This is a genomic window from Cupriavidus sp. 05L310 (assembly GCF_056398185.1).
Genome location: NZ_JBFTOX010000062.1, coordinates 1 through 57,671, shown reverse-complemented (window position 1 = coordinate 57,671; position 57,671 = coordinate 1). Strand labels below are relative to the sequence as shown.

The window sequence follows — 57,671 nt, the reverse complement described above, 5'->3', positions numbered from 1 at the left end:
CGTGCTCGCCGAGAATCGCTGGCCATGGCGCATGCATGCCACCTACGATGAAACCATCAGCAGAGCGCTGGATGTGTTTGAAAAAGTGAATCGCGACATTCCCCTGAGCGGACTGAACTGGTTCTTCGATCATGCCGAGACCATCTCGGAGCGATCAATGGACCGTATCGCCGCCCTCGGCGGCGGTATCGCGGTGCAGCATCGCATGGCGTACCAAGGTGAATACTTCGTCGAACGATATGGCGCCAAGGCTGCCGAGGCGACGCCGCCGGTTGCGCGAATGCTGGAGAAAGGCGTGCGAACGTCGGCCGGGACCGACGCGACGCGCGTGGCGTCATACAACCCCTGGGTGTCTCTAGCCTGGCTGGTGACAGGCAAGACCGTCGGAGGCCTGCGCCTGTATCCGCATCGGAATCTCCTTGACCGTGATACCGCGCTGCGCATGTGGACAGAGAAGGTGGCGTGGTTCTCGAACGAGGAAGGCGCCAAGGGTCAGGTCATGGCCGGTCAATTGGCCGACCTGATCGTTCCGGACCGCGACTTCTTCACCTGTTCTGAAGACGAGATTGTGAACACGACGTCGGACCTGACGATCGTTGGCGGCCGCGTTGTCTACGGGGCAGGCGATTTCCAGCATCTTGACCGCAATGCGCCACCGCCGGCGATGCCTGACTGGTCGCCCGTCCGCAAATTCGGTGGCTTCGGCGCCTGGAAGGACTCGGACGGCAAGCGCGAACGCGCATTGCAGCAGGTGGCCGCGGCGTCCTGCGCTTGTGCAAAAACCTGTGCGGTCCATGGGCACGACCATGCCCGCGCCTGGGCGAGCAATGCGCCGACATCCGACCTGCGCTCGTTCTGGGGTGCGCTGGGCTGTGCCTGCTGGGCGGTGTGACATGGAATATCGCGCGCAAGTCAATCCGCCTTGGGTTGCCACCCTGCTCACGCAGCCATGGCTGCCGCCTGCGGCCCGTGCCATGCTTGTCTCCGCCTACGTCATAGGCGGTCTGACCAAGCTGTTCGGCTTCCACGCCGCCGTGCTCGAGATGGAACACTTCGGATTGCACCCGGGGGGGTTGTGGGCGGTGGCAACCATCATTGTCGAACTTGGCGGCTCAGTCTGCGTAATCTTCAATCGATGGCTGTGGTTGGGCGCCGGTGGGCTGGGCGTGCTGACGTTGGTCGCCATGCTCGTGGCCAATGACTTCTGGAATCTGGCAGGAAACGCGAGGCTTATGGCGTTGAATGGATTCTTCGAGCACCTCGGCCTCATCGCGGCGCTGGTCATGGCGACCATCCTCGCTGGAGCGGCGCCCCTCACCGGCAATTCCGCCCGCAATCAAAACTGGAAGGAATTTCATCAATGAACCTGAATCTTCGTTCTGCCGTTGTCACGGCGGCACTCGTCGCGGGCCTGGCTGTGTCTGCTCTTGTGCCGTCTGTTGCGTCCGCAGCGTCCGCCAGCGCGCCACCGCTCGCTGTTGGCCCCCAGTACGACACGACCCACGTCTACGTGGCGCCGGAAGATTTCGACAAGTTTACGGACAGCTTCGTGGCAACCTTTGGGGGCCACAAGTCACAACAGGGCGTATTCCAGGTTACGCCGACGCCCAGTCAGACGATGTCGCAGCTCGTCTTTACCCCGGTTGGCACGGTGTCCGTGTTCGGCTTCAAGACGCCCGTCCCGTATCCCTTCGGAAGCGAGCGAACCGGCTATCTTGTAGAAGACATGGACGCAGCCGTCAGGTCCGCCCGGGAGCACGGTGCGGACGTCAAGGTTGCGACGTTCCCGGATCCTATCGGCCGCGACGCCATCATTACGTGGCCTGGCGGCGTCAACATGCAACTCTACTGGCACACCCAGGCACCCAAGTATGACGCCCTCGAAACCGTCCCGGAGAATCGCGTCTATGTGTCACCCGAGCGCGCCGATGCGTTGATTCGTGACTTTGTTGCCTTCTCCCGCGGCAAAGTCGTGTCTGATGATCCGCATGCGGCCGGCGTTGAGATCGGCAATCCGACAGGCACGTATAGGCGTGTGAGACTCGACTCCGGCTTCGGCAAGATGACGATACTGGTGACCAACGGGCATTTGCCGTACCCCTTCGGCCATGAAATGACCGGCTATGAAGTCAAGGATCTCGCCGCCACACTGGCGAAGGCGAAAGGCGCCGGAGCAACGGTGCTGGTGCAGCCGTTTACGTCGGACCAGCGCGAGTCTGCGCTGGTTCAGTTCCCAGGCGGATACATCGCAGAAATCCATGCAACGGTCCGGTGACGGACGACGTATTACGGAAGGTGAATGATGAGACGTGATGACACCCTGCTCGCGTGCATAGCTGGCTACGTCGACACCCTTAGTGTCGTGGCACTTTTCGGGCTGCTCACCGCCCACGCCATGGGCAAGGACTTCGTGCTGATGAAGCTGATGGCCATTCCCGCCTTCCTGGCCGGCGTGGTTATCACGAGTCTGGTTGCGAGTACCGAAGCCGTGGCACCGCAAAACGCGGCATGGCGTGTCTACGCAATGCAGGCTGCGCTGATGCTTGCCTTTTGCGCCGCCGGCATTGCCGCTGCTCCCATCGTTCACCCCGACGACATACTGGTCATCCTTTGCGGGATGCTCGGTGCGGCGGCGATGGGAGTACAAAACGCACGCGACCGTTTGATCTCGCGGCAGGGGCATGTGCCCAACACCGTCAAGGCGGAACACATGACGCAGATAGTGCTGGACCTGTTCGAACTGCTGTCGCCAGCGAGTTCATCCGACACGAAAGCCACGTCGCGCGAACGCCTGGAAAGAACTGCCCCCGCGGTCTCGTCGTTCGCATGCGGAGCTGTGGGCGGCGCAATAGGTTACGCCAATGTGGGCTTCTGGGCACTACTATTGCCCTTCCTCGCGCTCTTGTGGCTGACGTTCAATGCGTCAAGACGGCAACAAGGCGTGACCGCTCCTCTGACCCGCATGGATGGTGGCAGCCAGCAAAGTCGGACGGCAAGCCCAGCCGGCCGCTAGCTTCGCAACGAGTACTACCTGCGGCGACCAACACTTGGCGCGCATCCAAAAGTGTCACAGGAGTGAGCGCCATGACTCGCGCATTGTTCCGCCCCCTCTACGAAATGAATACTCTCTCGTGCCTGGTCATGAGTTGTGTTGTTCTGACGCTAGCATTCGCTGGAAATGCGTATGCGGAGCAAGCCGAAGAAGCGAGCATAGAGAGTGTGCCTGCTTGTTCCGCCAGGCGCCCTGAGGTACTTTTCAATCGCTGGCAGGAAGATTGGTCGGCGCTTGCGGATCCATGCGTGCCACGAGAGCCGCTCGACGGCTTGAAGTACATCCCGCTTGGCGGGGATCCCAAATCCTATCTGTCGCTGGGCGCGAACTTGCGGGAGCGCATGGAGGTCAACAATGCGCCGCTCTTCGGACTCGGTACGGCACGCAACGACACCTATGTCATCCAACGCGCGCAGATCAGCGCCGATGCGCGTATTGGCCCGTATTTGCAGGTTTTTGCCCAGATCGAGGATGCGAGGCCGTTTGGCAAAGATGCGGTCACGCCCGTAGACAAGAATCCGGTGGACCTGGAGCAGGCCTTCGTGGCATGGGTCAGCCCGTTGGGTCCCGGCACATTCAAGTTTCGCGTCGGGCGCCAGGAAATGGCGTTCGATCTGCAGCGGTTCATTTCCGTGCGCGATGGTCCGAATGTACGGCAGGCTTACGATGCGGTCTGGGCAGACTACGAATACGGAAAGTGGCGATTTATCGGCTACCTGACGCAGCCCGTTCAGTATCGCGATGCGGAGGTATTCGACGATGTCTCCAACCGTCGCCTGACCTTTAGTGGCGCGCGTTTCGAACGCAAGGATGTCGGACCCGGCGACCTGTCCGGCTACTACTCCGCCTATAACCGCTCCAGCGCCAATTATCTGGATGCGGCGGGCGGTGAGCACCGCAATGTTTTCGATCTCCGCTACTCTGGAAAGGCCAGCCGCATCGATTGGGATGTCGAGACGATGTACCAGTCCGGTCATGTCGGAAACAAATCCATCAATGCGTGGGCCGTGGGCTCCATCGTCGGCTACACGCTTGACATGCCATGGTCACCGCGCCTGGCGCTGCAGGTCGATGGGGCGTCGGGTGACAAGCATCCAGGAGACGGAAGTCTGGGCACGTTCAATCCCCTGTTCCCCAATGGCTACTACTTCACGCTTGCCGGCTATACGGGCTATGCAAACATCCTTCACGTCAAGCCATCGATCAAGGTCAAACCGAAGAGTAACCTGACAATCCTGGGGGCAGTCGGATTCCAGTGGCGTCAGACGACAGCGGACGCCGTGTACCAACAGCCCAATGTTCCTGTGCCCGGTACGGCCGGAAGAGGCAGCAAATGGACGGGCGCCTATCTGCAACTGCGTGCTGACTGGGCCATTACCGCGCACCTGACAGGTGCGGTCGAAGCCGTGCATTTCCAGGTGGGCGACTCGATTCGTAATATCGGCGGACGCAATTCAGACTACGTTGGGGTGGAGCTAAAATACGGCTGGTAGAGGGCCACTTTCCACGGTACGTGAACATTTTGTCTAGCTTGCGATCCGGTAATGGCAGTAGTCCCTCTTGGGGTCGGCGCCGCACCCCGTGCGGGCCAGGTGTGCCATTCGCCTCAAATCTGGAGCATCGACTAGAAGAGGACCCGATCCATGAACATGGTTGAAATGCTGCAAGCGGCGGGCATTGATGGCCACAAGGCCGACTTTTACCTCGCCTCACTGGAACTGGGCGAAGCAACTGTTGCTGCAATCGCACAAAAAGCAGGTATCGGGCGAACTAATGCCTACGAAGTGCTGGACAGGCTCGTAGCGTCGGGCTTCGTATCGACGATCCAGAAAGGCGCGCGCTCTTATGTAATTCCACAGGATCCGATCATGCTGTTACGCAAGATCGAATCTCAGCGTCAAATCATTCAGGAAGTTCTCCCTCAACTCCGCTCCATTCACAATTCCTCTGGAGGAAAACCGAAAGTCCGATTTTTCTCGGGATTGGAGGGCATCAAGACTGTCATGAGTGAAACGCTGGAATGTCAATCGAAAGAAGTCAGCGCGATCATGTCTAACAGCGAGCTGTTCCGTACCCCAGGCTTTGACTTCATCAATGATCTTATAGCCCGTCGCGCGAAGGCAGGGATCAATATGCGCGTCATTCGTACTGGGCCGGGCGATTCTCGGGATTTATGGCGATCGTCAAAAAAGGACCGGCGAGAACTTCGGTGCGCACCGGAGGACTTTGAAATGGGTGTGACAACTTATCTATTCGACGACAAAGTGTCCATCATTTCCTCACGCGCCGAGCACTATGCACTGTCGATCCAAAGCCCGGAGTTCTTTGCTTTTCAGATGAGCCTCTTCGAAATACTCTGGAACGTTAGCGCTCCAGTTAGTGCGAGCTAAGCCCAAGGTTTGACTCGAGCCAGTGCTCGCTCTTCTGGCAACACGCATCGTGGGATGCGTGCATTGCGCCTGCCGCAGCGACCGCCGCCCTGACCGTCGCCCTGACAGGGCAGTGGATCCGCGCAATCTCGGCCGCAAGCGACGCACCTGGCGGGAGCCCACTGCCGCTCCTGGCCCATAGTCACTAAGGGCTCGGACGATTCATCGTCAAATCAGACACAGCCCGCTATCCAAGACGACACGAGCACTCTGCGGAGGACGCAGATGCGCTTAAATCCAAAGCGACCTGAAAGTTGCTTTTTATCAAGCGCCTCATGAATTACTTAAACCAATTTCGTTCGCTGAGATAGTACAATATTTATTCTTATAAATCATATATTTAGTACGTTTTTTGAAAATTTTGGTCGCATAATTTTGACGTGAAAATGCCTGCCTTCTAGACTTCAGTCACCATATCCATTGGGACTGTGCAGAGGAAGGCCATGTCAACAAAATCGTCAACTATTCAGCACTCGCAGAAGCACGAGCGCCTTGTGATCGTCGGATCTACCCTCGGGACGCTCTTCGAGTGGTACGACTTTTTCCTGTTCGGCGCTGTTGCGTCGGTATTCTCCAGACTCTTCCTTGCCCCACGTTCCCCGTCCAGCGCCTATCTCTTCGCCCTCATCGCTTTTGGTGTGGGCTTCGCCGTACGTCCGCTGGGCGCACTGCTCTTCGGCCGCTTGGGCGATCTGATCGGCCGTAAGCACACCTTCCTCATCACGATCGTCCTGATGGGGGGAGCCACATTCTGCGTTGGCCTGCTTCCGACGTACGAACAGGTCGGATTTCTCGCTCCAATCCTTCTGCTGCTTCGCGTGGTTCAAGGCATTGGACTGGGTGGTGAATATGGCGGCGCTGCCATTTACGTAGCCGAGCACGCGAGCCCCGGCAGAAAGGGCCGCAACACGAGCTGGATCCAGATGACAGGCGCAGGCGGCTCCATCCTCTCGCTGCCGCACTGGTTGAAATGTTCCCCGCGCGGGTTCGATACACCGGCTTGTCGTTCCCGTATCACGTCGGAAACGGAATCTTCGGTGGCTTCTTCCCCGCTGTCGCGTTTGCAATGGTGACATTCACCGGCGATATCGATCCTGGTAGCCGAGATTGATCTAGACGATATCCCTCCAGCAAAGTACGACCTTGACGCAGTCGGCCACTATTCACGGCCAGACGTCTTCCGTGTTCTGGTAAACGAAAACAGCCAGCCGTTGATCGACAGTGGCTACTCCCTCTTTCCTGCCAGCGAATCAAAATGAGCTTTCATATCGAGTATCCCCGCACGATCCCAGCCCAACGGCCGGGAGAGTTTGCACCGGCCGCCCCGAAGTTCCACGTCCGGTGGAACGCCCCCCTTACGACCGTTGTGTCGGACTACATCGCAGTGCAACGTACTCCGGCGGACTTCGGTACGGAACGCGCATTCTTCAAAAGGACTCGCGACGCCTTTGCAAGCGCCTGGGGCCCGGATTGCTTCGATGAGGTGCGACATACCGACGAGGCCGGGTCTACCAATTCGATTGTCATTGCGTACTGGACCGACATTACGCGGTACGCGATCTGGAAGCACCAGGATGCCTTTAACACCTGGTTCGCCTCTCAAGAGCGAGAAGAGGAGAATGTAGGCTACTGGCGTGAAACGCTTACGGTGCCTTATGACAGGATCGAAACCATCTTTTCAGAGCCGTACTATCGGGCCGGGATCGCTCGCACAAAGGGAAGCGAACTGGAGCCCATGTATATCGCTGGCTATTTCGGTGCGATGCGCGACCGGCTGCCGATTTCTGCAGTCGATCCTCTCGCGTCCCCTTACGGCGAATCAGTCCCCCAAGGCGAGTTCTTGGGCGCTTCGCGGGCCCGCATCCGGATTGATGTTCCGCCCAACGTCGTGAACATTCGCTCTGGCCAGTACTGGGAGAAGGCAGAAGGCGACCAACTTGACGACTACTACACCAACCTTCAGCCCAAGCTTGAGACGGGGATGGCCTACCTTAAGGACCATGCCGCAACGACAGGCTGTTTGTCACTGCGTGCGCTGGTTACGCTGGATCAAGAGGGCAACGAGTTGAAGGAAACGTCAAAGCACGGATACTTCCTTTCGCTTGGACAACTTGAACGATGGGCTGCTGGACACAAGAGTCATCTTGACATCTTCAAGCACGCGCTCGCGATGCGCCGGAAGTATCGGGCCGCACGCAGCGTTGTCACCTGGCATGAAGTCTTCGTTCTCGGCACGACGCCGTCTTTTGAGTACGTGAACTGTCACGCCGGCACCGGCTTGCTCCGTTTTGCCCACGCATGGGGAAAGATCGTCGCCGCGATCGGATGAGGACGAACACCATGACAACCAAAAGACCTACAAACTTGGTTCCGATTCGACTGTACTCGATGACGTATTCGGGCCACGGCCATCGCGTTCAATTGCTATTGTCGCTACTCTGCCTCCCTTACGAGAAGATCGATATTGAGCCGCAAAGCGGCAACCTGCAAACGCCAGAATGCCTTGCGCGGAGCCCTTTCGGGGAGGTCCCCGTCATCATTGACGGCGATGCGACGCTCTACGATTCAAACGCGATTCTGGTGTACTTGGCTAAGAAGTATGGCGAGCCCTCTTGGCTCCCTGAAGATCCGGAAGGCAATGCACTTGTGCAGCAATGGTTCTCGCTAGCTGCTGGACAGATCGCATTTGGCCCATGTGCGGCACGCTGCCTCGTTGTCTACGACGAAGAACTTGTGCCAATGGCCAGTGCAATCGATATCGATGCCGTAGACGCGCAGCTTCGCATCTACGACCGACATCCGGTCACGGCCCATCTTCGCCGTGCAGGTTTCATGAAAGTAGGACACAGCGCCATTGCGAATGAAACTATCGAGCGCGGCCCCCCTTACTGGTCCGGGCATGACCTCACGCTTAAGCGCACCGGCACTTGTCCGAACGTGCAGTTTGCGTTCCTCGGCTTTACGTTCAGGCCGAGAGCAGCATCGAACAGACACCACCGGCGATTTACTGGCTTTCTGCCCGCGGTGAGAAGCGATGCGTTGAAACGGATGAGACAGAGAGTGCGAAGCTGGCGCATGCACCGAATGACATCGGCGACGTAAGATCCGACGTAAGAACCGCGTGTGCACCAGACCCGTCACGAGCCTTGGCCAGCGCCCCAACGCATAGACTAGGCCGGCTGCTGTTCCGGCTCGGCCAAGGCCGTGCGCACCGCGTTGCAGGCTGCATCGAGCCGCTCCGGCGCGCCGAAAAGACGTGTCGTCACGACGCTGTTCTGCAGCGCGCCGTACAGCACCTGCGCGATGGCGCCCGGCGAAGCCGGCAGCGTGTCACCGCGGGCTTCGGCAGCGCGCTGCACCAGCCGGGCCAGCCAGGCCTCATTGAGCTTGTAGTAGCCCTGCAGGGCCGTGTGCGCCGACTTGGGTAGCAGCGCCAGCTCGGCCGACAGCATGCCGCACAGGCAGATCTGGCCGCTGCCCGCGCTATCGCGCACCGAGCCTAGGTATTGCTCGGCCTGCTCGGCCAGCGGCAGGCTGGTGTCTATGCTGCGCAGGCGCTCGGCGCGCCGGGCGATGTAGCGCGACATCGCTTCCTGCAGCAGGTCGTCCTTGGACGGGAAGTAGTAGTGGATGCTCGATGTCTTGACGCTGACCAGCTCCGCTAGGTCGCGATAGCTGAAGCCATTGAATCCTCGGCGGCGTATCAGCGACAGGGCGTGTTCCACCAGCTGGTCGCGTACGGAAAGCGTGGTCATCGCGAAACTCCGATGCGTCTGGCAGGGCCGCGGTGTGGTTGCCGGATCAAGCCGGCAGCACCTGTGCCACCGCAGCGGCCATCGAACCGCTGGCGGCGCACAGCAGAAGCCAGCCAGCGGTTGCGAGGAAACCTTGCCGAATATTCATAATGTGCTCCCGATCTGTCGAGTTGCCGCCACGAGGGCCTGCGCTTGGTACTGCTGGCCCGAAACGGCGCGACCCGCGCTGTCGCCAGCCGCCTCTTCCGCCTGCTCAGGCCAGGGCGCCGTCAGTGTACGGGTCGGCCTCGCCGACGCGGGCACCTTCGGTGAACGGGTCGAACTTGCCGGTGCGAGCGCCGTCGCTGTAGATGTCGCGGCTGCGGGCGGGCGAAGACGACACGCCGGTGCGATCCAGGCCGGCTACGATGCGCGCACCGTCGCTGTAGGGATCGGCCTTTCCGACGCGGGCGCCTTCGGTGAACGGGTCGAACTTACCGACGCGGGCGCCGTCGGTGAACGCGCTCCGGCTGTCGTTGACGCGGAAGTTGTAGCCGTAGCGGTCGCCGCTGAAGGCACTGTCCTTGGGGCCGGATGCCTGGGCACCACCTGCGACGAAGGCAGCGGCAAGAGCGGCGACGGTGATCAGCGACTTGGCGATGAGCTTGGTGTTCATGAAGTTCTCCAATTCGTTTAGCTGAGGTCCGAGGTCTGCACAGGCCGCGAAGACCGGAACTGCTTGTTAAGACGTAAGTCTCTTTGGTGGTTATCTACTAATAGATAGACGTGCAGGGTAAAAAAACAGCGCATGCCGGTGATGTCACATTTGCTGCTTGTGAGATCTCCACATTGCGCGGCCTTTGTTTCTTGCCTGCGGTGCAGCAGATTCCATGACTTGAATCTTATCTACCTGTAGATAGATGGTCAAGGAATTTCTCAAGTTTCGCCAGACTGACCTCGCTCCGCTCGCGATCACGCCAAGCCCGGCCAAGACGACAAAGACGTCCTAGCCGGAGCGCATTACCAAACCAGCCAAGAACCCTGCTGGGCGCCTAACCCTGACGCGAAGTCGCGCTTAACCCACTTTTTCCAGACTATGTGTCATTCCTCTGGATATAGGTGGTACACGACATGAGCGGGTCATCCATGTAATCAGGGGGCGGAGGTGGGTCCCACCATGGCGCGCTCAACTATTCCCTTGTCGCAACTATCCGAAAATGTTCCACCGTCTGCCCGGCGTGGATTGCCCGCTGCAGCCAGTCCGGCATGGCGCCGCAGCCGTCCCAGCCCTGCCCGTGCGCGTTGCGATAGCGCACCGCCCCAGGCAACGTCGCCGGTGGCGGCTCGGCAAAACAGCCGGCAGCCTGCAGGTGAGCCAGGGTCAGGCCGTGCTGGGCCATCTGGATGCGGATCCAGGTAATCGCTTCGGCACGCTCGATTTCGATCGACTTCATTTTAGGTGCACAGATTTGAGGAAGCTGCGGAGCAGGATCCTGCGTTGTCGTCTCAAAGACCGTGGGGCCTCAACATTGTTCCGGCGGATCGCTGGTGTAACGGAGACCGCGCCAAAACGGGGGCTGACTAAGCGGCAAGGCGGTGGTCTTCTTCCCTGGCGATGGAGGGATACCATCGTTCAACGTGAGACCGGAGCTGGTTATTGAGCACGGCCGTCCGGCTTTGCAGTAGGTTGTGCGCGTGCCTCGGCCGCCAGGCCATCTGCTGTCGTTTGACGAACCGCTTGCTGACCACCTGGTTGACGGCTGACTCGACAAAACCCGATGCAATGGGCTCCCCATGCCGATAACAGTCACCGTAGTTCACGATGAAGTGCCGGTTGTTGTCGAGGTAGACAATGAACTCCTCGAGCTTGCCAAGGAGTTTGGCCTCCTCAGGGCTGGCCTCGGCGTCCAGAACGCAGCCCAGGATTTCGAGTCGGCGCAACGCCGGATAGGGGCAGCCGTGCCACAGGTGCCACTTGGCGCCATGCAGCGTCTTGATCAATGCGGTATTGCTGGGGCCATCGCAGTGTGCCGGCCGGCCCTTGATCATCTGTTCGAGGTTCTGGATCCGCATAGCGATGTGGAACCAGTCGAGAACGTACTCGCCGCGGTCACCAAAGCCGAGCTGTGCAAACCGTACCGTCTCTCCGCCGTCCGACAGGAAGGTAACCGGTTGACCGGGTTGCACACCTTCTCGTAGCAGAAAAGCTAGCTGCGTCGCCCTTGCACCGCCGACAGGGGTACAGCCTGGGACTGTAAATCGACAATCGCCCGAACGCACTATGGAAGACCAAGTGATGGTGGCCCTTGCAAGCCAGCTGCGCCCCGCACGTGGGACAAACGCTGGTCCGGGCAACTGCCTCGGCAACCTGTGCCGCGACCATCGTGCGCTGCAGCCGACCCAGCAAAAATTTCGCCTCGTCCAGATGGAGGCCCAGCGAGCCCACATCAAGGCCGCCTCTCTCGAACTGGACTATTTCGGTGATGGTGGCTGGCTCGCCTCCCTCATCGTGCACTACGAGTTGCAAGCTGATACGCATGGCCGCCCTCCTCCCTTGGAAGCTGCGGCGACCAGTCTACGCCTGGAGCCGTCGCAACCGATCATTGAAAATTTGGCGGTCGAAGCGGCGGTCCAGTCAAGTCAGCCACTGGTCGACCTCATCGCGTAAGTCTTCCAGCACGATTGGATCCTCGCGCAGCGACTCAATCCAATCGAGGAACTCATACTCACCGCGTTCGTCGCTGGCCTCCAGATACCTCTCGATCCCGCCAACGTCCTCTGGCGGGCATGGCCCATAACCCGCCACGCAACGGGGAAGTCGGCCAGGATGTTGCCGCAACATACGCCGCTCCATCCGTATCTCGTGACGCCACCACGCGTTGAAGTCATACACATAGGCGAAGCCTTCGTGTTCGCGGAGATGAAACGCGGTCAGCGGTAGCTCGTTTGCCACGGTGGAGAACTGCAAGACGCCCTCATGAGCTTCGCCGTAACACCTGCCACGAATGCTGAACGGGTGCAGATGTTGGTCGGCCTAGCCCATGACTACCTGGATGACAGGGTGCAATTGCCCGAGCGTCAAGTGTTCGGGAACGAGGACGCGTCGCCAAACCGGCGGGCTCAGGCCGCGCAGAGCAATTCGAAGTTGAAGGACGGAGGTCGCCGGCCCGGGATCGGAAGCCATGTACGCATTGTAGGTGTCTCATTGGCCTCTCAGTAGAGGTCCGGTCGTCTGCACCCGTTTTGGCGCGGTCTCCTTCAATGGTGTGCGACGCCGCACCTCCAACTTCGCCAGTTTCTCGCTGATGCCTCTGCGAGCCATGAGCCGGTAATACGACTTTCAGAAATCTTTTGTAGTGCGGATCGTGTTCGCTATTGACTACGGGCCGTGTCGCGACGCCAGTTTCCATTGCCGCCTGTGCTACCGCTGGCGCAACAATATTGCACTACGCCGAGGCCCGCCTCCTATCGAGTGAGACGGCTACCGAATGGGGCCGTCGCCAATACAGCGGACGTATCGGCTGACATATCGAAAGTATTTTTCCAGAGGCATCGCAATCAGTAACATCCGAGTCGAACCGGATGCGAAACCTTTTGGGCTACCGGCACGAAAACAAGGAGACAACATGGCAACTGACGCCGTGAGGCGACGCCTCATGCTGGCCGCGCTCGGGCTATTCGCCCTGCCGGCCGGTGCGCAGCCCGATTACCCGGCAAGGCCAGTCAAGCTCGTGGTGTCGTTGCCGCCCGGCAGCGGCGCGGATTCCACGGCGCGCTTCATTGCCCAGAAGCTCGCTGCAAAGCTGGGCCAGCCGTTCGTGGTGGAGAACCGCCCCGGCGGGAACGGCTTCATCGGCGCCCGCGCCGTCGCCGACGCCGCGCCTGATGGCTACACGCTCTTCGTCGGCAGCAACTCGACGATGGTAACCAACGCCGTGCTGTTCACTAACCCGCCCTACGATCCCGTCAACGGCTTTGCGCCCGTGGAGCGCCTCGCGCGCTTTGCCATGGTCGTCGTCGTGCCGGCGAATTCGCCGTACAAGGCGCTTGGGGGGCTCATCGGCGCCCTGCGCACCGCGCCGGGCAAACTCAACTACGCGGCGGGTAGTCCCACCTACCAGATCTATACCGAACTGCTGAACGAGCGCTTCCATGTGCGCGCGAATCCCATCGCTTACAAGGGCACGGCGCCGGCCATGACCGACGTCGCCGCTGGCCACGTCGACTACGCGATCGGCGAGATCAGCGCGGTGTTACCGCTGATTCGCGCGGGCCGTGTCCGCCCGCTCGCCGTGACCGCCCCGCAGCGGCTCAAGGATCTTCCGCAGGTTCCTACCGTTGCCGAAAGCGGTGCGCCGGGCTTCGATGTGGCGGCATGGACCGGCATCTTTGCGCCGTCCAAGGTGCCCGCGCAGATCGTTAACGTGCTGTCCGCCGCCGTACGTGAAGCCATGCAGCAGCCCGACAGCGTGAAGTTCATCACGGGCCTGGGCGGGGAGGTTTATCTCGGCGGGCCCCAACACTTCCGCCAGTTCCAGCTGGCCGAAATTGAGCGAACGCGCGACATCGTCAAGCGTGCCGCCATCCAGATTGAATAACCCATCGGACCAATTGAGATTCTATGCACACGGAACAACAAGCGCCGCAACGTGGCCGGCTGGCAGGTGTCAGGGTTATCGAAATGGCCGGCATCGGTCCCGGCCCGCTGGCCGGCATGATGCTGGCCGACATGGGTGCCGAGGTGCTGCGCATCGAGCGGCCAGGCGAAACCGATCTTGGCGTCAAGCGTGAGCGCCGCTACGACCTGATGCTGCGCGGGCGCAAGGCGATTGCGCTCGACCTGAAGGAACCACTTGCTGTGCAGGCCGTGCTGGACCTCGTGGCATCGGCCGACATGCTGATCGAGGGCTTCCGGCCCGGCGTCATGGAGCGGCTCGGCCTCGGACCCGAGGCTTGCCACGCGCGCAACCCGCGGCTCGTCTATGGCCGGGTCACGGGCTGGGGCCAGACGGGCCCGCTTGCGTCCAGCGCGGGGCACGATATCAACTACATCGCGCTCACCGGCGCCTTGAACGGTTTTGTCGCAATAAGCTTCCGGTAGAATGAGCCGGTATCGAATTCAGGCAATGTGGTCAGTGGTGATGAACACGGAGATTGCGAAGGTATTGAAGCGCTTTCACTATCCGCTGGAGGTGATGCTGACCTGCGTGCGCTGGTATGTCGCCTATCCGCTGAGCCTGCGTCATCTCGAGGATATGATGGCCGAACGTGGCATCTCGGTTGACCATTCGACCGTGCATCGCTGGGCGCTGAAGTTGCTACCGGCGCTAAACAAAATCTTTCGCCACTCCAAGCGTCCGGTGGGGAAAAGCTGGCGCATGGACGAGACCTACATCCTGGTACGCGGCCAGTGAAAGTATCTGTACCGGGCGGTCGACAAGGCGGGCAATACCATCGACTTCCTGCTGTGCGCCCAGCGTGACAAGGCCGCAGCACGGCGGTTTTTCGAGAAGGCCATCGCGCAGCATGGCCAGCCTGACACGGTGACCATCGACGGCAGCGCATCCAACCTGGCGGCCCTGCACGACGTCAACACCGAACGAGAAACTCCCATCACCATCCGGCAGGTCAAGTACCTGAACAACATTGTCGAACAGGACCACCGAGCCATCAAACGCCTGACCCGACCCATGCTTGGATTCAAGGACTTTCGCTGCGCGCGCATCCTGTTGGGCGGTATCGAGCTCATGCACACGATTGCCAAGGGCCAGATGCAGTGCCACGAAGGGAGCAATCCGTCCGCTGCAGAGCAATTCCATTCACTGGCAGCATAAGTCAGTTGTGCCCTCGGGCGTCTTCTCGTCCTCGCTCCCTTACAGCGACAGAGCCCGTCGAACACGCGTCCCGGTGCAATGCGGCGCAGCACGCCGGCGATGCGGTGGGTTGGCCATTCGCGCATCACCATGAAACGCAGCGGTTCGGGCAGGAACAGTGCGACGACGACCGCGAGCGCGACGGGCAGTGCGGCGCCCACGAGGAAGAGGCTCTTCCAGCCGTAGACCGGAATCAGCGCGGCCGCCGTCACGCCACACAAGGCGGCGCCAGGCATGCGCCCGCAGCCCATAGCGTTGACGATCAACGCGCTGCGGCGGGCCGGCGCTATTCGTACACGAGCGTCGTGGCGCCCGGCACGGCGGCGCCGATGCCGATCCCGGTCAGCAGCCGCCAAACTCCCAGAGACAGCGGCGACGTGGCGGTAATACTGCCGAGGCTGCACAGGCCGAACAGCATCATGGAAACGACCATGACGGTCTTCGGCGTGGTCCGATCGAAAAGCGGCCCGGCGGCCAGCGCGCCGATGGCCATGCCGAAGATCGACGCGCTCATCACGGGTCCGAGCACGTCCTTGCCCACATGCCACTCCTGCATTAGCGCGGGCACGACGAAGCCCACGGCGAAGGCGTCATAGGTGTCGACGGCGATGGTCAAAAAGCAGACCACCAAGATGAGCCATTGGTAGGCCGAGAATCGCTCGGCGTCGATAAGTCTCTTTACGTCGACGATTGGTTGCGTGTCAGTCATGGGTTTCCTCCGTTTTTCCTCTGTTATGGGTGCGTGCCTGGCAGCCGGCCCACTACGACGCGTCAGCGTCGGGCCGATAAATGGAGCGCCGTGGGGCGGTAAAAAGACGGCGGACCATTGGCTCGAAGACGGAGATGGGGAACGTCTCCGCGCTGTCGTCGAAGGCGGCGCTGTCGTACCGGTCGATGAACTCGACCGTGCGCGCGTAGTGCGGGTGGTCCCGGAAGCGGTCGCGCATGTCGCGGTCCAGCCCCACGTGATGGAAGAAGTTATGTCCCTGGAAAATGCCGTGATGCTCGATCATCCAGAGGTTGGCTTCCGACACGAACGGCTTCAGGATGGCCGCCGCGACCTCGGGATGGTTGTACGACCCCAGCGTGTCGCCGATGTCGTGCAGCAGCGCGCAGACCACGTACTCCTCGTCGCGTCCGTCCTTCAGCGCCAGCGTTGCCGTCTGGAGGCAATGGCCGTAGCGGTCGATCGGGAATCCGCCGTAGTCGCCCTCGAGCAGCTTCAGATGCGTCAGCACGCGGTCGGCGAGGCCGGCCGAGAAATGCGCCGTCTGTGGCCGGATGATGTCCCAGTCTTCGCGCGAGCTGTCATGCATGCGTCGGAACGTGGCGCGTTCGCTCACGATGGACTCCTTGCTTTCTGGTTCGATGGTTCGGTTGTCAGCGCGGATTACCGGTGCAGCGCGGCCCAGCGGTCGTCGTCCATGACGAGGCGGAAGCCCAGGTGCGACATGCTGCTGTAAGGGTCCGCGCCACGCCGGGCACTGGGGCGGTAGTTCAGGCAATACTCCTCGTTGCACAGGAACGAGCCGCCGCGCGTGACGCGCCGGGGCGCATCGGTCGGGACACCGGCTTCGTCGGGGTTCCACGCGTCATCGGGGCCCAGCGGATTGTCGATCACGCGGTGCGTGGCTGCCTCTCGCCGGAACTAGTCAGCGCGATACCAGTCGGCCACCCACTGCCACGCGTTGCCGGTCATGTCCAGCAGGTCGTAGCCGTTCGGGGGACAGGCGCCGACCGGACTGGTGCCCACCGCGCCGCCTGCCTTCGGGCTGACGACGGGAAGCGGCTGCACCTGCCGGCCCTGCCACACATTGGCCATCTGCCGGTCGCCGGGGGCGAACTTGTCGCCCCATGCATAGGTGGCCTGCTCCAGCCCGCCGCGCGCGGCGAATTCCCACTCGGCCTCAGTCGGCAGGCGCTTGCCCGCCCACCTCGCGTAGGCCTGCGCGTCCTCGTACGACACCTGCACTACGGGGTGATCGTCCTTGCCCTCGATCGACGTGCCGGGGCCGCCCGGATGCCGCCAATCGGCGCCGGGCACCAGTGCCGCGTCGGGCGGACGCGGCGTGCCGGCGGGCAACTGTACCTTCAGCGTGTCCCAGTCGGGCTTGCGCTCCGCCGTGGTCACGTAGCCGGTGGCCGCGACAAAGGCGCGGAACTCCGCATTGGTGACGTCGTGCCGGTCCATCCAGAAGCCGTGAACGCGCACCTTGTGCGCAGGCCTTTCGTTGGGCTGCGCCAGCTTGCTATCGCTGCCCATCAGGAATTCACCGCCGGGAATATGCACCATCCCGGCGGGTCCGCTCACGCCGTCGCCCACCGCGGCGGCCGGAGGCGTGCCGCCAGCCGCTGCCGGGCGCGCACCCGCCTGCCAGCCCGCGTAGCCGGCGCCGGCCATCACGGCACCACAGGCCAGGAGCGCGAGCCACGCCCTTCTGCGTCCCCTCATGGCTTATTCCTTGTGCGCCATCTGCTGCTGCCGCTGGCGAAGCTGCTCCTGCTGCTGCAGGAAGTCCTGCGCCATGTTCGAGCGGTCGAACGACTTGGCCGGCTGGACCGGCGGATACTCGGCCAGCGTCTTCAAATGGTTGGCGATCAGCTCGCCCATTGGGCCCGAGATCCATTGCGCCTTCTGCAGCAGGTGGCCGTAGGCGTCCTTGCTGTCGTAGCTTTCGAAGGGGTCGCTGCGCAGGTTGAACAGCATCGTGATGCTGCGCGGCTGGAGCATGCCGTAGTAGTCCTCCTTCAGCGAGAAATGCAGCTTCCACGGCCCCATGCGCACTGCCGTCAGTTTGTTCTCGTAGTAGTAGAGGAAGTCCTTTCGCGCACTTTCCGGCGACTTGCCGGTCCAGTAATCGACGTTATTGACGCCGTCTATGTACTGCTTCTTCTTCCGCTTCATCTGCTCGACGACATCCGGAACGCCGGCAATCGCGGCGAAGCTGGTGAACATGTCCTGGTGCGCCTGGATGCCGTTCTTGATCTGGCCAGGCTTGATGACGCCCGGCCAGCGCAGCATCGACACCACTCGCACACCGCCTTCGTACGTGGTCATCTTCTCGCCGCGGAACGGCGTGGTCGAGCCGTGCGGCCACGACACGTGCTCGGGGCCGTTGTCGGTCGAAGGATGCGGCGGATTTTTGAGGAATCCCGGCCATTCCTCGCGTACCCGCTGATCCCTCAAGTAACTGATTTCAAACGGTTCCTGTACCTCCCCGGGGCCGAGATCACCCTGCTGCGCAAATTGCAGGAAGATCATCCGAAGCGGTTCCCCGACAGCATGCGGCGCACGCTTGAGCGGCATATCAGCCAGTGGCGAGCGCTCGAAGGGCCGAACAAGGAAGCATTCTTCCCGCAGACGTATCCGCCCGGCGCGCGGGGTCTGTCGGACTTGACTCATATGGACAAGCTGGCTCCGTTGCGGCGCTTTGAATTCATGGATCACGAGAAGCTGCTCGAGCAATTGAAGGCGACGGCACAGCGGATTTCCACCTCTGGCGCAGAGCACTCCATAAGCGCATAGCAACATCCTGATGCGCGGATCCAGCCCGGATCGGCTCGGTCCGGCGCCGACCGGCTAATTCCTGGCAGACTACATGCAAGCAGAACTACAACGCACCATCGAGGCATCCGAGCGAATCCGTTGCGAAGCGACCCCGCAAGACGACTGGGCGGCATTGGATCTAGTCCTCGCAGACCAGCTCACCTTTATTCACTCCACCAGCCATTTTCACGATAAGGCCAGCTACCTGGATTTCCTGGCCAGTAAGATCAGAGCCCTTCAGATCTGGCGACGGGAGCCTCCAACCTATCGGTATGCAAGTGGTGCGGTCTTGGTCATCGGGCCGGTCGACCAGAAACTGGAGCGCCGCACCGATGCCAGCGCGGTTACCGTACGCAGTTGGACTTCGCAGCTCTGGACGCCTGCGGATAACACATGGAAGCTCCTCCGTCAGCAATCGAGTAAACGGGCGGAGTAGCTAGGATTCGGGAGCTCGCGGAGGAACCGGACGTCGGGGCTGCAATCCGACGTATCGAGTTGCGGCGTGAGCCGGGTCGCGCGCCACAGCCCGCCAAGCGTTTGAATATGCAGCGATTGATGCACTGCACGGCCGACGCCTACAAGATTCCGCCATGCACGACAGATCTGGCCATATCCTACGTGGAATCGACAGCGTCAGAACCCCATCCTGCGGGTTGTCTGCTGCAAGGAGAACTTCTCCGCAAAGCACAGCACGGTCTTGGCCGGGGGCCTACAGCAGATCGTGCCTCCTATGGCAAATGTGGCATCGGTCGGGGAAGCGGCTGCGGACGAGGAGTAGGCGCAACGCCAGGTAGCTGCGTATTTGGCACGACGATGTAAGGATATATCGCCGATCCGTTATCCGGCAGAGTCCCGGATGTTGAAGTCGGCTGTGCTCCGGCGATTTTCTGCTGTGATAGTGGTGCGGTTTCCAGCTCAGTGCCGCTCCGACCGTCGCTAATTCCGCGCTGGGTATTTAGATTCAGGGCGAGACTGCTTGTCTGCGGAGCGGCAAATGCAGCCGCCGACGCCACCAACAGCGTGACCGCGACGGTGGAGTTCCCTAAATGGATCAAATGGCCTGAAAACATTAGCGGTCCTGTTCATTATGGGTTGGGTTGGCTGGTGCGGGCGGGAGTTGCGCCCCAGCAACGGTCAGAAACTCCCGCGTCTTGCCGAGCCGGCGCCACGGTACAAGGCTCTCCATGCGCGAGAACATTTGGTGCCGGCCGTAGAGCAAATAGAACAGGACTAGCGGCACCAGCACGACGTTGGCGATCACGGTGCTCATCATGTCGCCGCTCGTGCGCACATACTCCCATGCGGTCAGTGCGATCATCTTCTCGCTGCCATCGAGCTGGCTCGTCAGCACGTCGCGGACATTGCCAAAATGGAGCGATTGGCCGAGGCCAAGCAAAATCAGCTTCGGTTGCAGCCAAGCGTTCAGCTCCGCGATGATGACTGGAATCACGCTTCGTGAGTTCAGGACCTTCCGCTTGGATCACAGCAAGCACAAGCACAACCAGCAGCGCGGCCAACAACGCGAAGACGAGCATCATCACGAGCGCCGCGAGGCCGCGCGGCGTGCGATGGCGCACCAGCCACTCGACGCCCGGCTGTAACATGTATGCGATGAGCGCACCGAACAGGAACGGTGTGAGGACGGGACGCAAGATCCAAAGCAGGCTGCCGAGGCCGAATGCGACGGCGCCCCAGAGCAGGGCTTGGCGGCGGAATGGAGTAGGGAGTGAGGCGTTCTGCGACAAATCGGGATTCCAGTTGAGGTTCGCACGGGGTCGGCAAAATTTCTGTGTATTCACTTCACCTGAGTCAACTCGTCTATCCGCGCGCTGCTGCTAAACATCTTGGTTGTCTTGAATAGATGTGTTCGCTTACCCGAATCAATTGCGCACCGGTACGATGCTGAACCGGGAGACACCCTGGGTTGCAGCCATCTCGGCCGCCAGTCCCGCCGGCGATAGCGCGCGCGCCTTGTCCGGTGCGACCAGGCTGACTCGCCACACGGCCTGGTTGTCGGCAAACGTGATGGTAAGGCTGTCGTGAAGCACGCGATAGCCGCGAGACTTTGCCCTGTCGATCAGCAGATCGAAGTCAGGGGCTTCGCCGGGTTGGAAAGTCAGCGACACATCAAGCGTCATGCGCCCCGGAAGCCTGGCCTCCAGCCGGTGCAACAGGGACATCGAGCCCACGCATAGCACGGCGAGCAGCAACGCGGCGGCATAGAAGCCAACGCCGAGCAACACGCCTATGGCCGAGGCAGCCCAGATGGATGCCGCGGTCGTGAGGCCGCGGATGCTCATGCCGTCCTTCATGATGACCCCGGCGCCAAGGAAGCCGACGCCGGTGACCACGCCCTGGATGGTATGGGTCGGATCTGCCTGGATGTGCGCTGTGGCACCGCCGTACCAGAGCGACGTGTGACCGACGAATACCGTCAGCGCTGTGGACGCCATGCACACGAGGCCGTAAGTGCGCATGCCGGCGGCGCGGCCATTGTACGAGCGCTCGTAGCCAACCAGCATTCCCAGCAGCAACGCGCCCACCATGTTCAGCCCGATGAACGCGTTGGCGGCGAGAAAGGCGCCGCTCCAATAGTGCTGCAGATCTCCTAGCATAGGATTTCTCGATCAGGCTGCGAGCCAGGCATTCAACGAGCGCAAGGTTTCCTCGCTCAGTTCCCCCGCCGCGGCGGCAAGCCGCAGACGGCCAAGGAGGTAGTCCAGGCGTGCCTGAACCAGGTCAAGCTCAGCGGCGAACACGCGCTGCTGCGCGTCCAGTACGTCGGGTTCCGTACGGGTGCCAACGTCCCGGCCAAGCGTCGTCGCCGCGAGCGCGCTACGCGCCGAAGTCAACGACTGCTCGAGCGCGGCGACGCGCGACACGCCCGTTTTCACCGAGAGGAATCCGTCCTGCACATTCAAGCGCACGTCTCGCCGGGCGGCGGCAACCTCCTGCTCCGCCTGGCTCTTCCTCGCAACGGATTCCCGCTCGCGCGAATCCAGTCCGCCGCCCGCGTACAGCGGAATGTTGAGCTGCAAGCCGATCGTCGCGGTGCGGGTGTTGCTGGCTGCAACCCAGGGAGCCAGATTGCCGGTTTGGCCTTGGGCGCCATAACGTGCCACGAGCGCGACGGTCGGGCGACTGCTGACGCGGTACTTGTCGATCTCCGCGCCGGCAATGTCGAGCTCCGACTGCTTGGTCTTCACGACGTAGCTCTGATCTTCACCCCTTGCCTGCCACGCCATGAGATTGTCCGGTTCCGGCGGTCGCGGCGCGAAATTTGGCGCCAGCCCGCTGAGCTGATCGGGCGGCATGCCGACCGTTTCCAGGAATCTCGCGCGTCGTTGCTCTAGCGCAGACTGCGCCGTGACTTCGCGACTCTCCACCCCATCCAGGCGGGCCTGGGCTTCATGAAGATCGGTGATTTTGCCCTGGCCGATGTCGAAGCGCGCCTTCGCGCGGTCCCGTTGCTGTCGCAAGGCCGCCTTCTCGGCCTGTACCACACGGAGAGTTTCCTCACCCAATACCACGCCGAAGTATGCCTCCGCCACCCGCAAGGCCAGATTCTGGCGAGACTGGTCGAACTGCGTTTGCGCCAGGTTCGATTGCTCGCGCAACTGCTTCCTCGTGGCTACTGCGGTCCTGTCGTACAGTGGCTGAATGAGCATCACACCGGCCTGCCGCGCAGTGCCTGAACTATCGGCGGATACCAACGGTGCGGCCTCGGCCGGCGGGTTGCCGGAAGAACGATTGTTGATCCGGTCCAGTGCCGCTTGCAGGCTTACGCGCGGACGCAGCAAGGCGTCGCCCTGCACAGCCATCTCCCGCCCTGCCGTGAGTGCATCATTTGCAGCTAGGCTTGTCGGATCATGCGCCAATGCCTGCTGGTAGGACCCCACGAGATCGATAGCGCCCGACTCTCCAGCGTTCAGGAAAAGCATGCAGCCCAAAGCCACTTGCCCGGCCCGCAGGGCCATGCTCAAACCTTTCATCGAAATAACTCTCATCGTCATATTTGCGATCGGACGGTCGCGGGGCGCTTGGCCCGGTACCAGGTCGCATACAAAGCGGGAAGGAAGACCAGCGTCAGCACCGTGGCAACGGCGAGCCCTCCCATGATTGCCCACGCCATTGGGCCCCAGAACACGGAGTGTGTAAGCGGCACCATCGCCAGAATTGCCGCCAAAGCAGTCAGCACAATCGGACGCAGCCGTCGCACCGCCGCCTCGACGATGGCCGTCCACAGTGCGACGCCCGCGCCCACGTCCTGATCGATCTGTACGACCAGGATCACCGAGTTGCGGATGATCATTCCAGCGAGGGCGATAACGCCCAACATGGCGACAAAACCGAATGGAATCTGGAACGCGGCCATGATCGCGCTGACACCGATCAGCCCGAGCGGCGCGGTCAGCAGGACCATCGCCATCTTCTTCATGTCCTGAAGTTGAATCATCAGCAGCAAGAGCACCGCGATAATCGTCACGGGCATCACCGCGAAAACAGAACGCTGGGCCTTCCCACTCGATTCGTAAGCGCCTCCGATCTCGATGCCATAGCCGAGCGGAAGCGCCTTTTCCAATGCCTCGATCTTCGGCTGTAGCGCACGCGTGACGTCAGGTGCCTGCGCCCCCGCGATGTCGGCACGAACGGTCAGCGTTGGCACGCGATTGCGCCTCCAGAGTTCGCTGTCCTCACTGTCAAGCGTGAGCCGGGCCACCTGCGAGACGGGCACAAATTTGCCGTCGCGCACATAGATCTTGGCGTCCTTCAGGTTGTTCAGGTCCGTGCGCTCCGCCGCGACGAGGCGCGAGACCACGTCGACTCCCTGGTCCTCCTCACGGTACTGCGTGATTGGCGTGCCCGACAACGAGGCCTCGAGGGCTTCCTTGATCTGGCCTGAACTGATGCCCAGTGCACGCGCCTTATCCTGGTCCACGTCGACCTGCACGCGCTTGATGCGTTCGCCCCAGTCCTGGTTGACCTGGCGCACGTGCGGCTCTTCGCGCATGATGTCCGCCACCTGCTGACCGATCGCACGAACCTTGACGTTGTCCTGCCCGTACACGCGGAACTGCACCGGGTATCCGACAGGCGGACCGTTCTCCAGTCGATTGACGCGGCCCCGCACATTCGGGAATCTTTCGTCGAACAGCTTCTCGAGCTTCTCCTTCGCCCGCTCCCGTGCCTCACCGCCCTTCGTCATCACCAGCATCTCGCCCAAGTTCAGATTGGGCGTCTGCACATCGAGCGGCAGGTAGAATCGTGGCGTACCGTTTCCAACGAAGCTGGTCACCGCCGCAATGTCCGGATCGCCCTTGAGCAGCCCTTCCAGCTTCTGGACCTCGCGCTGACTCGCCTCAAAGGTCGAGGCCTTCGGCATCCACAGGTCCACAATGAGTTCGGCCCGGTCAGACGCCGGAAAGAATTGCTGGGGTATCGCCTTGAACAGCACCAGTGCGCCTACGAATGCCGCGAGCGTGATGCCGAGTACCCACACGCGCTGCTTAAGGCAGAAGTCGATGAAGTGGCGGAACTTGACATAGAATCCGCGCTGGTAGACCGCATCCTCGTCATGCGACGCGTGCGCATGCTCCTTCAACAGCTTGAAACCGATATATGGCGTGAAGAGGACGGCCACGATCCACGACAACAACAGTGAAATGCCCACCACCTGGAACAGGGAGTACACATATTCGCCAGTGCCCGACTTCGCAAAGCCGACCGGAAGGAAGCCCGCCGCCGTGATCAACGTGCCGGTGAGCATCGGGAAGGCCGTGGCCGTGTAGGCGTATGTGGCGGCGCGGAACTTGTCCCAGCCCTGCTCGAGCTTCAACGACATCATTTCCACGGCAATAATGGCGTCGTCGACCAACAGTCCGAGCGCAATGATCAGCGCACCCAGCGAGATGCGCTGCAAGTCGATGCCCATCACGTACATCGCCAGGAATGTCATGGCCAGCACGAGCGGGATGCTGAGCGCGACGACCAGTCCCGTGCGCAAGCCGAGTGAGAGGAAGCTCACAACGAGCACAATGATCACCGCCTCGGCCAGACTCTTCTTGAACTCGAACACGGAGTGCTCAACGATATGTGGCTGGTCGCTTACGGCGTGGATCTGCACACCCACCGGCAAGTGGGACTCGATGCGTTTTACCGTTTCGTCCAGCTTTGTTCCAAGCCGGATCACGTCGCCGCCCTTGCGCATGCTCACCGCAAGTCCAATCGCCTCGTTGCCGTTGAAGCGCATCCTCGAGGTGGCAGGCTCCACAAAGCCACGACGGACGTCGGCGATATCGCCAAGGCGGAAGGTACGCTGGCCGGCACGGATGCCGATGGCGCGAATCCCTTCGACCGAGTCAAACTCGCCACTAACAGCGAGCCGCACTTGTTCCGCGGTGGTTTGCACTGTCCCGCCCGATGTCACGGCATTGGTTTGTTGGAGCGTCGACGCAATTAGTGCCGGGTCGATCCCCAGCGAAGCGAGCTTGGCGGTGGAGACTTCCACATAGATCTTCTGTTCCTGCTTGCCCACCAAGTCGACCTTGTTGACGTCGCCGACACGAAGAAACTCGTTACGCGCGGCATCCGCAATCCGTCTCAGATCGTCATAGTCGAATCCGTCACCAGTGATGGCATAGAGGTTACCGAAGGTGTCCCCGAACTCGTCATTGAAGAAAGGGCCCTGTGTGCCCTGTGGCAGGGTGTGCCGGATGTCGCCCATCTTCTTCCGAACCTGGTACCACACGTCCGGCACTGCACCTGGTGGTACGTCCTCGCGCAAGTTCACCTTGACCTGCGTTTCGCCCGGCTTCACATAAGTGGACGTATAGTCGATCTCCGCCACCTCTTGGAGCTTGCGCTCGATCTTGTCGGTGACCTGATCGGCCATCTGCTGCGCGGAACTTCCCGGCCAGTACGCCTGGACGACCATGGTCTTGATCGTGAACTCCGGGTCTTCCTTCTGGCCCAGGCTGCCATATGCCAGCACGCCGGCCACGGACAACAGCAACAGCAGGAACGCGATCATCTGCTGGTGCTTCAGTGCCCATTCGGACAGGTTGATGCCTTTCACTTCACACCCCCCGCCTTGGCGACAGCTACCGCCTCGGCCACCTTTACCTGCTGGCCAGGCTGCAACATATGCACGCCGGCACTCACCACGGTTTCTCCGCCCACCAGGCCCCCAACCACGATGACACTGTCGTTCTGCGCGGCGCCCAGCTTGACCTCACGCGCGATAACCCGAGACGTCTTCGGGTCAACCACCCACACCTGACGGCTGCGTTCATGATCGACAATGGCGGTCAACGGCACGCGGACAACGCCACTGCCGTCCACGTCGGGTGCGATGACAGACGCTGTCATGCCTAGACGCAGCAGCTCCGGATCCGCCTCCTGAATGGAGATTCGCGCCGAGTACGTCCGCGTGATACTGTCCGCGTCCGGAGCAAGCTCCCGGAGTTTGCCCGTCCAGGACTTGTCCGGATGCGCCCACACCGTAATCGTCAGCGTCGGCGCCTTACGCAGTTCGTCGACTCGCGACTCCGGAATACTGATGGAGACCTCGCGTTCACCGTCAGCCGCGACGGTTGCGATCGTCTGCCCGGCTGAGACCACTTGGCCGGCTTCCGCGTTGATCGCGCTGACCACGCCATCGCGGTCGGCCACGAGCGTGGTGAATCCGCGCATGTTGGCATTCAACTGCTGCCGCGCCAGTGCCGAACGCAGTTGTGCTTCCGCCTGGTTGAGCGCCAGCCGCTGCTGGTCCAACTCGGCTTGCGAGGCAAAGTTCTGCGCGAGCAGTTGCTCGGTACGCTTAACGTCCACCCGCGCCTGGGCTACCCGGCTCCGCGCCGCATCTGCCTCCGCTCCCGCCGCGGCCACCTGCAATGTTTCCTGCGTGGGATCGAGCTGGAACAACGGCTGACCGCGCTTGACATGACTGCCAACTTCCACCATCCGCGCGACGATCTTGCCGGCTGTGCGGAATCCCAACTGACTTTCGTAACGCGCACGAATCTCGCCTGAGTAGGTCGCGCTGACCGAGCCGGCGGCACGCCCGGCGATCACTGTCCGCACCGGCCTGACGTCCGTGTGTTCGGATGCTGGACCCGGTGTACAGGCGGCCAGCAGGTGCGCCGCGATGATGGTAAGAGCTGCCGCTCGATGGTTCCTGTTCAATTTCTGCCCTCCAATAAGGTCCTTCGCTCGCCTGCGAGTCATCAGCGGTCCACGCCACCGAGCCGCTCCACGGACTCGTGCTGGCATCAGCAACGGCAGGCCTGTTAGGGCTTTCGCCCTTTCCGATAGCCCGAAATATACATCATAATGACTTGTACGTCAGGATGACGTACAATTTATTTTATGTGTGGAACGGGACGACTATGACGTACCGGATTCCACATGAGACGAAGAAGGTGCGTGCGACCGCAAGATGTGGACGCGCAGAGACAAGCACTGGACGCGGAGTGATGTGATGGGCATAGACCGAAGGCGCAGGAAGTGCTGTGCGCGCGGCCATGTCGACTCATTGACCATGAGGAAAAAACAGATCAATGACCCCGATACAGAAGAGATTGGCAGCTGAAACAGAACCGTGGGAGACTCGCGACCACCGTCAGCGAGTTGCGGCAAAGCGGCGACAGCGTATGCGCTCGCTGTTGCTGAACAGTGCGATGCGCTTGATGGTAGAGAACGGCGCCACGACGCCTTCCATCGACGACATCATTTCGGCCGCACGGGTGTCACGTGGAACGTTCTACAAGTACTTTCCGTCGGCTGACGCGATCGTGCGGGAGCTTGTTGGGAATATTGCTGAACAATGGGTGCGGGCCGCGGACCCCATTGTGCGCGGCCATGACGACCCGGCCGAACACATCGCCAGGGGAATACGGCTGGCGTCGATACTTGCGATACGCCAGCCGGGTGTGGCTGGAATCCTTGGCCGGCTTGGCTGGGCTGGCTACCAGGCACCCAATATGCTGGAGTTCGTCCGCAGGGACATAGAGGAAGGTGTTCGACGCAATCGATTCAAGCGCATGCCGACCGCCCTGGGGTTCAATATCGTTGCCGGCGCGGCAATGAGCGCAATGCACCGCATGCTTGAAACCGAATGTCGCGAAGATTTTTCGGAGCTTGCCGCCGCCGTGGCATTGCGCGGCTTAGGCGTGGAGGAAGCGGCGGCTGATGCGATATCCAAGTCGCCGCTGGATGCGAGCGAAGTGCTATTCGATGGCTTGCTCGCCGAAGCGAGCGGCGAAGTGCCGTAGCGTTGACTACGCTCGAAAGTTGGAGGGCTCGGCCATTTCGGCGAGCTTTTCCTGTGCCTTTTCGAGCAGCGATTCAGGCGGAGCGACCAGCTTTGGCAAAGGCGCAGAGGTCAACTTTGTGGCGCTCGATGCAGACACGCCGAGCGACCGCAACACCGCCCGGACAATCCGCTCGGGATAGTCCTTAGTCGTTTTTCCCTGGGCCATACGGTGAACGGCGATCACCCCTGCGCCTGCCACCATGTCCAACGCGACATCGGCCGAAGCCTCGTCAAACGTGCCCGTCTTCAGGCCTTCCTTGATATCCGAGGGCAGGTACTCGTACACGGCACTCTTCTTGCCGACCAAGGTCAGGCCTGTGCCGGAAAGAAACTGCGCCACCACAGGATAGGATCGCGCAAGGTGCAGATACAAGCGAATACCCGTTGCCACACGCAACGCCGGGTCTTCGATATCGCCGACCACGCTCTCGATCATTTGCACCATGTCGTGACTGAGCGCTTCGCTGACAGCCGCCAGCAGATCGTCGTTAGTACGGAAGTAGTTGTAGAAGGAACCTTGTGAGACGCCAGCTGCCGCGATGACTTCCGGAATCACGCTGACTCCGATACCTCTTTGCGCAAAGACGATCATCGCGCTTTCAATGAGACGCATGCGCATCCGTGCACGCCGTTCGGCTGCAACGCGAGGGCGATGGTCTTTAAGATCAGGGGCGGCAGGCATCTTCAATTTGAGGACCTTATGTGATTGGATGATTATATCAATACACCGCTACAACGCCGACACCATGGCGTAGGCCACGTCCCGCCCTCCTTGATACGAACAAGCTCAGTGCCATCCTCGGCTCGCACTGAGTGCGCAGCGTCTGCGCCGCGGCAACCAGCCGTTCGGCCGCGGCAAGGATGTCATGGGGCAGCCATCGCGAATTTCGACTTCGCACGCAACTTTCATGGACATCGTTCTGAGGAAAGAAAGAGCCTGCATGCAGCTGGAAACGGTGGGACAAGGAGGCGTTTTGCAGCAGACGTGCCCGTTGCAATCCTTATAAGATACTTATTGTCATGATGACATGCAAGTCATTTTGTAGCAGAATGCGGGAATCTCGAAAGATTCCGGTGCGCTCGAAGCACTGCTTGCCTCATGTAACGAGGCCGATAACCATCCCAGGACACGTCGTGCATCAGAACCACATCCCGCCGCCAGATCCACCACAGGCCATGCACCGGCTGGTTGCGTGCGAGCTTTGCGACGCACTCCATATGCGCGTGACACTGCAACCGGGCGAACGTGCCACCTGCCTGCGCTGCGGCGGTGGGCTCTATCGCGACAGTTCGCTTACCTATCGCCGCCTGCTGCCGCTCGTGGTGACTGCTCTGATGCTGTTTCTGATCTCGAACGCGTACCCGATCGTCGCTATGGACCTCAAGGGCTCGCGCATGGAGACCACGCTATGGGGTTCCGTACAGGCACTCTACGCGGACGACATGACGTTGGTGGCGATGCTCGTGTTCGCCACGACGATCCTGCTTCCGCTGGCCGAGTTACTCATGATGTGCTACCTGCTCGTGCCAATGGCGCAGCACCGCACGCCACCCGGGTTCGACTTCATCGTGCGCAGCATTCGCCAGACGCGGCCGTGGGGCATGATCGAAGTGTTCATGATCGGCGTGCTGGTCACGGTGGTGAAGCTGTCCACCATTGCGCAGGTGCTGCCTGGCGTCGCCCTCTGGTCGTTCGGTGCCCTTGTGGTCGTACTTGCCACCATCTTGTCCTTCGATCCGCGCGACCTGTGGCATTACCTCGTTGTCCATGATGCAGATGACGTGCCACCCTGCTCACCCGGTGCCACGTCATGACCACGCCTCAATCGCCCCACGCTACCGCCACTTCGCTCGGACTGCTGTCGTGCCACGCTTGCGACGGGCTCAGTCCGATGACGCTCGAGGCCGAACCGTGTCCGCGCTGCGGCGCCGTACTGCATCATCGCAAGCCGGCAAGCGTGGCGCGCGCCTGGGCCTTCCTGCTGGCCGCCTACCTCCTGTATATCCCGGCCAATCTGCTTCCGGTGATGGTGACGCAATCGATTTTCGGCACGCAGCGCGACACCATCATGTCCGGCGTGATCTATCTGTGGCTGTCCGGCTCGCACATGCTGGCCCTCGTGGTGCTGATCGCCAGCGTTGTCGTCCCGCTGCTCAAGATGATGATCCTGACATTGCTGCTGATATCGGTGCGCCGCAGATCGACCTGGCGCATCCGAGAACAGACCCGGCTCTACGCGCTGGTCGAGGTCGTCGGCCGGTGGTCCATGCTCGACATCTTCGTCGTAGCACTCCTGGCCGCGCTGGTGCAGGTCGGGGCGCTGGCCACAATTACGCCCGGGGGCGGGGCCCTGGCCTTTGCCTCGGTTGTCGTACTGACCATGCTCGCGTCACTGAGCTTTGATCCCCGTCTGCTGTGGGATGCGCTTGAGACGTCGCCTCCTCTCATCGAATTTCCGCACTCCGACCATGCCCGAACACACTAATCATCCCCCACATCAGGGTGTACCGCAGCCCGGGCGCACGCCTCGCGCGCGTTGGCTACCCTCGCTCGTCTGGCTGATCCCCATCGTTGCGGCGGTAGTCGGGCTTTCCTTGTTGATCAACACGCTAGCATCGCGCGGGCCCGAGATCACCATCACATTTCGCACCGCCGAAGGCCTGACGCCGGGCAAGACTCCCGTCCGCTACAAGGACGTCGATATCGGATTGGTCAAGACGGCACGGCTGGCAGCGGACCGTTCGCATGTGATCGCGACGATCGCGTTGACCAAGGATGCGGAGACCTTCGCCGTGGCCGACACACGCTTCTGGGTGGTACGGCCACGCTTTGCAACCAGCGGTGTGTCGGGGCTCGAGACGCTGCTATCGGGCGCATATATCGGCGTGGATGCCGGCAAGTCAGGCGAGACGACGCGCAGCTTCACCGGGCTCGAAGTCCCGCCGACTGTCACTGCCGACGCCTCTGGTAGGCAGTTCGTGCTGCGTGCGCAGGACCTGGGCTCGCTCGACATCGGCTCACCGGTCTACTATCGTCGCGTGCAGGTCGGCCATGTCGTAGCGTATCAACTCGAGCCGAACGGCCACGACATCACGCTGCGGGTCTTCGTCAACAAGCCCTATGACAAGCTCGTCTCCGCCGATACGCGCTTCTGGCATGCCAGCGGCGTCGACCTCAAGCTTGACGCGAACGGGCTGAAGTTGTCCACGCAGTCGCTGGTCACCGTGATGCTTGGCGGCCTGGCTTTCCAGGCGCCGGAACACTCGACTGCGCACGCCACGGCCGCCGAGAACACAGAGTTCCTGCTTGCGGCGGACCAATCGGAAGCCATGAAGGAGCCGGAGGAACTCGCCCCCGCGCTGGCGGTGCTCAACTTCGATCAGTCCGTGCGCGGCCTGTCTCCAGGTGCGCCAGTCGATTTCCGCGGTGTGACCGTCGGGCAAGTGCGCTCGATCGGTATCGAATACCAGCGTGACAAGAAGGCCTTCCGCATGCCCGTGGTGGTGGAACTCTATCCGTCTCGCATGGGGCTGCACGAGAAAGACGTGGCTGACGACGCGCGCAAGCTCGCCATCGTGCATAGCCTGATACAGCGCGGCATGCGTGCGCAGTTGCGCACCGGCAACCTGCTGACCGGCCAGCTCTATGTGGCACTCGATTTCTTTCCGAAGGCACCTCTGCCGGCTGATCTGGACCTGAACGGGTCGCTGCCTGAGTTCCCCACCACGCCGGGCACCTTCGACGAGCTGCAAGCCAAGCTTGGCGACATTGTGACCAAGATCGGCAAGGTGCCGTTCGACCAGATCGGGCAGGACGCGCGCACGGCGATGGTGTCTATGAACAAAATGCTCGTCAACGCTGACAAGCTCGTGGCACAGGTCAATGGCGATGTGGCACCAGAAGTGCTCGCCGCGCTGAAGGATGTGCGCCGCACGCTCGCCACGGCCAATGGCGCGCTGGCGCCCGACGCATCGCTGCAACAGGATACGCGTCGGATGATGCAGGAACTCACGCAAACGGCGGTCTCGCTGCGCACGCTGACCGATTATCTCGAGCGGCATCCCGAAGCGCTACTGCAAGGCAAGAGGGAAGAGAAATGATGAAACGTCTGACGATGCTTTTTACACTGGCCGCCGCGGCCACGAACATGATGAACGGCTGCGCGTCGCCCGAGGCGCGCTACTACACGCTGGCAGCCAGTCGCTCCAACGCCGCGCCGGCCGTGACAGGGCGAGCCAGCCGTAGCGGCGACCCGTTATGGATCGAGGTCACGCCGGTGCGCGTGCCCGAGCGGCTGAACCGCATTCAGCTGGTGGTGCGTGACGGCACCAGCGGGGGGGTGAAGCTGTTCGACACATCGCGCTGGACGTCCCCATTACCCGACGAGCTACGCGATGCGCTGTCGCAGCAACTGCAATCGACTCTTGACGCGGTGGATGTCTACCGGCACGGCCTGTCGGCGGCGCAGCCGGCCTTCCGGGTAACGACCGAGGTGGTAAGCCTCGACGCCAATGTCGGCAAGTGGGCAGCGGCGACCATCGCCTGGACCGTGCGGCGACTGCCGGACGGCAAGTTTCTGAGCGGCCGCACCGAAACAGAGGTGCCCGCGCCCGGGCAGGTGGAGGGCGTGGTGAATGCGTATCGGGAGATCCTGGCGGCAACCGCGGCCGATATAGCAGTGGGCGTGCAGTCGCTTAATCGCTAAATATGCATCATGCATCACCTTTAGCGATGTGGCGCGGCGACCAACCCGGCATATCGCACCGACTAGGTGTGCGCGACATAGCCAGATTTGCGAGGGGCATCGCCCGACCAAGGGCGTGGCCAGGCGTTCTAGCTCGCGTTTCAACTAGTTCAACAGACAAATCAATCCTACGGCCACCGCGCCACATCTCGACCCTTTCCGATTCCAGCCGAACAGGCGTGGACGCCTGCTCGCTAAGGGCCGGTCCCGTTCTTCTAGTGCATACTCCTATGATCTGAATGTTAGGCAATTATAATGACGGACGATCGAACGACGGGGATTGAGCGGCCGGAGCTGTCGGCTGAACGGGGCGTTGCGCAATATCAGCGGCTGGCTTCGGTGCTGAGGTACCGGATCGCAAAAGGCGAGTATCCGCTCGGCATGCTGCTGCCGCCGATCACGCAGCTCGCGGCTGACCTGGGCGTGGCCGTCGTTACCGTTCGGCAGTCGTATGAGCTGCTTTCCAAAGAAGGGCTGATTCGTAGCCAGCGAGGCATCGGGACCCACGTGGCGGCCCTGCCCGCCGCCACGGGCGACCTCGAACTGGCGATCAACGATCCGTTCGCCGCGCCTGAGGCGCTCGCCTTTGACGTACTCGAAGTCCGGCGCCACACCAGGGTGCCGCAGGAACTGCTCGGACCGGGCGAACAGTCGAACGGCGAATACGTCTGCGTCCGCAAGCTGCACACCTATTCCGGCGAGCCGTTCTGCTACGCGGAGATCTATGTGCTGACCCCGGTCTTCGAATCCTTGCCCCAGGACACCGCCAAGAACAAAAAACTACTCGCCGCGGTGCTCGATGAATTGGGCTCGCGGAGCAAACGTGTGCGACAACGCATGACCGTGATGCCGGCGGATTTTCCACTGTGCGACATGCTGAAGATCCCGTTCGCCTCACCCGTCGCGAAGATGTCACGGTGTCTTCTTGATAGCAAAGGCAGCGTGCTGTACGCAGGCGTCACTTGGTATCGGGGTGACCGCTACGTCTCAGAGATCGACATCCCCGCCTCCGCATTGAAAACGGTACCCGCCATCACCGAACCCCAACGGCGGGCAGCTAGCGAGCGCAAGCAAGGCTGAAGGCCCTCCTCGTTCAGCCTCTAGGGTAAACAAGAGGTAGAAAAAACTTTCCTCATCCTCTAAACTTCCAACATTAGAACGTTAGGATATATGCAGTGACATGTAGATCCAGCAGCGCGCTGGTTCTACGCCGTCGTGCGGTCCGAAGGCAAGCGGGCTCACGACTCCATGGGATGACACGCGGAGCCGTTGGCACCCAAGGCTGGCACCGACCACGTCGTGCGCTGTGTGGCCAACGAGTTCGGCCAATTCGGTATTCGCGCCAATTCGATCTCGCCGGGCATCACTCGCACGTCGATGCCGGGTGACGCCCTGAACATCCCCAAGATATTGCAGGCCTTCGAGGCCTGCTTTCCGCTCGGACGTATTGACACTGTGGACGACGTCGCCGAAGCGGCGCTGTAGCTGGCAAGCGACGCCTGCTTTCGTCCGACGGCCGCAGGCACCTCCAAGCGATACGACTTTCTGATTATCAAGATCAAGTGAAAGGAAAGGGCATGAGCAACTTCACATTAACATCGCCTGAATTCAAGGATCAGGATCCATTGCAACTGGTGCATGAGTTCGATGGCTACGACGGCACCGGCCAGAACCGTTCGCCCGCGCTGCAGTGGCAGGACGCGCCGGAAGGCACCAAGAGTTTCGCGCTGACGCTGTACGACCCGGACGCGCCCACCGGCAGTGGCTTCTGGCACTGGATCCTGTTCGACATCAATTCGTCCGTCACCCAGCTCGCCGCGGGCCCGGGCTCCAGCGACGGCACTGACCTGGGCGCCAGCGGCACCCAGGCCGCCAACGACTACGGCGCCATCGGCTACGGCGGTCCCTGCCCGCCCCAGGGCTTGCCCGCGCACCGCTACATCTTCACCGTGCACGCCCTGGGCGTGCCCAAGCTGGGGTTGCCGGCCAACCCGACCAACGCTGTGGTGCGCTTCTTCATCTACCAGAACACGCTCGCCACGGCTACCCTGACCGGCCTCTACAAACGCTAGATGTCGCGGCGTGCGTGGTCGACGGCAAAGGCAACATGCTGTACGCCGGCGTTACCCGCTATCGGGGTGACGGCCACATCTCAAAGATCGTCATCCCCGCGTCCGCATTGAAAACGGTACCCGCCATCACCGAACCCCGACGGCGGGCAGCTAGTGGGCTGCAAGCAAGGCTAAAGGCCCTGATTCAGTCCCTAGGGTAAACAAGGGGCAGAAAAAACCTTCCTCAGCGCCTAAACTTCCAACATTAGAACTTTAGGAGTATCCAATGACATGCAGGCCCGGCAGCGGTTAGCAGGCTTCACCTTTGCGCTGGACGCTTCTATTCCTCCGGCGCGTTGCCGGCGCCGCTCTGAGTTTGCCGCCGGTCCGGCATGACTCTTCTGTCTCATCAAAGGACGGTTTCCGTCCACTGTTTCACCTCCTCTAACAAACGGAGACAACCCATGAATGCAAGAATTCTCGCGCAGCCCACCACGTCTACCGGCGCCCTCCTGCCGCTGCCCGCCCTGCCGCAGGACAAGCTCCTGACCGTCAACATCGAGCAGATCCCGCTGATCAAGGATGTCTTTCCGGGCATCCACATCAAGCCGCTGCGCCTGGATCCGGAGCGCGGAGAGTGGGTCTTCATGGCCATCGTGGAACCCGGTTGTTCCCTGCCGATTCACTACCACACCGGTACGGCGCAGGTGTGGACAATCCAGGGCTGCTGGAAGTATCGCGAGTACCCCGACCAGCCGCAGACGGCGGGCTCCTACCTGTACGAGCCCGGCGGCTCGGTGCACACCTTCTACACCCCCGAGGACAACACCGAGGACACGATCACCATCGCCTGGATCGAAGGCGCGCAAGTGAGCTTCAACGAGGACGGCACGTTCCACTCGCTCAATGACGCGCTCTCGATCCAGTACGCGATCCACGCTCTCGCGGCGGCGCGCGGCATCGGACCGGTGCCCTACGTCCGCGGCAACGGCGCCGACGTTGTCAAGGAATAAAAGGCGACTTACACCATGGCAGGCCGCTCGTCGGCCTGCGCGGTGCCGTTCCTCTGACCAGTGTGTACGACACCGATCAGATCAATCAGTGACGATCCATCAATCCGCGAGATTGAGAGAGTGCAACATGAGAATGATCAAAGCCCAGAGGATGCCGATACTGCCGATGCTGATGTTGCTCGTGTTGCTGGCGACGCCGCTAGCCGCAAGAGCCTGGGAACGCGGCAAGGTTGAGACATTCGCCACTTTGCCCTCGGGGGAGGCGCATCCAGAGGGGATCGCCGTGGACCGCGAAGGCAACGTCTACGTCGTCACGGTGGCGGTGGAAAAACCCAGGACGAGCGAGGGTGCGCTTCTTGTGTTCGACCCGCAGGGCAAGCACCTGCGCACTGTCAGCATCAAGGGCTCGAGCCGATTGTTGCTTGACCTCGGCTTCCATCCTCGCACGGGCCAGTTGCTCGTCGTCGACTACAAGGGCGCGAAGGTCCTGAGCGTCGATCCCAGGACGGGGGCCTCGTCCGTGTTCATGACGGTCACCGGCAAGAACCCCGGCCTCGACGGATTGACGTTCGACCCCGCCGGAAACGTCTACGTGACCGACGCCCACCAGGGCATCATCTGGAAGGTCGGACCCGACGGCGGCGAAGCATCGGCATGGGTCACCAGCGCGCTGCTGAAACCCACGCGGATCCCACCGACCATCGGCGCCAATGGCTTGGCGTTCAACAACAAGAATACAGCCTTGTTCGTCGCCAATACGGCGAACGACATCGTTGTCAAGATACCGCTGACAGGCTCGACGCTTGAGCCGGGCACGCCTGAAGTCTTCGTCAACCGGGTCGGCGGCGGACCCGACGGTGTGAAGATCGATGAGCACGACAACCTCTGGATCGCGTGCAACCAGTCCAACGAGATTCTCGTGCTCGAGCCGACGCAGGGCCGGGTGATTGCCAAGCTCGGCGACTTCGGCGGTATCGATCGCGAGGGGGCACCCAAAGGCTTTCTCTGGTCGAACAGCCTCGTCTTCCATGGCGGCGACGTTCTTGTCACCAACCTCTCGCTCGATATCGAGACGTCCCTTCCGCTGCTCAGTGACGAGCTTGGCCTGGCGCATCTCGTGGGCAAGAATCTGCGCACCATCGATGGTCCCTGGGCGCAAAGGGTGAAGATCCACACAATCTCGAAAATCAAGAAGCGGATACCAGAACTCGACGGCGGGCCCCAGTAGACCATCGGCCAGATGTCTCCCCCGTCAGCCAGCGCGCGGCACTTGACCTACCTTCCGCCTATTCGATAGGTCGACTTATAGAACGATGTGCTCGGCTGCCGGTTCAACACCGGCCAGGCAGGGAACGGCGGCCTCGGGGCCAGCCGTCATACATTGACCCACCGAGATGAGATGGATATGAAGAAAGACGAGACAACGGGGCCGCTGGCCGGCGTGAAAGTGGTTGACATCACGTCAGTATTCATGGGGCCCTCTGCTACCCAGATGCTGGCCGACCTGGGCGCCGACGTGATCAAGGTCGAGTCTCCGACCGGAGATAGTACGCGCGGCATAGGTCCCTGCGGCGATGAAAAGCTGGGGCCGCTCTTCCTGGGCCTGAACCGCAACAAGCGCAGCATCGTACTTGACCTGAAGGCGCCCGAGGGGCGCGAGGCCCTGCTTTGCCTGGTACGGGATGCTGACGTGCTGGCCTACAACGTGCGCCCACAGGCCATGCAGCGGCTGGGGCTGGACTATGAAACGCTATCGGCCATCAATCCGCGCCTGGTCTATGTCGGCATGTTCGGCTTTTCGCAGCGCGGACGCTACGCGCCCCAGGCTGCCTTCGATGATCTGATCCAGGCCGCAACCGGCCTGCCGCAGGCCGTTTCGCTGGGCAGCGGCGACAGTCCTCGATATCTGCCAATCACCATCGCGGATCGCTCGGTGGGGCTCTATGCTTTCGGCGTGATCTGTGCCGCCCTGTATTCGCGGAGGAGCACCGGCAAGGGCCAGCGCGTTGATGTCCCCATGTTCGAGACCATGGTTCCCTATGTGATGGGAGACCACCTGTATGGCGAGACCTTCGTTCCGGCAAAGGGCGGCTTCGGCTATCCGCGCCTGCTCTCGCCCGAGCGGCGCCCATACAAGACGAGGGACGGACATGTCTGCTGCCTGATCTATCACGATCATCATTGGCGCGCCTTCCTCCAGGTCATTGGCAAGCCGGAGTTGTACGACACCGATCCGCGCTTCGCCAACATGAACACCCGCACCGCCAACATCACCGAATTGTATGCGATGGTCAGCGACGAAATGGCCAAGCGCACCACCGAGGAATGGCGCACCCTGCTAAAGGAGGCCGATGTTCCGGTCTTCCCGATGCACACGTTCGAGTCACTGCTGGACGATCCCCATTTGCGGGATATCGGTTTCTTCAGCGAATCGGACCACCCAGCCGTCGGGCGTATCCGGGAGATGGCGGTGCCCAGCGAATGGCATGGCACCCCACCGACAAGCCGCCGCCATGCACCCGGCCTGGGTGAGCACAGCCGTGAGGTACTGCGTGAGGCCGGCTACGACGAGGCCTCCATCGATACGCTGTTCGCGTCAGGCATCTCCAGGGATGGGTCAAAAGCGCAACGAACCGAAGGAGAAGCTCCCCATGAATGATGAACTGCTGTGCGAGGTCCGGGACGCAGCACTCTACCTGACCATCAACCGGCCGGAGCGCCGCAATGCCATCACGCCGGGGGTGCTGCAGGGACTTCGCGAGGGCATCCTGCGCGCCGATCGCGATGCCGACATCCGCGCTGTGGTCATTACGGGAACGGGCGAACAGGCATTCTGTGCCGGCGCCGATCTGCAGACCGGTAAATCGTTCACGTTCGATTACGCGGATCCCTACCAAGGGATGGCCGACCTGTTCCGCTGCGCCAGGCAGTCAACAGTGCCGCTGATCGCGCGGGTCAACGGGGCCTGCATGGCGGGTGGCATGGGACTGATGGCGATGTGCGACCTGGCGGTCGCGAGCGAAGGCGCCTTCTTCGGCCTGCCGGAGGTCAATGTGGGCCTGTTTCCGGCGCAGGTCCTGAGCGTGCTGCAGCATCTGCTGCCACGTCGCAGGCTCACCGAACTCTGTCTGTGCGGCGAGCCGATTTCGGCGAGGGAAGCGCTGGCCGCCGGACTGGTCAACTACGTCAGCGACGATCTCGACGCGGAGATGGACCGTTTGCTGGCCCGCATGCTGAACAAATCGCCCGCCGCCATCCGTCGCGGGCTGTACACGCTCAAGCATATGGAAACCATGTCGTTCGAGCAATCCATGGCGTTCACGGAAAGCCAGATAGGGCTGTTTGCACTGACCGAAGACGCGCGCGAAGGCCAGTTGGCATTCCGCGAGAAGCGCCAGCCGATGTGGACTGGCAGATAGGGAGATAAGCATGAACACGAAAAGGGTACGCATTGGCGGTGCTTCGGGCTTCTGGGGCGACAGCAGCGTCGGCGCGCCACAGCTTGTGCGGCACGGCGATATCGATTACCTGGTGTTTGACTATCTGGCCGAACTGACCATGTCGATTCTGGCCGCTGCCCGATTGCGCAAGCCGGAACTGGGTTACGCCACCGACTTCGTGACGGTGACAATGAAGGCCCTGATCGGAGAGATAGCCGCACGCGGGATCCGCGTGGTCAGCAACGCCGGCGGCATGAACCCGCACGGGTGTGCGCAGGCCATTGCCGCTCTGGCGGCGGAACAGGGCCTGACGCTGCGCATTGCCGTGGTGGAAGGCGATGACGTGATGCCCCTGCTCCCACAGCTGCGCGAAGCCGGTGTGCAAGACATGCAGCAAGGCCGCCCCTTGCCAGAGCACGTGGTCAGCGCCAATGCCTATCTGGGCGCGTTGCCGATCAGGCAGGCGCTGGACCAGGGGGCCCAGATCGTCATCACCGGACGCTGCGTGGACAGTGCCGTGACACTCGGGGTGCTGATGCACGAGTTCGGCTGGCGTGCGGACGACTATGATTGCCTGGCCCAAGGCAGTCTGGCCGGCCACATCATCGAGTGTGGGTGCCAGGCAACGGGCGGCTTGCATACCGACTGGGAAAGCGTCCCGGACTGGCACGACATCGGCTACCCGGTGGTCGAGTGCCATGCCGACGGCACCTTCGTTGTCGGCAAGCCCCCCGCCACCGGGGGACTGGTCAATACCGCCACGGTCGGCGAGCAGGTGCTGTACGAGATCGGCGACCCGGCCACCTACCTGCTGCCAGACGTCACCTGCGATTTCACGCAGGTAACCCTTCGGCAGGCCGCACCGGACCAGGTGGAAGTAAGCGGCGCACGCGGGCGGGCCCCGAGCAATGCCTACAAGGTCTGTGCCACTTATGTCGACGGCTTTCGCTGCAACGCGCAGCTTTCCATCGTCGGCGTCGACGCGGTCGCCAAGGCGGAACGCACGGCTGAGGCGATCCTTGCCCGCACGCGCAAGCTTTTCGGGGAGAACGGGTGGGGGGACTACAGTCGCACCCGGATCGAGGTGCTGGGAGCAGAGTCCTGCTTTGGGCCACATGCTGCCGTCCGGCACACCCGCGAGGCGGTGATGCGGCTGGCGGTCATGCATCCCGAGAAGGCGGCGCTGGAACTGTTCGCGCGGGAAATTGCAGCGGCGGGGACCAGTTGGGCGCCGGGCACCACGGGCTCGACGGGTGGGCGTTCCAGTCCCTCGCCATCGATCCGCCAGTATGCATTCCTGCTCGACAAGAGCGCCCTGATCCCGGCGGTGGTGATGGACGGCGCACGCAGCGGCGTCACCGTTCCTTCGGGCAGCCCGGCGGCATCGGTCGCGCCCGCGGCACCTGCAGTCGCTGAACAAACGGGCGCCGGCCCTGCGGAACACGATACCGTCGAAGTTCCGCTGATACGGCTCGCCTATGGCCGTAGCGGCGACAAGGGGGATACCTCGAACATCGGGCTGATCGCCCGCCGGCCGGCGTACCTGCCCGTGCTCCGGGCCGAAGTGACGGTGGCGCGCGTGGCGGACTGGCTTGGGTACCTGGTGAAGGGGCCGGTGACATGCTACGACCTGCCCGGCTTCGACGCCATGAACTTTGTCTGCGAGTCGGCGCTGGATGGCGGCGGCATGGCCTCGCTGCGGAATGATCCGCTCGGCAAGGGCATGGCGCAGATCCTGCTCACCATGCCGGTAAGCGTGCCGCGGGGGCTGTTGTCATGACGAGGAATGCGCCCAACGCAGCTGCCAACGAGAGTATCATCCTCGCCGACGACGGCACTGGCGGCGTGACGCGATATCGCCAGCTGGCCAGCGTCATCCGACACAAGATCGTTTCGGGGGAGTACCCGGTGGGCATGCAGCTGCCAACCGTGGACAGCCTAGCGCAAACCCACGGGATCGCCAAGGTCACCGTGCGCCAGGCCTTTGCCGCGCTGACGGAAGAGGGACTGGTCAGCAGCCAGCGCGGTCGTGGCACGCACGTCATCAAGCAGCCACCAGAACCCGGACAAGGGCTGCGCTCCGCCATCAATGACGAATCGGCCCATGGCAGCGAGTTGGAAATCCGCATCCTGGAAATGCGCGAGGGCGTGGCCTTGCGGCCGGGCCTGGTCCGGCGTGGCACGCCGCTGGACAGCTATGTAATGGTGCGCAAAATGCATATACATGGCGGGACGCCATTCTGCCTGATCGAGATGTATGTAGCCTCGTCGGTCTTTGCCCGCTTTCCCCGCGGTGCCGAAAAGCACCACAAGCTTGGTCATCTGCTGCGCCAGGTCGAAGGTGACCGCCTTGGCATGATGCAGCAGACCATGACGGTTGAGCCGGCCGACTATATCCTGGCACGCGATCTCGCCTATGGCTTCGGGGCGCCAATCGCCAGGATCATCCGATCGACGCTGGACGTCGACGGCAATGTGCTCCTGGCAGGGCAGTTCTGGTATCGCGGCGACCGTTTCATCCTGGATGTGGAGATGCCAGCCAAGCTGACCGAGCACTACCCGGCGCTGGCCATCCCTGACAGCCGCCGCTGAGCGCAACAGACCTTCACCATTCGAACAAGGAGACATCGGAATGACATCATCCTATGTACGGAGGGCCACCGACGTGGCCGCGTACGCGCCGGCCAACCACACGGGAACGGCAAACCAGCGCATCATCGGCAAGGAGACTGTCGGCGCGCGCCGGCTCGAGGTCCTGCTGGGCACGATTTCCCGGGGCCACGGCGCGTTGCCGCACGCACACCCGGACCTCGAACAGGCGTCGTTCCTGCTCGCCGGCGAGGGTATCGGCGAACTACCCGGTAAGCAGCGCATCTTGCGCGCAGGGGACTGGAGCTTCAACGCGGCTGGCGTCTTCCATCGCTTCGAGGTCATCAGCGACGAACCGGTGCAGGTGATGGTGGTCTACGCTCCGCCATATAGCGAAAACCCGAACGCAGCAGTGACCGCGAGCGGCCCGGACGACCCGCGCCTTCAGGCCGGTGCCGCCGATGTCCGCGACGTTCCAACCAGCACCGAAGCGATCGCGCTGGCGCACTACCGTGCCGCGCTCGTCAGGCCGGTCATCACACGCCAGACCGTCGATTCCCGGTATCTCGACATCTACATGGTCGACCTTGATCCAGATGGCGGCGCCGAGCCGCACAGGCTTGGCGAGACCGAGCAGGTGCTCTTCGTGCGCAGCGGCACGCTCCATGGGCGCATCGAAGGGGAGCGCTTCGCCGCCGGGACTGGGGAGTGGGTCTACGTTCCCGACGGTGCGGAGCTCAGCCTCGAATCGGCGGACGAGATGCGCGAGCTGATTGTCATTCGCGCACACGATCCGCTGACCTGACGCAAGCTCGGCCAAGTGAATCAATCAGATCCCAAGATGCGGGAGGAGACAAGATGATCCAGCGATTTCCCCGGCGACGCGTGCTCGCCCTGCTGTTCGGACTAGCCGCTGCTTGCGCGGCGTCGCAGCTGGTGTGGGCAGCTGGCCTGAACGAGTATCCGGACAAACCGATCCGTGTGGTGGTGCCGTTCCCTGCAGGCAGTGGCACGGACAACACCGCGCGCTACATCGCGCGAAACGTCACCGCCCAGACCGGCCAGTCCGTGGTCGTGGAAAACCGCCCCGGTGCCAACGGGTTCATCGCGGCCACGGCGGTCGCGAGAGCGCCCGGAGATGGCTACACGATGCTCATCACGACAAATACCACTCACGCGGCCAATGCGTCCCTGTTCAGGAAGCTGCCCTATGATCCCATCAAGGACTACGCGCAGGTGTCGTTGATCGCCAAGAGCGGATTGGTCTTGGTGGTGCCATTCGACAGCCCCGTGCAGAAGGTGGCCGATCTGACCACGCTGGCGAAAAGCCGGCAAGGCAAGATGACCTTCGCCAGCGGCAGTTCCTCCACCCGGGTCGCCAGTGAGCTCTACAAGATCATGAGCGGCGCACCGGCACTGCATGTGCCCTACAAGGGCGTGCCGCAGGCCCTGACCGACTTGATGGGCCACCAGGTCGACTTCATGATTTCCGACATCAATCCAGCCCTGCCCCTGATCCAGAACGGCAAGCTGCGCGCAGTCGCCGTGACCACGTCCAGGCGCCATCCCCTGCTCGACAATGTCCCGACCATGGCGGAAAGCGGCCTGCCGGGGTACGAGATGACGGCTTGGGTTGCTGCCTTCTTCCCTGCCACTACGCCAAAACCGGTCATCGCGCGTATGAGTCAGCTGATTCTGCAGGGGCTGACCAGCCCGGCGGCTACCGAACACTTCAGCCAGACTGGAGGCCAACCCTCCCCATCGACGCCAGAAGAGTTGGCGGCGTTCGTGCGCAGCGAAACCGCGAAATGGGCTGAGGTGATCAAAGCCGCCGGCATCCAGCCGGAATAGCCCGCACCTTCGGCGGCCCGAGAATACTCGGCCGGACAGTCCGGGCAGTGCTGGTATTGCATGGACCAGGACTTCGAAGGTGACCCGATCCAACTGATTGGCACTTGTCACGACCAGCGCCAGGGGAACACCGCGCCAATCTGCGACCGTATCGGACGCCTCACCAAGCGCCTGAGCACCTGCAGCGATCCGAAGGGCCAGCCACGTGTCGTCGGCAAACGCCTCCGCGAGCCTGGTCAGACTGCTTACGTCAGCTCTTCCAACAGTACTTTGGCATCTTGCCAGTCGACGGTATCGAACCCCTCGGTGAATGTGCCATGAATACCGGCCAGGATCGAGCGCGCAGCATCCGTCTTGCCGCAGCGTTGCCATAACCGGGCCACGCTCAGCGCGCCTTTCAGCTCGACTGACCTGGCTCCCTGGTCATGAGCAGTGGCAATAGCCGCCTGAAAACATGCTTCGGCTTCTTTGGCCCTGATGGACGAGCCGGCTTTGTCGCCGGACAACATCAGAATCAGTTCCCCCTTGAGCCGAAGCAGAACCGGCTCAGCGAACCGCTCGCCCGTGTTCTTCACCAGAGCCAGCGCCTCACTCAGCACAGCAAGCCCTGCCTCGGCTTGCCCTGCCTTTTCATAAGCGTTGGCGAGCAGTCCCAGAAGCCTCGGCCGACCCAGTGTCGCTCCGGTGGCTTCGTGGGCGCGGAGGCCTTGTTGTATTTGCGCGATGCCCTCCTCATGACTACCCTGCTCGGCCAGCGCCCAGCCGCGCAGGATCGTTCCCCAACCCAGATAGAGGGGGAACCCCTGGTCGCTTGAAAGCGCGATGGCGGCGTCTGCGTACTCCCGCGCCAGTTGCACATCGCGCCGGTACTGGTGCAATTCGGCCGCGAAGATCAGGCACAAGGCAAGGCCGAACGGATCAGAGGACTTTCTGGCCAGCGCCAGCACTTCCTCGCTGCGCGCACGCGACTGGTCCGGCAAGCCCAGAAACCAGAGCGTCCAGCTTAGCGTGCTCCCGATATGAAGGGCGAGGTTCGGCGCATAACGTAGAAGTTTGCTGTATGTTTTCCGATCGGGGCGGTGCAGTGCCAGCGCCTGCTCCATGTGGGTCCGGGCCATCCTGATCTCGCCCAGACGGAACAAGGTGGCGCCGAGAATGCGGTGCGCCTCCGCGAGCTGTTCCGGATCTTGTTTATCCTGCGCGAGACCGAGCAGCCGTTGCGCCAAGGCGTGTGCAGTACTGAGTTGCGCACGCAATAGATAAAACGACCACAGTCCTAACTGCGCCGAGAAGATCTGCGGTATTTCCCCGCCCTGTTCGCACAAGGCCAATGCACGCGTGTAGGTCTCCTCCACCTCTGGCGCACCATAGCCTCGAGCGGCCATCCAGGCAGGACCGAGGGTCAGCAGCAGGGTGAGTTCCTCGCGTGCGCGTTCGGGGGTGTCTGCCAAGGACTTGAGCAGTTCGAGGGCTGCACTGAGATGATGAATCGCTTCAAGCTGTGCTGAACGCTGCAAGGCTTGCTGGCCCGCCAGATGCAGGTATTCGATGGCCTTCGGCACATTGCCACTCTTGCTGTAATGGTGAGCCAGTTCGCTGCAATAGTCCTTCAGCCGGCCTGGAAACAGTGTCTCGATGGCCCGGGCCGTGCGTTCATGCAGCACACTGCGCTGAGCGGTCAGCAGGGAGTTAGCGGCCACCTCCTGGGTAAGCGCGTGTTTGAACGCGTATTCCACTTCCGGGAAAGCGGGACGCTCGTAAATGAAATCGCCGGCCTGGAGGTCACCCAGAAGCGGGCGCAGTTCCTCTTCCGGTTGCGCTGTGACATGCTGGATCAGACTTAAGGGAAACTCTTTGCCGATGATCGCAAGGGTCTGCAGCAAGTCCTTCTGGGCGACGGGGAGCCGGTCGATACGGGCGGCGAGCACGCCCTGCACGGTCGTCGGAATATGAAATGACAAAGGGGCGTTCTCGATCCGGTAGCTGCCGGGCTGACCAAGCAAGACGCTCTCCTCGGCCAGCGTCTTGACGACTTCCTCCATAAAGAACGGGTTGCCCTCCGTCTTCGCCAGGATAAGCAGCTTCAGGGGCACGAGCGAGGGATGGTCTCCCAGCAGGGCCGTGAGCAGGCCCTGTGCCTCCGCTTGCCCCAGCGGTTCCAGTTGCAATTGGGTGTAGTAAAGTTTCCCGCCCCAATCATGCACGTATTCCGGACGGTAGTTGACGAGCAGAAGCAGCCTGGTACGCTGCACATGCTCGATGAGGATATTGAGAAAGGCCTCGGTCTCGCTGTCCAGCCATTGCAAGTCTTCGAAGAAGACCATCAGCGGCTGATTCTGGCTCTCACGCACCAGTAGCCGTGCAATGGCTTCGAAGGTGCGGTGGCGCCGGATGGTGGCATCCATCTTGGGCAGCGCCGAGCCCGCTTCGCTGATACCGAGCAGGTAAAGCAGATAGGGCAGATGGTCCTCCAGTGTGCGATCCAGGGTCAGCAACCTGCCGGTGACTTTCTCGCGATACAGCCGTTCATCATCTTGCGCGGTGATCTGAAAATAGTTTCTCAACAGGTCGATCAAAGGCAGATAGGGAAAGGCCTTGCCATGCGAAACCGAGAAGGTTTCGAGCACCATGCAGCCCCGCTGCGAGCGCGCCTTGAATTCGTGGTACAGACGCGACTTGCCGACACCCGCCTCGCCCACCACCCCGACGATCTGCCCTCGCCCAGCCCTGGCCGACTCCGACGCCTCCTGCAAGCGCTCCAATTCGGCCTGGCGGCCGACAAACCGCGCCAGACCGCGATGGGCCGCCACTTGCAGGCGCGTGCGCATGGCGCCGAGGCCGAGCACCTCATAGACCGCAAGCGGGTCCCGAATGCCCTTTACGTGGGTGGTCCCGAGGCCCTTGAACGCGAAGTACCCCTCGGTCAGCTTATGGGTCGACTCGCTAACGAGGATCGACGACGGTGTTGCGACGCCTTCCATCCGGGAGGCGATATGGATCGTGTGCCCCACCGGGTCGTAGTCCGCGCGCAAGTCATCCTTGCGGATCGAGCGCACCACCACTTCGCCGGTATGGATGCCAACCCGGATCTGCAGCGGGACCCCCTGCTCCAGACGGTACCGGTCACCATGGCGGCGCATCACTTCCTGCATGCGCAGCGCCGCGTACAACGCCCGCAAGGGGTGGTCCTCGTGGGCAATCGGCGCGCCAAACAGCGCCAGGATGCCGTCGCCCAGGCATTTGGCAACGTATCCCTCGTAGTGATGCACGGCCTCCATCATCAGCGCGATCACGGGGTCGATCAGCCCGCGTGCCTCTTCGGGGTCCAGGTCCTGGATCAAGGCGGTCGAGCCGGCCATGTCCGCAAACAGCGCCGTAATGGTCTTGCGTTCGCCGGCAGCCTGTCCCCTGGCCTCCATCGCGGCTTGCTCGGCGAGGATGCGTTCGGCGAGATGGGGCGGCGTGTAAAGAACCGGTGCGGGGACAGCGGGCGTTGGCACTGCGGCAGCGACTGGCGTTGCGGCCAGCTCCATCATGGGCGCGCCGCAAGAACCGCAGAACTTTGCTGTGGGGCTGGACTCATGGCCGCATTGCGGGCAGATCTGCGCAAGCCTTTGCCCGCACTCCTCGCAGAATTTTCCTCCCGCGGGGTTCTCGAACCCGCATTTTGTGCAGCGCATATCGCCCTCTGACAGCCTTCGCCTGCCACGAACTCATTAGAAGCGTAATGACCGCCCGTCGCAAGATATAGGTTATCGAAAATGCCACTCACCATACGGCTTATCGTATTCAGCTGATCGTTGCTCACATGGACTTTGGGCCGCGATTCGGCTTACCCAGCCCGTGTTGGATAGCGCGCATCACAGTTCAAACCGGCTTTGTATTCGATGAAGTGCTGGCTGCCCCACAGAATCCGTCCTCGCGGCGCGGGGCCGGGGGCCACGGCCCCGCGCCGACGATCGCGTATCCAAGTCCTCAACCCGGCTCTTTCGGTGTGTCGCTTACCCGACTCAAATGCGCACCGGTACGGTGCTGAACCGGGAGACACCCTGGGCCGCAGCCATTTCGGTCGCCAGTGCTCCGGGCGATGCGGCTCGTATGGCAGCCGGCATGCAATCCCTTGGCCGGTCGACGCGAAACGCGCCGCACCTTGCGCACGGCGGGGCGCTGCGACCGCCCCCCCCTGTCGCACTCCCTAGGTGTTAACGAGCTATTTGTCATTCTGACAAATATACTATTATCACGTCTATGCACGACGTCGATTGCCCCCGCATTCCGACGTCGCAAGCGCCGTGGCGCCTCCTTGGCAGCACCTGCATGCATGGTGCTGATCCAAAATAATCTCAAACGGACCGCTCAGCGGTTGGAGACCTCATGCCCAAATCGACTGTCATGCTCCGCCAGCCGGAGTCTCACCCGGAGAGCCGGCTGCCACCTGGCGTGCAACGGCTCACTCGCCCAAAGCCGCTCGGTAGAGCAGTGGAACTGGCGTTCCTTCGCTGGGAAAAGAAAGACCTGCCGGCGACTGAACGCTTCTGGCGCGATTTCGGCATGCATCTGGTCAGCGTTTCGCCTGACCGGATCACGGCCCGTGGCGTCGGGACGGCCCCTTGCATTGCGGTGGCCGAACGTTCGGCGGCGAGCCGCTTCGTTGGGCCCGCCTTTCGTATGTCGGACGATACCGACTTGAATCGGTACATCGATCGCATTGGCGCCACGTGGTTGTCCGAACAGCAGATTCCCGGAGGCGGGCGCGGTGTCGAGCTATTCGATCCTTCCGGGCGCAGCGTCTGGCTCGTGCAAGGCCAGCAGCGTGTCGAAGCTCTGCCCATGCGCCCGCCCATGACATTGACCAACACGGGGCAACATGCGCCGCGAGTCAACCGCACTGTTCGCACCCCGATTGAGCCGGCCAGTATTGTCCGGCTGGGTCATGTTGTCTTTCAAACCGTGGACTTTGCCGCCATGGCGGCGTGGTACATGACCGTACTTGGTGTCATTCCGACCGATGTGCAGTACCTCGCGGATGGCAGCCCCAACCTGGCCTTCTGCCGGCTCGACCTTGGCCAGGCGCCAGCTGACCACCACACCCTCGTACTGGTGGGTGGCATCGAAGAGAAATACGAGCACAGCGCGTACGAAGTCATCGATCTCGATGCGCTCGGGCAAGGTCAACAGGTGCTGCGTGCGCAAGGCCATTCGCACATGTGGGGCATCGGGCGGCACTTGCTGGGAAGCCAGCTGTTCGACTACTGGCGCGACCCGGACGGCTTCGAGCTGGAGCACTACACCGATGGCGACCTGTTCACCGCGGATTTCGAAACCGCTTACTCGCCGCTTGATTTCGGCGGCATCTGGGCTTGGGGTGCCGACGCACCAGCCTCCATGAAGCCAAGAAAGACTTTGCGCAATGTGCTGAAGGTGCTGAGGCTGGTACAGCGAAAGGCAATTGCGCCGGCGCGGCTCAAGCTGATCGAAACAGCGCTGGGTGCACCCGCCAGGCCCTGGCTTTAGAACTAAGCAATTCCCTAGGAAGTGTCATGTCTCGTACCGTAATTCGCTACATCCATACGGATGGCCCGCAATGGGGCATTCTCTTTGGCGCACGCATCGCGCCGTTGCAGGTCAACGCCGCGACCACAGGCGAGTTGCTTGCCAAACACTGGCAAAGCATCTGGCAAGTGCCGGCGGCACAGGCAACGATTCCGCGCGAGGCCGTCGAGCTTCTGGCTCCCGTCACGCAGAACCAGCAATTCCTCTGCCAGGGGGTCAACTACCGCAGCCACGTCATGGAATCCGGCCTGCGTGTCGAGAATTTTCCCTTCAACACCATCTTCACGAAGGCATCCTCATGCATCACGGCCGCGGATGCTCCGGTTGCCTCCCCAGCCCACGTCAAGCTGCTCGACTACGAGATCGAGCTCGGGCTGGTGCTGCGGCGGGATTTGCAACCTGGCGTGAAGGTCAGCCCTGACGCTCTCGGTGATTGGCTTGCCGGCGTGACCATCGTCAATGACCTGTCGGCGCGTGACGTGCAATTGCCGCAGGGTCAGTTCTACAAGGGCAAGAGCTATCGCGGCTTCGGACCTGTTGGCCCTGGGCTCATATTGCTGACACCGGAAGAGTGGCAACGTTGGCCGGAATTGCGGATGCGCCTGGATGTCAACGGACAGCCCCGGCAGGATGCCTACTGCGCCGATATGATCCACGCGCCGGCTTCAACCTTGACGGAACTGGCATCCATGCACGACGTTCACACCGGCGACCTGATCGCCACGGGTACGCCTGCCGGTTGCGCGGCCCGCGCGCCGGGCAAGCTCGCCATGTTCATGGCGAAACATTTTCTCAGCGACGCCGGAAAATGGCGCATGTTTGTGCGCCGCGGCATGACCAATCCCGCCTACCTTCGGCCCGGCGATAGCATCCGGGCCTCGATTCGCACGGATGACGGCACCATCGACCTGGGTGAGCAGACCACCGTTATCGCCACGGCATGACGACCACGCAGGTTGCGACGAAATACGTGGCATCCCATCGCAGCATTTGGAATGAGAGTGAAGTCTTATGAGTAGCCTTGCAATCAACGCCATGCCAGAGGTCGTCAGGCGACTGGAGGACGTGGAACAGATCGAACGGACGCCCTGGCGGGACGCGATCCGCGCCACAAACACTTACGATGTACTACGGACCGCTTGCGAGCGCTGGCCGGAACGCGTGGCCCTGCGGCTGCTGCTGGACGGCAGCGCTTCCGCGCCGACGCGCGATGTCCGTTATGCCGAATTGCTCGAGGGCATCCATCGCACCGCCAATACGCTCCACCGCCTGGGTGTCACTCCGGGGGTGCCAGTCGCCATCCTGTTACCGAACCTGATCGAGGGCCACCTGGCGCTATGGGGCGCGGAAGCTACCGGCATTGCCAGCCCCATCAACCCGATGCTGGAATCCAGCTTCATTGCCCGTATCTGCGAAGAGACGGGGGCCAGGGTGGTCATCGCCCTGGGGCCCACGACGGACGGGAATATCTGGGAAAAGGCCGTGGAAGTCGCGGACCGGCTGCCTCGGGTCCATACGATCCTGCAGGTTGACCCGATGGCCGCGCTGGGGGGGCGTATCTGCTCCGGCGGCCACACCCCGCGCGGCAAGATGCCGGCCCGTACCGGCGTGCAAGTGCTCGACTTCCATGACGCGCTGGCCGAATCGGACAGTACGCGGCTGATCAGCGGGCGGCGATTCACGCCCACCGAGCCGTGTGCCTATTTTCATACGGGCGGGACCACCGGGTATCCCAAGGTGGCCGTGCACAGTCACCTGAACGAAGCTGTGATGGCATGGGTCCTTCAACGGATCGATGACCGGCGCAACGTGATGCTGGCTGGATTGCCCCTTTTCCACGTCAATGGAGCCATGGTGACCGGACTCGGCGCACTTCACAGTGGTTCGGAAATCGTCATGCTGACAGCGGGCGGGTACCGGACGCCCGGCCTGCTGGACGCCTTCTGGGAAATTGCCAACCGGTTCGGGACCACCACGTTTTCCGCCGTACCAACCATCCTGGCGGCCCTGCTTTCCAGACCTTTGCCTGCGGACGGGGTCCCGACCTTGCGCCACGTTCTCTGCGGTGCCGCGCCGCTGCCCAGTCAGGTCGCACACGAGTTTGAAAAGCTCACCGGCGTTCGCATTCACGAGGGATATGGCCTGACGGAAGGTAGTTGCGTATCGACCGTCAACCCGCCACAAGCCGCGCCCAAGGCCGGTACGGTTGGCATCCGCATTCCGTATCAGGAATTGAAGCTGTTCAAGCTATGCGCAGACGGCAGGCCCGCCGAACTTGCCGAAGCCGGTACGACCGGCGTGATCGGCATACGCGGCCCCAATGTGTTTCCCGGTTACCTAAGGGAAGGCGACAACCGCGGCATCTGGATCGAGGGCGGATGGTTCAACACGGGTGACCTGGGCCGCCTTGACGCGGACGGAGCTCTCACGCTGTGCGGCCGCGCGAAAGACCTGATTATCCGTGGCGGCCATAACATTGATCCGTCGATGATCGAGGATGCGATCGCCGCACACCCCGCGGTCGCCATGGTCGCCGCGGTCGGGCAGCCGGACATCCATGCGGGCGAATTGCCGGTGGCCTTCGCGATACTCAAGCCAGGCGGACAGGCTTGCAGCGAGGCATTGATGGAATACGCGCGGGAGAGGATTCCTGAACGTGCGGCGGTGCCGGTACGCATCGAAATCATGCCTACACTGCCCCTTACCGCCGTCGGCAAGGTCTCCAAGCCAGACCTGCGGCTGCTCACTATCGAGCACGTCATCCAGGCGGCGCTTGCCGAGGATGGCATGTCCGACACCCGCGTCAAGGCCCGCCTCTGCCCCGAGCGCGGCGCCATAGCCGATATCTCCGGTCCGGTCGCGTCACGTGAGGCGGCGGTAGCACTGGTAGCCCGCTATCCCGTGATTCCCGCATGGCAGGAGCAATGATGACGGACACCACGAAGACCCCGCAGGGGAACATGCTTGATACGGATGTCCTGCTTGTAGGACTGGGGCCGGTGGGGGCAGCGCTGGCCAACCTGCTTGGCCGCTACGGGATCCGCGTCCTGGCCATCGACCGCGCCACGGAAATCTTTGCCAAACCGCGCGCGATCGCGCTGGACAACGAGGCCCTGCGCATTCTGCAACTCGTGGGCGTAGCGGAGGGCGAATTCGCCACGGTGGCGATTCCGAAGGTGCAATACCGCTCGCCACTGTTCGGCCGCTTTGCGCGCATCAATAGCGCGAGAATTGTCGACGGCCATCCGACGCTCGTCACGTTCTACCAGCCAGAGCTGGAGGCCGTGCTGCGCAAGAAGCTGTCAGCGTACCGCACCGTGGACGTTCGCCTTGGGACTGAACTCCAGTCCTTCGTCGATGATGGTCATTGTGTGCGTGCCGTCGTGAAATCAGCTGGCGGCCCCGACCTGCAGGTCAGGGCGAAGTACATGGTGGGCATCGATGGCGCAGGTTCACTGGTCCGGCGTGAGCTGGGGCTTGATTTCGAGGGCCGCACATTCCAGCAGGACTGGCTGATTGTCGACGCGCTTGGCGTGCCGAATCCCATTGACCATTGCGAGTTCGTCTGCGACCCCGCGCGGCCAACGCCGCATATGGTCGCCCCAGGAGGCCGCCAGCGCTGGGAATTCATGTTGAAGCCGGGCGAAAGCGCTGCGGAAATGGAGCGGCCTGAATCGGTGCGCAATCTGCTCGCGCCGTGGTGCGATGTAGACAAGATCCAGATAGAACGCACCGCCGTGTATCGATTTCACGCACGTGAAGCCAAATCGTTCTCAAAAGGCCGATGTTTCCTGGCCGGTGATGCCGCTCACATTACCCCCCCTTTTGCCGGGCAAGGATTGGTGGCCGGCCTGCGAGACGTGGCAAATCTTGGGTGGAAGCTGGCGTGGGTGCTACGCGGCCAGGCGAGCGAGCAGATTCTCGACAGCTATGATCAGGAACGCCGGCCTCACGCAAGAAAGATCATCAACCTGGCGCGCTTTCTTGGAGCACTTGTCATGCCACGCAACCGAGCTGCGGCACTCGCTATACACGGGTGCATGAGCGCGATAAGGTTGTTGCCGCGCGGCCGTGCCCTGTTCGAAGACCTGAAAGTGAAGCCGGCAAACACTTTCGACAAAGGCCTGTTTGTGCGCGTGCGCGGCACCGAGAAGCTGCGTGCCGGTTCGAGCTTTCCACAGGGGTGGGTCCGACCGGCAGAAAGCGGAATCCCGACACTTAGCGACGATTGCCTGGGGCTTGAGTGTGCAGTCATCGGATTTGGCTTTGACCCCGCGACGCGTCTCTCGTCTGAGCTCATGGTCCGCTGGTCCCTCGCCGGTGGCAAGGTGTGGCAATGGTGCCAGCGTGCCCAAGCGCAGCATCTCGCGCCCAAAGGCCGGCGTCTTGAAGCACTGGACGAGGTCGTGTTGCCCCGCGTGGCCCCGCTCGACTGGATGGTGGTGGTCCGCCCTGACCGATGCGTGCTCGCCGAAGGCCCGGCCTCTCAAGCCGAGCACATCCTCCAGCGCGCCCTTTATTTGATCGATCCGCCGCAGGTACGCCTCGACATACGCCTCCCCAAGGCCGCCTGAAGGCACCAGTCGCCCCGCAGACAGTATAAGAACCTTCCAGTGCCAGTTCGTGGCCTCGGCGGGCGGGGCTTTTTTTGCACCACCTGAATAACAAGGAGGAGACCCTTGTGTTGCAGACTTCTGTTTATTGTCTTTCTATCTCGGCGATAATTTGCCTTGCAAGCATGACCGCGCATGCCGGAGAAGACTTTCAGGTGCGGTACAACATAGCAGGCAGCATCGGAGGGGAAATGTTTACACCCCCAGATGCCGCCGGGCTCGCAGTTGGCGTCGCAGCAACTTATATCGACATCAGGAAGGTGACCGGCAACGACGGCAACACACTGACGAAGCCGATCCCCGGTGGCGCCATTCCACTTCCGTCCCCGACACCCGTGAGCGCGTATCCCACTTATGGCGCGAATACCGCCCAGATCCCCGCCTCAGGCACTTTCAAGCTGTTCAACCTCGGCGTTGGCTACATTACCGACGCGGACTATGGCGGCGGTCGCTTCGCGTTCGGCGGCGTTCTGCCGTATGGCGTCAAATCCCAATCGGTCAGGGCTACTGCCGCAACGCCAGCCGTGCAGGCGAACCCTGCAGTCCCCGCGGCCGCACAGCGGGCCATCGCGAGCCAGTTCGGGGCGACATATCAGTCAACCCTTGCCGGCGAAGCAGCCAGTTCCAGTGGCGACGTATCGGGCATCGGCGACCTGGAGTTGCAAGGCGGCTGGCTCTATACGACCGAACAGCTGCGCGTATTGCTGGGCGCATCCCTCGTCATTCCGACAGGGCGCTACAACGCATCGCCTGCACCCGACATAGGCACTGGTAATTTCTATACGCTGCGGCCGTCGGTGCAAATGGCCTACCTGCCAACGCCCGACATCGCCTTCGCGGCAAAGGTGACCCTGGGCCTGAATACGAAGAATCGGGACAATGACCTCCGCAGCGGCAACTGGATCGGACTGGAAGGCGCGGCAGCATACAAGACCGGGATTGGTGTATTCGGACTGCACACCGTCTTCGTTCAACAGTACCAGGACGACTCGAACAATCCCTGGGGCCCGAGCCGATACCGATCGCTCAATGCCGGTGCGTTCTATACCGCGATGGTGCCTGGCATTGACGCGGCGCTGACGTTGCAATACATGGCAACAACCACTTCGCGCAACGCAAAGGTCGGCAGCTTTAGCCAGATCCGCTTGATCAAGCTGTTTTGACGACGATGACTAAGAGACCTTTCAAGTGCGACACGTTTCGCACTTGAAAGGTCTCTGAAAAGCTGTGATCGTGTCTTGCCGTTTCCTTAGGCCTGACAACTCGGTTCCACTTAGGTCGGAAGCAGATCGTCAATCTGTTGCTGTGCCTGCTCGATAGCGACTTGCCGTTGTTCGGCACCTGCAGACACACCGTTAGCAGCGACCACTTCAAGCTGGGACACGCCCACGAACGAGAATACGCTCCGGAGATAGGCTTCCGCGTGCTCAAGTGCCGCGTTGCGCGAACCGGGGCCATAGTACCCGCCGCGTGCAACGGCCAGGATGATGCGCTTGCCGGTCACGAGCCCTTCTGGACCTCTGTCCGTATAGCGAAAGGTCTTTCCCACGACGGCGATACGGTCGATCCAAGCCTTCAGTTGGCTGGCGATACTGAAATTGTAAAATGCGACACCAATGACCACCACGTCGGCCGCCAGGAATTCTTCCAGGATGGCGCGTCCCAACTCAATATCCCGCAGAAGCGCTGCGTCATTCGGCGCCTTGGGATCACGGGATGCGGCGAAGTAGGCGCCGGACAAGTGAGGAATGGGTGAACTGGCGAGGTCGCGATATATGACATCGACTTTCGGATGCGCGGCCTTGAACTTGTTGACGATGCCGGCCGAAAGGGTACGGCTGACGGAATTGTTTCCCAGGATGCTGGAATCAATGTGAAGAAGCTTCGTGGTCACTCGGGGATCTCCAATGGTATGCGCTGCCCATCGCGGAGTTGAACAGTCCGAATTCAATGGGCGCGATTGCGTGATGGCTCGCGACCAACATACCCACCATTCGCGTCCGCCACAAGGAGGCACACCGATGTTACCTGCGACCATTCAACGGGAGTCTGACGATGCGACTGGCACGGTTGTCGAGCACAAGGGCCACTTGCCCGGAATGTTGGACAGACGTAACGGGATAGATCTGCCTGGAGACTGCCGGGGAGCGGGGATAGTCCTCGCGCGCATTGGCGATAAGTGGAGCGTCCTCATCGTCATGCTCCTTGCCGAGGGGCCCATGCGGTTTAACGAACTGAAGCGGAAGATCGGCGGCATCTCGCAGCGAATGCTGACGCTAACTTTGCGGGGATTGGAACGAGACGGACTGGTTACGCGGACCGTTTATGCCACGATTCCGCCGCGCGTTGACTACTCACTGACCTCCCTCGGGCATTCGCTAAGAACCCCTGTGGAAGCGCTTGGCCGATGGGCCATCGCGCACCTCCCGGCCATTGAACAGGCGAGGCAGGCGTTCGATCTCAGCAGCAAGAGGAACTCCGAGTCTGAGCAGCCTTAGTCAAGGAGACAGCAAATTGCGTGTAGCGTGTGGTTGTCGGAGGTATTGCCAGGGAAGCTGCGCGCACGGACGGTGAGACCCCGCTTGGCAGTGATTGCCAGGCTCACCTTCACGCCGAATTCGTAGGGATGACGGACCTTGCCCTTGGCAACACACTCCACCCCGGGCGCGTGCAGGGCGTAGAGTTCATTTTTTGTCCTTGGCGCGCTGCTGCGCAGTGCGTCGCGCGCGTTCTGGCCAGATACTTGACGTGTTGCGTTGAATCCTAGCCGTCATTTTTAGTAGGCACTAGGCACGCGTGAAGAAACAGCATGTTGTTCGCGCAGCGCCAATCCCCTCGCATGATTGCGAAACTTGTCGAATGCCAAAATTTGGCTCCCCTTTGTGGGCGCGCGGCAGTACCTGCGGAATTTCGCGAAGACAGCGAGCGACGGGGCGAGGGGTCGGACAAGGCCCAGGGCAGCAGGCGTTTACAGGTCCTTGGCCATGCGGGGAGGATTTCAGCGGGCGGCCAGGGAGTCACGAGCCCCATTCATCCCTCGATGTGCTGAAGTTCGACTTCGCGCACCGACCTCACTTTGAACGCACGCGCAAAGTCGTTGAATGCGCGCATCAGATCGGTCCTGGCGGCTTGAGCCGATGCGCAGGGCGGCTTCTGCAGCCCCTTCCTTCGTAGCCTGGTATGGGCTTCCCGAAACATGCGAGGAAATATCCAAGCATGAACGCAGGTGCCACGCTGGCACGAATGGCAGATCACCCGACTCAGAATTCCAAATCGATGGCGGAGTGCACAAGCTACTTCCAGAATCCCGCTTCACCGTCAACAACTCCGACCTCGTGCTTTTATGCTGTGGTGCAGGGATTGGGCCTTGCACAAATGTCCGATTTCCAGATCATCGACCATCTAGCCCTCAACGAACTAGTTGTGACGTTGATCGGCCGGCTGTAGAAGGACCTTCGGTCACTACATCTGCCATCAGAGCCGGCAACACGCGCCCGTACGCACGCCCGTTCTGCTGAAGGTTCCGGCTTGGAAGCCGAAGGACCGTCATCTGTCAGGAGAAATACATGCGTAGCACCATCGCCCCGATCGGCGCCGCCCTCACCTTTTCCGCCTCGCCCGCGTCAGCGCTCGGCGTCCTCGCCTACGGCGACGAGCCGGTGGGTGATCCCGGCGCCGTCGTGCAGGATTTGATCTCGACGGAGTTCGAGCACTTCTTTAGTGCCGCCGGGACGGTCCTGGTGATTCACTACGATACGGTACAGCTGGGAATGGACCGCGTGTGCCACGCCACCGTCGGCATCAGCGCCGCCCCCGAGGCCGGAGCCACCGCACGGGTTCCCGCTTGGCGTTTCAACGCGACCCGCTT

48 protein-coding genes and 10 pseudogenes (1 of these 58 running past the window's edge) are annotated in these 57,671 nt (G+C 61.9%); 38 read left to right on the top strand and 20 right to left on the bottom strand.

Features of this window, described 5'->3' with window-relative positions:
- The 9 genes and pseudogenes from AC1DS6_RS34180 to AC1DS6_RS34140 all read left to right on the top strand — a co-directional run.
- Positions 1 to 892: the 3' end of an amidohydrolase gene (locus AC1DS6_RS34180; RefSeq protein ID WP_441629716.1), read on the top strand. It extends 1,001 nt beyond the left edge of the window; only the last 892 of its 1,893 coding nucleotides appear in the window; the start codon falls outside the window, past its left edge; the stop codon is at positions 890 to 892.
- Between the two features lies 1 nt (position 893).
- On the top strand, positions 894 to 1,364 hold the full coding sequence (locus AC1DS6_RS34175) for a DoxX family protein (protein WP_477104105.1): 471 nt from the start codon (positions 894 to 896) through the stop codon (positions 1,362 to 1,364).
- Positions 1,361 to 2,275 carry a glyoxalase gene (locus AC1DS6_RS34170; RefSeq protein ID WP_441629714.1) on the top strand — a complete coding sequence of 305 codons (915 nt, stop codon included), beginning with the start codon at positions 1,361 to 1,363 and terminating at the stop codon, positions 2,273 to 2,275. Before AC1DS6_RS34175 ends, AC1DS6_RS34170 begins: the two co-directional genes overlap by 4 nt.
- A gap of 27 nt (positions 2,276 to 2,302) precedes the next feature.
- Positions 2,303 to 3,013 (top strand): YoaK family protein, encoded by a 711-nt coding sequence (locus tag AC1DS6_RS34165; RefSeq protein ID WP_477104104.1) that lies wholly within the window; start codon positions 2,303 to 2,305, stop codon positions 3,011 to 3,013.
- A 71-nt stretch (positions 3,014 to 3,084) separates the two neighbouring features.
- Positions 3,085 to 4,545: an alginate export family protein gene (locus tag AC1DS6_RS34160; RefSeq protein WP_441629712.1), complete on the top strand. Its 1,461-nt coding sequence runs from the start codon at positions 3,085 to 3,087 to the stop codon at positions 4,543 to 4,545.
- Positions 4,546 to 4,695: 150 nt separating this feature from the next.
- Positions 4,696 to 5,442, top strand: coding sequence for a TrmB family transcriptional regulator (locus tag AC1DS6_RS34155; protein WP_477104103.1), 747 nt, complete (start codon positions 4,696 to 4,698; stop codon positions 5,440 to 5,442).
- A gap of 482 nt (positions 5,443 to 5,924) precedes the next feature.
- Positions 5,925 to 6,437 (top strand): annotated as a pseudogene (locus AC1DS6_RS34150) (MFS transporter); the annotation flags it as partial.
- A 299-nt stretch (positions 6,438 to 6,736) separates the two neighbouring features.
- Positions 6,737 to 7,810 carry a phenylacetaldoxime dehydratase family protein gene (locus AC1DS6_RS34145; protein WP_441629710.1) on the top strand — a complete coding sequence of 358 codons (1,074 nt, stop codon included), beginning with the start codon at positions 6,737 to 6,739 and terminating at the stop codon, positions 7,808 to 7,810.
- Positions 7,780 to 8,079 (top strand): annotated as a pseudogene (locus AC1DS6_RS34140) (glutathione S-transferase N-terminal domain-containing protein); the annotation flags it as partial. The gene AC1DS6_RS34145 and the pseudogene AC1DS6_RS34140, both read left to right, overlap by 31 nt.
- Before the next feature lie 66 nt (positions 8,080 to 8,145).
- On the opposite strand, the gene AC1DS6_RS34135 reads toward AC1DS6_RS34140, so the two are convergent.
- The 6 genes and pseudogenes from AC1DS6_RS34135 to AC1DS6_RS34110 form a co-directional block, all read right to left on the bottom strand.
- Entirely contained in the window at positions 8,146 to 8,382 is a 237-nt protein-coding gene (locus AC1DS6_RS34135) for a GMC oxidoreductase (protein WP_477104108.1), read from the bottom strand.
- Between the two features lie 269 nt (positions 8,383 to 8,651).
- The gene (locus AC1DS6_RS34130; protein ID WP_477104102.1) at positions 8,652 to 9,236 is read right to left on the bottom strand and encodes a TetR/AcrR family transcriptional regulator; all 585 of its coding nucleotides are present in this window, start codon (positions 9,234 to 9,236) and stop codon (positions 8,652 to 8,654) included.
- A gap of 253 nt (positions 9,237 to 9,489) precedes the next feature.
- Positions 9,490 to 9,891, bottom strand: a complete 402-nt coding sequence (locus AC1DS6_RS34125; protein ID WP_477104101.1) for a copper resistance protein CopQ — start codon at positions 9,889 to 9,891, stop codon at positions 9,490 to 9,492.
- A 514-nt stretch (positions 9,892 to 10,405) separates the two neighbouring features.
- Positions 10,406 to 10,669 carry an H-NS histone family protein gene (locus AC1DS6_RS34120; protein WP_477104100.1) on the bottom strand — a complete coding sequence of 88 codons (264 nt, stop codon included), beginning with the start codon at positions 10,667 to 10,669 and terminating at the stop codon, positions 10,406 to 10,408.
- A gap of 127 nt (positions 10,670 to 10,796) precedes the next feature.
- Positions 10,797 to 11,754: pseudogene (locus AC1DS6_RS34115) on the bottom strand (hypothetical protein).
- Between the two features lie 96 nt (positions 11,755 to 11,850).
- Positions 11,851 to 12,399: pseudogene (locus tag AC1DS6_RS34110) on the bottom strand (plasmid pRiA4b ORF-3 family protein).
- A gap of 472 nt (positions 12,400 to 12,871) precedes the next feature.
- Between AC1DS6_RS34110 and AC1DS6_RS34105 the strand changes: the two are divergent.
- From AC1DS6_RS34105 to AC1DS6_RS34095, 3 genes and pseudogenes are all read left to right on the top strand, one after another.
- Positions 12,872 to 13,813 (top strand): Bug family tripartite tricarboxylate transporter substrate binding protein, encoded by a 942-nt coding sequence (locus AC1DS6_RS34105; RefSeq protein ID WP_477104099.1) that lies wholly within the window; start codon positions 12,872 to 12,874, stop codon positions 13,811 to 13,813.
- 23 nt (positions 13,814 to 13,836) lie between these two features.
- Positions 13,837 to 14,289, top strand: a pseudogene (locus AC1DS6_RS34100) (CoA transferase); the annotation flags it as partial.
- Positions 14,290 to 14,356: 67 nt separating this feature from the next.
- Positions 14,357 to 15,049, top strand: a pseudogene (locus AC1DS6_RS34095) (IS6 family transposase).
- 325 nt (positions 15,050 to 15,374) lie between these two features.
- On the opposite strand, the gene AC1DS6_RS34090 reads toward AC1DS6_RS34095, so the two are convergent.
- The 4 genes and pseudogenes from AC1DS6_RS34090 to AC1DS6_RS34075 form a co-directional block, all read right to left on the bottom strand.
- Positions 15,375 to 15,797 carry an MFS transporter gene (locus AC1DS6_RS34090; RefSeq protein WP_477104098.1) on the bottom strand — a complete coding sequence of 141 codons (423 nt, stop codon included), beginning with the start codon at positions 15,795 to 15,797 and terminating at the stop codon, positions 15,375 to 15,377.
- 52 nt (positions 15,798 to 15,849) lie between these two features.
- On the bottom strand, positions 15,850 to 16,431 hold the full coding sequence (locus AC1DS6_RS34085) for an HD domain-containing protein (RefSeq protein WP_477104097.1): 582 nt from the start codon (positions 16,429 to 16,431) through the stop codon (positions 15,850 to 15,852).
- Positions 16,432 to 16,478: 47 nt separating this feature from the next.
- Positions 16,479 to 17,540: pseudogene (locus AC1DS6_RS34080) on the bottom strand (formylglycine-generating enzyme family protein).
- A 3-nt stretch (positions 17,541 to 17,543) separates the two neighbouring features.
- Positions 17,544 to 18,146: a hypothetical protein gene (locus tag AC1DS6_RS34075; protein ID WP_477104096.1), complete on the bottom strand. Its 603-nt coding sequence runs from the start codon at positions 18,144 to 18,146 to the stop codon at positions 17,544 to 17,546.
- A 171-nt stretch (positions 18,147 to 18,317) separates the two neighbouring features.
- On the opposite strand from AC1DS6_RS34075, the pseudogene AC1DS6_RS34070 reads away from it, so the two are divergent.
- Positions 18,318 to 18,503, top strand: a pseudogene (locus tag AC1DS6_RS34070) (IS21 family transposase); the annotation flags it as partial.
- A gap of 184 nt (positions 18,504 to 18,687) precedes the next feature.
- A complete protein-coding gene (locus AC1DS6_RS34065; protein ID WP_477104095.1) occupies positions 18,688 to 19,071 on the top strand; it encodes a nuclear transport factor 2 family protein in 384 nt (127 codons plus the stop codon).
- A gap of 633 nt (positions 19,072 to 19,704) precedes the next feature.
- Here AC1DS6_RS34065 and AC1DS6_RS34060 read toward each other — a convergent pair.
- The 6 genes and pseudogenes from AC1DS6_RS34060 to AC1DS6_RS34035 all read right to left on the bottom strand — a co-directional run bounded on the left by AC1DS6_RS34060 (position 19,705) and on the right by AC1DS6_RS34035 (position 26,819).
- The gene (locus tag AC1DS6_RS34060) at positions 19,705 to 20,085 is read right to left on the bottom strand and encodes a hypothetical protein (protein WP_477104109.1); all 381 of its coding nucleotides are present in this window, start codon (positions 20,083 to 20,085) and stop codon (positions 19,705 to 19,707) included.
- 58 nt (positions 20,086 to 20,143) lie between these two features.
- A pseudogene (locus AC1DS6_RS34055) lies at positions 20,144 to 20,434 on the bottom strand (AI-2E family transporter); the annotation flags it as partial.
- Positions 20,435 to 20,515: 81 nt separating this feature from the next.
- Positions 20,516 to 21,250 carry an MgtC/SapB family protein gene (locus tag AC1DS6_RS34050; protein ID WP_441630865.1) on the bottom strand — a complete coding sequence of 245 codons (735 nt, stop codon included), beginning with the start codon at positions 21,248 to 21,250 and terminating at the stop codon, positions 20,516 to 20,518.
- Between the two features lie 12 nt (positions 21,251 to 21,262).
- Positions 21,263 to 22,627, bottom strand: a complete 1,365-nt coding sequence (locus AC1DS6_RS34045) for a TolC family outer membrane protein (protein ID WP_441630863.1) — start codon at positions 22,625 to 22,627, stop codon at positions 21,263 to 21,265.
- A gap of 17 nt (positions 22,628 to 22,644) precedes the next feature.
- Positions 22,645 to 25,710, bottom strand: coding sequence for an efflux RND transporter permease subunit (locus tag AC1DS6_RS34040; protein ID WP_477104094.1), 3,066 nt, complete (start codon positions 25,708 to 25,710; stop codon positions 22,645 to 22,647).
- On the bottom strand, positions 25,707 to 26,819 hold the full coding sequence (locus tag AC1DS6_RS34035) for an efflux RND transporter periplasmic adaptor subunit (RefSeq protein ID WP_441630859.1): 1,113 nt from the start codon (positions 26,817 to 26,819) through the stop codon (positions 25,707 to 25,709). Before AC1DS6_RS34035 ends, AC1DS6_RS34040 begins: the two co-directional genes overlap by 4 nt.
- Before the next feature lie 467 nt (positions 26,820 to 27,286).
- Here AC1DS6_RS34035 and AC1DS6_RS34030 point away from each other — a divergent pair, with 467 nt between their 5' ends.
- Positions 27,287 to 27,907, top strand: coding sequence for a TetR/AcrR family transcriptional regulator (locus AC1DS6_RS34030; protein WP_441630857.1), 621 nt, complete (start codon positions 27,287 to 27,289; stop codon positions 27,905 to 27,907).
- A gap of 6 nt (positions 27,908 to 27,913) precedes the next feature.
- Here AC1DS6_RS34030 and AC1DS6_RS34025 read toward each other — a convergent pair whose 3' ends face one another.
- Positions 27,914 to 28,561, bottom strand: coding sequence for a TetR/AcrR family transcriptional regulator (locus tag AC1DS6_RS34025; protein WP_477104093.1), 648 nt, complete (start codon positions 28,559 to 28,561; stop codon positions 27,914 to 27,916).
- A gap of 563 nt (positions 28,562 to 29,124) precedes the next feature.
- Between AC1DS6_RS34025 and AC1DS6_RS34020 the strand changes: the two genes are divergently transcribed.
- The 15 genes from AC1DS6_RS34020 to AC1DS6_RS33950 all read left to right on the top strand — a co-directional run bounded on the left by AC1DS6_RS34020 (position 29,125) and on the right by AC1DS6_RS33950 (position 43,637).
- Entirely contained in the window at positions 29,125 to 29,763 is a 639-nt protein-coding gene (locus AC1DS6_RS34020) for a paraquat-inducible protein A (protein ID WP_477104107.1), read from the top strand.
- A complete protein-coding gene (locus AC1DS6_RS34015) occupies positions 29,760 to 30,434 on the top strand; it encodes a paraquat-inducible protein A (RefSeq protein ID WP_477104092.1) in 675 nt (224 codons plus the stop codon). The genes AC1DS6_RS34020 and AC1DS6_RS34015 overlap by 4 nt, the downstream gene beginning before the upstream one ends.
- Positions 30,418 to 32,049, top strand: coding sequence for a PqiB family protein (locus AC1DS6_RS34010; RefSeq protein ID WP_477104091.1), 1,632 nt, complete (start codon positions 30,418 to 30,420; stop codon positions 32,047 to 32,049). The genes AC1DS6_RS34015 and AC1DS6_RS34010 overlap by 17 nt, the downstream gene beginning before the upstream one ends.
- Complete coding sequence (locus tag AC1DS6_RS34005; RefSeq protein ID WP_441630849.1) at positions 32,046 to 32,654, top strand: PqiC family protein; 609 nt, start codon at positions 32,046 to 32,048, stop codon at positions 32,652 to 32,654. The genes AC1DS6_RS34010 and AC1DS6_RS34005 overlap by 4 nt, the downstream gene beginning before the upstream one ends.
- A 294-nt stretch (positions 32,655 to 32,948) precedes the next feature.
- Positions 32,949 to 33,773, top strand: coding sequence for a GntR family transcriptional regulator (locus tag AC1DS6_RS34000; protein ID WP_441630847.1), 825 nt, complete (start codon positions 32,949 to 32,951; stop codon positions 33,771 to 33,773).
- 189 nt (positions 33,774 to 33,962) lie between these two features.
- Entirely contained in the window at positions 33,963 to 34,178 is a 216-nt protein-coding gene (locus AC1DS6_RS33995; protein ID WP_477104090.1) for an SDR family oxidoreductase, read from the top strand.
- 92 nt (positions 34,179 to 34,270) lie between these two features.
- A complete protein-coding gene (locus AC1DS6_RS33990) occupies positions 34,271 to 34,765 on the top strand; it encodes a YbhB/YbcL family Raf kinase inhibitor-like protein (RefSeq protein ID WP_477104089.1) in 495 nt (164 codons plus the stop codon).
- Between the two features lie 443 nt (positions 34,766 to 35,208).
- Positions 35,209 to 35,757 carry a 2,4'-dihydroxyacetophenone dioxygenase family protein gene (locus AC1DS6_RS33985; RefSeq protein ID WP_045238266.1) on the top strand — a complete coding sequence of 183 codons (549 nt, stop codon included), beginning with the start codon at positions 35,209 to 35,211 and terminating at the stop codon, positions 35,755 to 35,757.
- A 133-nt stretch (positions 35,758 to 35,890) separates the two neighbouring features.
- Complete coding sequence (locus AC1DS6_RS33980; RefSeq protein ID WP_477104088.1) at positions 35,891 to 36,985, top strand: SMP-30/gluconolactonase/LRE family protein; 1,095 nt, start codon at positions 35,891 to 35,893, stop codon at positions 36,983 to 36,985.
- A 177-nt stretch (positions 36,986 to 37,162) separates the two neighbouring features.
- On the top strand, positions 37,163 to 38,416 hold the full coding sequence (locus AC1DS6_RS33975) for a CaiB/BaiF CoA transferase family protein (protein WP_441630887.1): 1,254 nt from the start codon (positions 37,163 to 37,165) through the stop codon (positions 38,414 to 38,416).
- Positions 38,409 to 39,176: an enoyl-CoA hydratase/isomerase family protein gene (locus AC1DS6_RS33970; protein ID WP_441630838.1), complete on the top strand. Its 768-nt coding sequence runs from the start codon at positions 38,409 to 38,411 to the stop codon at positions 39,174 to 39,176. Before AC1DS6_RS33975 ends, AC1DS6_RS33970 begins: the two co-directional genes overlap by 8 nt.
- Before the next feature lie 10 nt (positions 39,177 to 39,186).
- Entirely contained in the window at positions 39,187 to 40,977 is a 1,791-nt protein-coding gene (locus tag AC1DS6_RS33965) for an acyclic terpene utilization AtuA family protein (protein ID WP_441630836.1), read from the top strand.
- Positions 40,974 to 41,789, top strand: a complete 816-nt coding sequence (locus AC1DS6_RS33960; protein ID WP_441630834.1) for a GntR family transcriptional regulator — start codon at positions 40,974 to 40,976, stop codon at positions 41,787 to 41,789. The genes AC1DS6_RS33965 and AC1DS6_RS33960 overlap by 4 nt, the downstream gene beginning before the upstream one ends.
- A gap of 40 nt (positions 41,790 to 41,829) precedes the next feature.
- Positions 41,830 to 42,591: a cupin domain-containing protein gene (locus AC1DS6_RS33955; RefSeq protein WP_441630832.1), complete on the top strand. Its 762-nt coding sequence runs from the start codon at positions 41,830 to 41,832 to the stop codon at positions 42,589 to 42,591.
- 53 nt (positions 42,592 to 42,644) lie between these two features.
- On the top strand, positions 42,645 to 43,637 hold the full coding sequence (locus AC1DS6_RS33950; protein ID WP_477104087.1) for a Bug family tripartite tricarboxylate transporter substrate binding protein: 993 nt from the start codon (positions 42,645 to 42,647) through the stop codon (positions 43,635 to 43,637).
- A gap of 245 nt (positions 43,638 to 43,882) precedes the next feature.
- On the opposite strand, the gene AC1DS6_RS33945 is transcribed toward AC1DS6_RS33950, so the two are convergent.
- Entirely contained in the window at positions 43,883 to 47,317 is a 3,435-nt protein-coding gene (locus tag AC1DS6_RS33945; protein ID WP_477104086.1) for an AAA family ATPase, read from the bottom strand.
- Between the two features lie 799 nt (positions 47,318 to 48,116).
- Here AC1DS6_RS33945 and AC1DS6_RS33940 point away from each other — a divergent pair.
- The 5 genes from AC1DS6_RS33940 to AC1DS6_RS33920 all read left to right on the top strand — a co-directional run bounded on the left by AC1DS6_RS33940 (position 48,117) and on the right by AC1DS6_RS33920 (position 54,966).
- On the top strand, positions 48,117 to 49,151 hold the full coding sequence (locus AC1DS6_RS33940) for a VOC family protein (RefSeq protein ID WP_477104085.1): 1,035 nt from the start codon (positions 48,117 to 48,119) through the stop codon (positions 49,149 to 49,151).
- 104 nt (positions 49,152 to 49,255) lie between these two features.
- The gene (locus AC1DS6_RS33935; protein ID WP_441630824.1) at positions 49,256 to 50,134 is read left to right on the top strand and encodes a fumarylacetoacetate hydrolase family protein; all 879 of its coding nucleotides are present in this window, start codon (positions 49,256 to 49,258) and stop codon (positions 50,132 to 50,134) included.
- A 67-nt stretch (positions 50,135 to 50,201) separates the two neighbouring features.
- Positions 50,202 to 52,118, top strand: coding sequence for an acyl-CoA synthetase (locus AC1DS6_RS33930; RefSeq protein ID WP_441630822.1), 1,917 nt, complete (start codon positions 50,202 to 50,204; stop codon positions 52,116 to 52,118).
- A complete protein-coding gene (locus AC1DS6_RS33925) occupies positions 52,115 to 53,764 on the top strand; it encodes a bifunctional 3-(3-hydroxy-phenyl)propionate/3-hydroxycinnamic acid hydroxylase (RefSeq protein ID WP_477104084.1) in 1,650 nt (549 codons plus the stop codon). The genes AC1DS6_RS33930 and AC1DS6_RS33925 overlap by 4 nt, the downstream gene beginning before the upstream one ends.
- Positions 53,765 to 53,871: 107 nt before the next feature.
- Positions 53,872 to 54,966, top strand: a complete 1,095-nt coding sequence (locus AC1DS6_RS33920) for a transporter (protein ID WP_441630818.1) — start codon at positions 53,872 to 53,874, stop codon at positions 54,964 to 54,966.
- Positions 54,967 to 55,076: 110 nt separating this feature from the next.
- Here AC1DS6_RS33920 and AC1DS6_RS33915 read toward each other — a convergent pair whose 3' ends face one another.
- Complete coding sequence (locus AC1DS6_RS33915; protein ID WP_441630816.1) at positions 55,077 to 55,697, bottom strand: FMN-dependent NADH-azoreductase; 621 nt, start codon at positions 55,695 to 55,697, stop codon at positions 55,077 to 55,079.
- 205 nt (positions 55,698 to 55,902) lie between these two features.
- On the opposite strand from AC1DS6_RS33915, the gene AC1DS6_RS33910 reads away from it, so the two are divergent.
- Positions 55,903 to 56,301, top strand: coding sequence for a winged helix-turn-helix transcriptional regulator (locus AC1DS6_RS33910; protein ID WP_441630885.1), 399 nt, complete (start codon positions 55,903 to 55,905; stop codon positions 56,299 to 56,301).
- A gap of 23 nt (positions 56,302 to 56,324) precedes the next feature.
- Here the strand turns inward: AC1DS6_RS33910 and AC1DS6_RS33905 are convergent.
- Positions 56,325 to 56,541, bottom strand: a pseudogene (locus AC1DS6_RS33905) (IS5/IS1182 family transposase); the annotation flags it as partial.
- A gap of 478 nt (positions 56,542 to 57,019) precedes the next feature.
- Between AC1DS6_RS33905 and AC1DS6_RS33900 the strand changes: the two are divergent.
- Positions 57,020 to 57,250, top strand: a complete 231-nt coding sequence (locus tag AC1DS6_RS33900) for a hypothetical protein (protein WP_441630814.1) — start codon at positions 57,020 to 57,022, stop codon at positions 57,248 to 57,250.
- Between the two features lie 119 nt (positions 57,251 to 57,369).
- Positions 57,370 to 57,671, top strand: a 302-nt coding sequence (locus tag AC1DS6_RS33895) for a hypothetical protein (RefSeq protein ID WP_477104083.1), incomplete at its 3' end; no start/stop codon positions are given.

Bases quoted from the DNA above. Each gene is read 5' to 3' on its own strand.
- AC1DS6_RS34175 (WP_477104105.1), top strand. From the start codon at position 894: ATGGAATATCGCGCGCAAGTCAATCCGCCTTGGGTTGCCACCCTGCTC.
- AC1DS6_RS34170 (WP_441629714.1), top strand. From the start codon at position 1,361: ATGAACCTGAATCTTCGTTCTGCCGTTGTCACGGCGGCACTCGTCGCG.
- AC1DS6_RS34165 (WP_477104104.1), top strand. From the start codon at position 2,303: ATGAGACGTGATGACACCCTGCTCGCGTGCATAGCTGGCTACGTCGAC.
- AC1DS6_RS34160 (WP_441629712.1), top strand. From the start codon at position 3,085: ATGACTCGCGCATTGTTCCGCCCCCTCTACGAAATGAATACTCTCTCG.
- AC1DS6_RS34155 (WP_477104103.1), top strand. From the start codon at position 4,696: ATGAACATGGTTGAAATGCTGCAAGCGGCGGGCATTGATGGCCACAAG.
- AC1DS6_RS34145 (WP_441629710.1), top strand. From the start codon at position 6,737: ATGAGCTTTCATATCGAGTATCCCCGCACGATCCCAGCCCAACGGCCG.
- AC1DS6_RS34135 (WP_477104108.1), bottom strand. From the start codon at position 8,382: ATGCCCGGACCAGTAAGGGGGGCCGCGCTCGATAGTTTCATTCGCAAT.
- AC1DS6_RS34130 (WP_477104102.1), bottom strand. From the start codon at position 9,236: ATGACCACGCTTTCCGTACGCGACCAGCTGGTGGAACACGCCCTGTCG.
- AC1DS6_RS34125 (WP_477104101.1), bottom strand. From the start codon at position 9,891: ATGAACACCAAGCTCATCGCCAAGTCGCTGATCACCGTCGCCGCTCTT.
- AC1DS6_RS34120 (WP_477104100.1), bottom strand. From the start codon at position 10,669: ATGAAGTCGATCGAAATCGAGCGTGCCGAAGCGATTACCTGGATCCGC.
- AC1DS6_RS34105 (WP_477104099.1), top strand. From the start codon at position 12,872: ATGCTGGCCGCGCTCGGGCTATTCGCCCTGCCGGCCGGTGCGCAGCCC.
- AC1DS6_RS34090 (WP_477104098.1), bottom strand. From the start codon at position 15,797: ATGACTGACACGCAACCAATCGTCGACGTAAAGAGACTTATCGACGCC.
- AC1DS6_RS34075 (WP_477104096.1), bottom strand. From the start codon at position 18,146: ATGACCACGTACGAAGGCGGTGTGCGAGTGGTGTCGATGCTGCGCTGG.
- AC1DS6_RS34065 (WP_477104095.1), top strand. From the start codon at position 18,688: ATGCAAGCAGAACTACAACGCACCATCGAGGCATCCGAGCGAATCCGT.
- AC1DS6_RS34050 (WP_441630865.1), bottom strand. From the start codon at position 21,250: ATGCTAGGAGATCTGCAGCACTATTGGAGCGGCGCCTTTCTCGCCGCC.
- AC1DS6_RS34045 (WP_441630863.1), bottom strand. From the start codon at position 22,627: ATGAAAGGTTTGAGCATGGCCCTGCGGGCCGGGCAAGTGGCTTTGGGC.
- AC1DS6_RS34030 (WP_441630857.1), top strand. From the start codon at position 27,287: ATGCGCTCGCTGTTGCTGAACAGTGCGATGCGCTTGATGGTAGAGAAC.
- AC1DS6_RS34025 (WP_477104093.1), bottom strand. From the start codon at position 28,561: ATGCGTCTCATTGAAAGCGCGATGATCGTCTTTGCGCAAAGAGGTATC.
- AC1DS6_RS34020 (WP_477104107.1), top strand. From the start codon at position 29,125: ATGCACCGGCTGGTTGCGTGCGAGCTTTGCGACGCACTCCATATGCGC.
- AC1DS6_RS34015 (WP_477104092.1), top strand. From the start codon at position 29,760: ATGACCACGCCTCAATCGCCCCACGCTACCGCCACTTCGCTCGGACTG.
- AC1DS6_RS34010 (WP_477104091.1), top strand. From the start codon at position 30,418: ATGCCCGAACACACTAATCATCCCCCACATCAGGGTGTACCGCAGCCC.
- AC1DS6_RS34005 (WP_441630849.1), top strand. From the start codon at position 32,046: ATGATGAAACGTCTGACGATGCTTTTTACACTGGCCGCCGCGGCCACG.
- AC1DS6_RS34000 (WP_441630847.1), top strand. From the start codon at position 32,949: ATGACGGACGATCGAACGACGGGGATTGAGCGGCCGGAGCTGTCGGCT.
- AC1DS6_RS33990 (WP_477104089.1), top strand. From the start codon at position 34,271: ATGAGCAACTTCACATTAACATCGCCTGAATTCAAGGATCAGGATCCA.
- AC1DS6_RS33985 (WP_045238266.1), top strand. From the start codon at position 35,209: ATGAATGCAAGAATTCTCGCGCAGCCCACCACGTCTACCGGCGCCCTC.
- AC1DS6_RS33980 (WP_477104088.1), top strand. From the start codon at position 35,891: ATGATCAAAGCCCAGAGGATGCCGATACTGCCGATGCTGATGTTGCTC.
- AC1DS6_RS33975 (WP_441630887.1), top strand. From the start codon at position 37,163: ATGAAGAAAGACGAGACAACGGGGCCGCTGGCCGGCGTGAAAGTGGTT.
- AC1DS6_RS33970 (WP_441630838.1), top strand. From the start codon at position 38,409: ATGAATGATGAACTGCTGTGCGAGGTCCGGGACGCAGCACTCTACCTG.
- AC1DS6_RS33965 (WP_441630836.1), top strand. From the start codon at position 39,187: ATGAACACGAAAAGGGTACGCATTGGCGGTGCTTCGGGCTTCTGGGGC.
- AC1DS6_RS33960 (WP_441630834.1), top strand. From the start codon at position 40,974: ATGACGAGGAATGCGCCCAACGCAGCTGCCAACGAGAGTATCATCCTC.
- AC1DS6_RS33955 (WP_441630832.1), top strand. From the start codon at position 41,830: ATGACATCATCCTATGTACGGAGGGCCACCGACGTGGCCGCGTACGCG.
- AC1DS6_RS33950 (WP_477104087.1), top strand. From the start codon at position 42,645: ATGATCCAGCGATTTCCCCGGCGACGCGTGCTCGCCCTGCTGTTCGGA.
- AC1DS6_RS33945 (WP_477104086.1), bottom strand. From the start codon at position 47,317: ATGCGCTGCACAAAATGCGGGTTCGAGAACCCCGCGGGAGGAAAATTC.
- AC1DS6_RS33930 (WP_441630822.1), top strand. From the start codon at position 50,202: ATGAGTAGCCTTGCAATCAACGCCATGCCAGAGGTCGTCAGGCGACTG.
- AC1DS6_RS33925 (WP_477104084.1), top strand. From the start codon at position 52,115: ATGATGACGGACACCACGAAGACCCCGCAGGGGAACATGCTTGATACG.
- AC1DS6_RS33910 (WP_441630885.1), top strand. From the start codon at position 55,903: ATGTTGGACAGACGTAACGGGATAGATCTGCCTGGAGACTGCCGGGGA.
- AC1DS6_RS33900 (WP_441630814.1), top strand. From the start codon at position 57,020: ATGAACGCAGGTGCCACGCTGGCACGAATGGCAGATCACCCGACTCAG.